Origin of the sequence: Rhodococcus sp. B10 (assembly GCF_011770055.1) — a bacterium.
GTDB classification, from domain to species: domain Bacteria; phylum Actinomycetota; class Actinomycetes; order Mycobacteriales; family Mycobacteriaceae; genus Rhodococcoides; species Rhodococcoides kyotonensis_B.
The window spans coordinates 56,796-114,048 of sequence record NZ_JAAFYV010000012.1 but is presented as its reverse complement, the minus strand read 5'-3'; the positions used below and the strand labels follow the sequence as shown (position 1 = coordinate 114,048).

Genomic DNA, 57,253 nt, shown 5'->3' with positions numbered 1-57,253 from the left:
GGGATCGGCCAACTCCGCCAACGGATTCGAGCTCACGGTCATCACGGCTGTCGTTCTCGGTGGTACCAACCTGTTCGGTGGCCGCGGCACCGTCGTCGGTACGGTCATCGGTGCGGTGCTGACCGGCATCATCGCCAACGGCCTCACGCTGCTGGGTGTCAGCCCGTTCCTGACGCCGATCATCACCGGAATCGTTCTGCTGGTCGCGATCTGGATCAACATGCGCGGCCATTCGCTGGCGCAGCTGTGGAAGCACCTGCAGAACGCGCCGGGCGGACAGTGAGAGTACAGACGGTCACCGGCCCGATCGACTCGTCCGAGCTCGGTCTCGTTCTGCCGCACGAACACCTGCACAACGACGCATCGGTGGCGTACAGCGAGTCCTCCGACCCGCGTGTCGCCGAGATTCTGCAAGGGCAGGTCAGGGCCGAGGACGCGTGGCTGCTGCACGACAACCCGTACCACAGCCTCGACAACTGCCGGGTCGACGACGCGGCTGCCGTCCTCGACGACCTGAAAGCGTTCGCGGACAACGGCGGAACGACGGTCGTCGATCTGACCCCGCCGGGAATCGGCCGTCGACCGGGGATTCTGGCCGAATACTCGGCGGCGTCGGGAGTCCGCGTCGTGATGGGCTGCGGTTGGTACCTGGAATCCACGCACCCGGCCGAGGTCGAGGAACTCGGCGTCGACATGCTGGCGGCGTCGTTGATCGAGGAGTTCGCGCCCGGTGACCGCCCGAGTCCCGGCGTGATCGGCGAGATCGGTGTCTCGCCGTGGTTCACGCCCAACGAGGCCAAAGCGCTCAGGGCGGCGTGTGTGGCCCAGCGGGAAGTGAACGTCCCCCTGTTCGTTCACCTTCCGGGCTGGAAGCGGTACGGCCACGACGTCCTCGACATCGTCGTCGACGAGATGGGCGTCGACCCGGGCTCGGTGGTGTTGTGCCACATGGACCCGTCGGGCAACGACCCCGAATATCAGTGTTCGATCGCCGACCGTGGCGTGTACCTCGAATTCGACATGATCGGAATGCCGTTCGAGTTCCCGGGTGAAGGGCAATCGCCGTACCCGGCGGAGACGGCACTCGCGATCCAGGGTCTGGTCGGCGGTGGCTACCGCACGCAGTTGCTGCTGAGCCACGACCTGTTCCTGAAGTCGATGCTCCGCAAGCACGGTGGCAACGGATTCACCTATGTACCGGTCTCGTTCGCCGCACGATTGGTGCGCGGCGGAATGGAACCGGAGCACGTGTTCTCGCTGATGCGAGACAACCCCAGGGCGCTCTTCGAGCACGCCGGAAAAGGATAGAGAGTTTCATGGGCAAGAGAGTTCTGATCGCAGGCGAAAGTTGGATGACGACGTCCACGCACGTCAAGGGCGTCGACGAGTTCACCGTGCATTCGTACGTCGAGGGTGTCGGGCCGCTGAAGGACGCGCTGACCTCGCGCGGCCACGACGTCGTGCACATGCCGGCCCACCTGGTGCCGACGCAGTTCCCGGGTACGGCCGAGGCGCTCGCCGAGTTCGACGTCGTCGTGCTGTCGGACATCGGCGCCAACTCGATTCAGTTGGCGCCGGGGGTGTTCGACCGTTTTCAGCCCGGTGAGGACCGTCTCGCCGCGTTGCGTGACTGGGTTGCCGGCGGTGGCGCGTTGATGATGATCGGCGGGTATCTGTCGTTCTCCGGTTTCCAGGCTCGCGGTGCGTTTCGCCAGACCGCGTTGGCCGACGCGCTGCCGGTCACGATGCTGCCCGAGGACGATCGCGTCGAAACTCCCGCGGGCATGGTGCCGCAGGTCGACGACCCGTCGCACGCCGCACTCGGTGGCGCAGGAACGGAATGGCCGGGACTGCTCGGGTACAACCGCGTCGTCGCGAAGGACGGTACCGCCGTGCCCGCGACGATCAACGGCGACCCGCTCGTCGTGGCGGGGGAGTACGGCACGGGCCGTTCGGTGGTCTTCACGTCGGACTGCTCGCCGCACTGGGCGCCCCCGGAGTTCTGCGAGCAGTGGGCGGGGTACACCGACCTGTTCGACGGCCTGATCACGTGGGTAGCAGGGGAATGAGTCGCGCGGCCGCGTTGGTAAAGCGTCACCAGGTGGCTCTCGCGGAGTCGCGCGCGGTGACGTTCATCGCCGAATCCATCGCGGGAACACTGTCGGACAACGGTTTTCGACGATATCTGGTGATCGAGGAGGCGTTCGTGCTGACGGCCGTACGCATCCTCGGTCTCGTGGTGGCGGAGTCGGGGTCGTTGAACGACGCCCGCGACCACGTCGTGTCGATGTCCAACCTCGTCGGCGAGCAGCGTGACTATTTCGCCGATCTACGCGAGAAGTTCCCGTACGACGGCGATGTCGACGCGCTGGTGGCCGAGTCGTCGGTGCTGTCGAGGTATGCATTGGGTCTGGCGCGTGAGCACGGACGAGCCGCAGCGCTCGTCGGGATGTTCGCGGCCGAGACGCTGTACCTGTCGTGGTGCCGTGAAGCGCTCGCGTCGGACGTCGAACGTGAACCGGAACTGCAGGATTGGATCGTCATGCACACCGAGCCTGCGTTCGTCGCGCAGGTGGAGGCGTTGGAGCGTGAGGTCGATGCACTGCCCGCACGTATCGACGACGCCACCCTCGACGACTGGTTCTCCGGGATGTTGCAGGCGGAGAACCAGTTTCACGGGGTGGCGGCATAGCCTCACGTGCGTGGGAATGTATAGCCCGCTCTACATTCCCACGCACGTGAGCCGAAGGCCCCTAGATGTCGATCAGCACCTTGCCGACGGCACCGTTCTCGACGGCGTCGTGGGCGGCCGCGGTGTCCTCGAGCGAATACCGGTGCAGCGGAAGGCCCGCCGCTTCACCGACCTCGAGGACGCCTGCCCGTGCTGCCTCGCTCACGTCCTCCTGCGCAGCCCTCAACGCCTGGTCGCCGACGGTGTACAGCAGCACGAACTGGTAGCGTGCGTTCGAAATCATGTGCGGCCGGATGTCGAGGGTGAAGGCGTCGCCGCCGTTGTTCGCGTACACCGCGATCGATGCACGGTTGCCGGCGACAGCTGCGTTCAACTTCGCGTTCTGCGCGGGCGCGACCTCGACGATCAGGTCGACACCCTCGGGCGCGATCTTCTTGATCTCGGCCTCGGCGTCACCGGTCTTGTAGTTCACGACGTGATGAGCGCCTGCCGCGGTGGCGAGTGCACCCTTCTCGGGGCTGCTGACGGTTGTCACGACGGTCGCGCCCGACCACCGCGCCAACTGAATCGCCGCATGTCCGACGGCCCCTGCTCCACCCGCGACCAGTACGGTCTTGCCCTGCAGCGCACCGGGGTGCAGACGCGTCGGCCCGTCCTCGGACACCGTCAACGCGCGGTGCGCGGTCATGGCAGGAACGCCGAGGCTGGCGCCGACGTCGAAGGACACCTCGGAGGGCAGCCGCACCACATGCTCGGCGAGAACGACCGTGTACTCCTGCGCGGTGCCCGTCGGCCGCTGGTACTGGGAAAGATAAAGCCACACGCGATCGCCGACGGCCAGACCTTCGACGCCCGGTCCCGCCGCGTCGACGATTCCGGCTCCGTCCTGGTTCGGTACGACCTCGTCGAATCCGAGGGAGCCGGTGGCGCCGGTGCGGTTCTTCCAGTCGGTCGGATTCACGCCGGACACGACGACCTTGACCCTGACTTCACCCGGACCGGGCTCACCGGGCTCTCGCTCGACGAGGTTCAGTACGGAGGACGGTCCGGTCTCGGTATACGCAATTGCCTTCATTCTCTGTGCAACGGGCGTCGCGGTGATGAAAATTCCGAACGTGGGTATGCGCTTCGCACCCGTGCGCGAACAGTCGGTCCAGAGGCCAACTATTCGCACGGGTGGCGAAGCCGCACAGAAGGAGCCCCGATGAATCATGCCGCTGTACTCGTCGACGCGTTCGAACGCATCAAGGGCGTCGTCCACGACACTCTCGACGACATTCCGGACCAGGCTCTTTCCTTCCGTCCGGATTCCGACGCCAACACGGTCGCGTGGTTGATCTGGCATCTCACGCGCGTGCAGGACGATCACGTCGCCGGCGTCGCGGGCAGTGAGCAGGTCTGGACGGCGGACGGCTGGCACGAACGGTTCGCGCTTCCCTTCGACGCCGGCGACATCGGGTACGGACAGAGTTCCGACGACGTCGCGGCCGTCACGAGCAGCGCGGAGTTGCTCCGCGACTATCACGACGCCGTCCACGCCAGGACGAAGGCGTACGTCGAGTCGCTGACCGCGGAGGACCTCGATCGCGTCGTCGACGACAACTGGGATCCGCCGGTCACCCTCGGTGTTCGCCTGGTGTCGGTGGTGTCCGACGACCTTCAGCACGCGGGGCAAGCGGCGTACGTCCGAGGACTCTTCTCGCGAGCGTAGGTCGCTAGCTCGTCGTCGCGTATGCCTTCTGCAGGTTGTCCAGCGTCTTCCGGATGTTGCGACGCTGGAACTGCGGGAACGTCCTGCCGCGGGTGACGATCTTGTCGAACACGAGGGCAGCGACGTCGGGCCACTTTCGGCGGTCGTCGGTCCACGTCTCGGTGACCTTCGTTCCGCCGGCGACGGATTCGAAGTCGTAGCGCCACGTGGCGTTCGCGGCATTCAGGCGAGGCTTCTTCACGCCGATCGCGTGGACGCGAAATTCGAACGCCTTACCCGGATCGGCGACCGTGACCGTGCAGCGGGTCACCCACGTCGCGCCGCCGCGCTTGTTCCGGCCCACGAAGTGCATCCCGACGTAGGCAGTGTCCCGTGGATCGGTCACGACGGCTCCGAGATTCTCCGGACTCCAGTCGCCCATCTTCGTGGGATCGCTGATGGCGGCGTACAGGGTGTCCGGATCGGCGTTCACCACGACGCTGTCCGAGACGGTCATCTCACGGGTCATCGTCCCCTCCGAAGTCCGGGATGGTTGCGAGCGAGGATGGGCACCAACAGCTTTCGGGGCGTCACCGCGGCGAACACGGACGCGACGCGGTTGACGGTCCCCGGAATCGCGACCATCTGGCCCTTGGCCATACCGTCGACGCCGGTCTTGGCGACGGCGTCGGCGGGCATCCACATGACCGACGGCAGTGCGGCTTCGGCGTCCTCCTTCGAGAAACCCGCTGCTTCACCGAAACCGGTGTCGACCGGGCCGGGGCACAGGGCAGTCGCGGTGACGCCCGTGCCGTTCAGCTCTCCGGTGAGGCTCTGTGTGTAGGACAGAACGAACGCCTTGCATGCGCCGTACCCGGCCTGACCGGGGAGGGGCTGGAACGCGGCGGTCGACGCGACATTGAGGATCGCACCGCGTCGTCGCGACGTCATGCCGGGGAGGAACCGGCTGCACAGGTCGACGACGGATGCGACGTCGACCTCGATCATGTTGAGCTCCGCCTCGGGATCGGACGCAGCGACGGGCCCGAGCGTGGACAGTCCCGCGTTGTTGACGAGGATGTCCGGCGTCAGGCCGAGGGCTTCGATGCGGCCCAGCAATGCCGCGCGATCGGAGCGCTTCGACAGGTCCGCGGCCAGCACGTGCGCTGTCTCGCCGAGTTCGGCGGCCAACGCGGCCAACTTGTCCTCGCGCCGCGCGACGAGGGTGACGCCATGACCACGCCGGGCGAGTTCGCGGGCGATCTCTTCACCGATGCCCGACGACGCGCCGGTCACCACTGCCGTGCGATCGGGGCCTGGCTTGGGAAGGCTCATGGGACCACCGTACGTGCATCGAAGTTTCACGGAATTTGAAATTTTAGAGTAGGTAAGCCTATGGTAAACCGCCTGTGAGCAGAAATGTATAGAGGGCTATACATTCGCGCTCACCTAGCGAAAGGGCTTCGATGCGACACCTCCCTCTCCGGCGCACCGCGATGCTGTCCGGCTTCCTGGCTGCAGCCCTGGTCGTCGCGGGGTGTAGCTCGTCGACCGACGACACCACCGCGGACGCGTCGGGCGGCGGTTTCGAGACGGTGACGATCGATTCCGCGCTCGGCCAAGCGGTCATCAGCGAGAAGCCCGAGCGCATCGTCACTCTCGGCATGGGGTCCGCCGAGACCGCGATCGCGCTGGGCACCGTGCCCGTCGGTATCGAGGAGTACCAGTGGGGGAGCGACGACACCGGCTATCTTCCGTGGATTCACGACGCCGTCGCCGCCGACGAGCTACCCGAACAATTCACCGGCGGAACGGAATTGAACATCGAGGCCGTTCTCGCGCTCGATCCCGACCTCATCCTCGCGCCGTGGTCCGGCATCACGCAGGAGCAGTTCGACGCGCTGAACGACTTCGCTCCCGTCGTCGCGTACGAAGAGCAGCCGTGGACCATCACGTGGGAAGACCAGATCTACGTCATCGGCAAGGCCATGGGTGAGGAAGCCAAGGCCGCCGAGGAGATCGAGAAGATCAAGAGCCAGTTCGCCGACGCCACCGCCGCACATCCGGAGTACAAGGACGTCACGTTCTCGTACATCTACAACACCGGGCCCGCGACGCTCGGTGTGTTCCTCGCCGAGGAGCAGCGCGTCGCGATGGTGCGTGCACTCGGCCTGGAGGTCGACCCCGTCGTCTACACGCTGGACGAGACCGAGGGCACCGACTCGGCGGTCATCGGGCTCGAGAACGCGAATCTGCTGAACGATTCGGATCTGATCTTCACGTTCTACTCGGACGCCGAGAACCGCGCGGAGACCGAAGCCCAGCCCGCCTACAACCAGATTCCGGCCATCGGGCGTGGGTCCGTCGTTGCACCGACCGAGCAGCCGTTCGTGACCGGGTCGTCGATCATCAACCCGCTGACCGTGCCGTGGGCACTCGAACGCTACGTGCCGATGATCGACGAGGCCGTCGGGAAGCTGTAGTGCGTCAGCGTCCGTCCCGTTCCTCCTTGAACCGAGTCCACTCGCTGCGGAGCATGCGGTTGTCGATGATCCATCCCATGTAGTCGCGCATGTTGAGGACACGGAGGTAGGCCGGACCGTTCGGGTCGGCGTACTTCAATGCCTCGGTCGCGAGCGCGCGTTGGTTCTCGAGGTAGGCGTGCTCGTTCTCGAGAAAGCCGCCCCACACGTCGGAATCCATGACGTAGTAGTGCATCCGGTCTCTCGGCCGCCGCACCTGTTTCACGAACCCGCGTGCGATGAGGCGTCGGATGTAGTTGGACACCGATCCGCGGGAGGTGCTCAGCGCCTCTGCGAGCTGAGCGGCGGTGACGCCGGGTGATTCGTCGACGAGCAGGTAGCCCATGATCCGACCCTCGATGCGCGACGCGCCGCCGGACTGCCAGTAGTCGGCGAAGCGTTCGACGAACCAGTCGGGGAACGCTTCTTCACTGGGTCCCGACATGTTCGGTGATTCTGCCACGGGCCGTTCAGTACACCTCGCGCTGGCGCTCCTGTTCGAGCACCTGATCCAGGTCGGCCAGCCGGTTCATCGACGACACCTGCCTCGCCGTTCGGTGGTTCTGTGCCAACCGATCTCGGTGCTTGTGTACGAACGCCCAGTATCCCGCGGTGAACGGACAGGCATCCGTGCCCAGTCGTTTCTTCGGGTTGTATTCGCATCCGCCACAGTGATCGGTCATGCGGTTCAGATACGCGCCGCCCGACGCGTACGGTTTCGTCGCGATCAGACCGCCGTCCGCGTGTTGGCTCATGCCGATGACGTTGACGGGCATGACCCACGCGAAGCCGTCGACGAACCGCGTCGCGAACCATTCGGTCAGCGCTTTCGGGTCGTAGCCGCGCTGCAACGCGAAGTTGCCGAGGATCATCAGTCGCGGAATGTGATGGACCCACCCGCGGTCGCGGAGCTCGGACAGAGTGTGCGACAGGCACGCCGCGACCGGTTCGTCTCCGTGCAGATCGTCGAACCACTCCGGTAGCGGTTCGTGAGCGTTCAGCTCGTTCCTGTCGAGATACTCGGGACCGAAATGCCAGTACAGGTGCCAGACGTATTCGCGCCACCCGAGGATCTGACGGACGTAGCCCTCGGCCGACGACAGAGGCGCGCCGCCGTCGCGCCAGGCTTGTTCGACGGACTCCGCGACGTCCAGGGGCTGCAACAGCCCGAGATTCAACGGCACCGACAGCAGCGAGTGAGCCATCGTCCAGTCGTCGGTCATGACGGCGTCCTCGTACTTGCCGAAGTCCGGAAGACGATAGGAGACGAAGTGCTGCACCGCTTTTCGTGCTTCGTCCGCGGTGACGGCGAACACCCGCGGGCCGTCCTCGCCCACGGTGTCGAGTTCCATCTCGTCGAGGTCCGTGCGGACCTGCTCGTCGATCTCGTCCTCCTCGGGCCACCACGGTGCGTCGACGCCGAGCGTGACGCGCTTCTTCGGCGGCGGCTCGCGGTTGTCCTCGTCGAGATTCCACCGTCCGTCGACGGGTTCGTCGCCCTTCATCAGGACGTCGAAGCGCCTGCGCTGATCGCGGTAGAACGTCTCCATCAGAAAGTGAGTGCGATTTCCGGCCCACTCGGCGAAATCGCCGCGGCTGAGCGCGAACATCGGCGTCGGTAGCACGTCGACGACGAGGCCTTCCTCGGACAGCGTCTCGACGAAGCGCTCTGCCGAGTGCGACGTGGGTTCGAATACGAGGACGGGTCTGCCGAACTCCTCCAGCGCGTCCCGGTAGGTCTCGGTGCGCAGGTAGGTCGCGCGGTCGCCCAGTTCGTCGGCGAGATGACGCATCCCCGACAGCACCAGATGCAACTTCTGGCGATGGAACCGTCGTCGTCGTAGAACGCGGGCGCTCTCGACCAGCAGAACATCCCGATGTCCGTGCTCTTCCGTCGAATGGAAATGCGGCCCGAGTTGATCTCCGAAGAGCCACAGCGGATCGGAGGATGTCATGGACCGGAGAGTGCTCGGATCGATACCTCGGCAAACCTCGTCGTGTATCTCCGGTGAACTTTCGAGCCCGGTGGCCAGGTCGACTTGACCACGCGCCGAAGTTCGAATGAACTAGCTCGGTGCGCGACAGACAAGGTGTGTCCAGGCGGGGATTTCTGCGTTCGTCATCGGTAGCGATCGCGGCGGCTGGAGCAGCATCGGCGATGCCTGCCGTCGCCTACGCGCAGGGAACGGAGTTCGTTCCGTTCCAGCACGGCGTCGCGTCCGGGGATCCGACGCCGGATGCAGTCGTTCTGTGGACGCGCGTCACACCGGGTCCCGACGCCACTCCTGGGTCCGGGCTCGGTCCGGCGACGACGGTTCGGTGGCGCGTGGCCACCGACCGCGAACTGACGATGCTCGTGCGCAGCGGCACGGTCGTCACCGACGTCGCCAGCGATCACACCGTCAAGATCGACGTCGACGGCTTGTCTCCCGCGACGACGTACTACTACTGCTTCGAGATCCAGACGGGCGAGGCGGCCGGGACGCAGTCCGCCGTCGGAACCACGCGCACCGCGCCGAGCAACGACGCCGACCTCGAACGGGTTCGTTTCGGTGTCGTCTCGTGCTCGAACTGGGAGTCGGGCTTCTTCGCCGCGTACCGGCATCTCGCGGATCGACGGGACCTCGACGCGATCATCCACCTGGGCGACTACATCTACGAGTACGAGACAGGCGGCTTCGCAGGCAAGAACGGCGTTGTGCGGCAACACGATCCGGTCCACGAAATCGTCAGTCTCGACGACTACCGAATCCGCCACGGCCAGTACAAGAGCGACCCGGACCTGATGGCGGCGCACCTCGGAGTGCCGTGGATCTGCACGTGGGACGACCACGAGAGCGCCAACGACGCGTACGACGGCGGCGCCCAGAACCACCAGCCCGAGACCGAGGGGCCGTGGGCCGAGCGCAAGGCCAATTCGGTGCAGGCCTACTACGAGTGGATGCCGGTCCGCACCGCCGGAACACCGCAGAACCGTCACCTGTATCGACGGCTGCGTTTCGGCAACTTGCTCGAGCTGTCCATGCTCGATCTGCGCACCTATCGGTCGCAGCAGGTCTTGCCGTTCCAGGGTGGCGACGTCGACTCCCCGAACCGCACCATCACCGGCAAGGACCAGATGGAGTGGTTGACGGAAGGCATCGTGTCGTCTCCGACGCGGTGGAAGATCGTCGGCAACCCCGTCATGATCACCCCGGTTCTGCTGCCGCCGCTCGAGAGCGAGGCCGCGCGCGGTCTGACGGCTCTGCTGAACATCCCGGAGGGCGGACTGCCCTACAACGCGGACCCGTGGGACGGCTACACGGCCGACCGCGCGCGTCTGCTCGGCGCGATAGCGGACAACGGAGTCACGAACACCGTCTTCATCACCGGTGACATCCACTCCGCGTGGGCGTGCGACATCCCGCAGGACGCGTCGCGCTACTTCGAGACGGGCGGCGTCGCCACCGAGCTGGTCGTGACGTCGGTGACGTCGGCGAACATCGACGATCTGACCAAGACGCCGCCGCACACCCTCGGCCGCGTCGCCGAATCCGCGCTCATGACGTTGAACCGGCACATTCGCTACGTCGACCTCGACAGCCACGGCTTCGGAGTGTTCGAGGTGACGCCGACGGGCGTGCAGATGGATCACTGGTACCTCGACGCCAAGGAAGACCCGCTGACCCGCGTGTACTGGGGTGCGGGTTTCACCGTCGCCGACGGGGTTGCCCGGGTCGAGCCTGCGCCCATGCCGGTTCGGGCGGACTGAAACACCCTGCTGTCCGACCGAATGTCACGTTCGGTCACCTCGAGTGACCGGATGCGGCCATTCGCTCCCCGCCGATTCGGACCCGGCCCGCCGACCACGGCATACTTGCAGCCATGGCTGTACCGAAAATCGTCCTGTTCTACGTGTTCACCCCGCTGCCGGACCCCGAGGCCATCCGGCTCTGGCAGCACACCCTCGCCGCGTCGAACAACCTGACCGGCAGGATTCTGATCTCCGAACACGGGATCAACGCGACGGTCGGCGGTGACGTGAACGACGTCAAGAAGTACGTTCGCGGCACCCGCAGCTACGCCCCGTTCAAGAACGCCGACATCAAGTGGTCGGAGGGTCTCGGCGACGACTTTCCGCGCCTGAGCGTCAAGGTGCGGGACGAGATCGTCACGTTCGGCGCGCCCGACGAACTGAAGGTCGATGCAGACGGCGTGGTCGGCGGGGGAACGCACCTCAGCCCGCAGCAGGTGCACGAACTGGTCGGCGAGCGCGGCGACGACGTCGTCTTCTTCGACGGACGGAACGCATTCGAGGCGCAGATCGGCAGATTCGAAAACGCCGTCGTGCCGGACGTGGAGACGACGCGCGATTTCGGCGCCCAGCTCGATTCCGGTAAGTACGACCACCTGAAGAAGAGCCCGGTCGTCACGTACTGCACGGGCGGCGTGCGCTGCGAGGTGTTGTCGTCGCTGATGCGGTCGCGCGGGTTCGAGGAGGTCTATCAGCTCGACGGCGGAATCGTTCGGTACGGAGAGACCTTCGGCGACGACGGGTTGTGGAAGGGGTCGCTGTACGTCTTCGACAAGCGGATGACGACCGATTTCTCGGAACACACCGAGGTCATCGGCCGATGCACGGTCTGCGCGAACCCGACGTCGCGCTACCAGGACTTCGACGACGACGACGGACGCGGCCTGCGCCTCGTGTGCATCGACTGTGCCGTCTGAACCCCTACCCTTCCGGGATGGGCTGGCGCCGTTGCGGATTCGACTTCCGCACGGTGACGTCGCCCGAACGCTGCTCGAATTCCTGACGCGCGAACACCCGATGGATCCGTGGATCGATTCCATGGCCGCCGGCGAGGTCGTCGACGAGAAAGGTCGACGCTGGGATGCCGAATCACGGTACGCTCCCGGCCGATTCGTCTACTTCTATCGGGTTCCGCCGCCGGAGATTCCGGTCCCCTTCGACCTCGACGTCCTGTACGACGCGGACGGCATCGTCGTCGTCGACAAGCCCCACTTCTTGGCGACCATCCCGCGCGGCATGCACGTCACCGAGACCGCGACCGTGCGGCTGCGTCGCATGTTCGACGACGCGGATCTGACGCCGGCTCATCGACTCGACCGCGCCACCGCCGGTGTCCTGTTGTTCACGCGCGACATGGCGTTGCGGCGCCCTTACCAGGAACTCTTCTCGACCAGGCAGGTCCTGAAAGAGTACGAGGCGATCGCCGGATACGACCCGTCGCTCGAGTTTCCGCGCACTGTGCGCAGTCGAATTCTCAAGGACCACGGCGTCATGGTTGCACGAGAGGAGCCGGGCGAACCGAACAGCGAGACGCGTATCGAATTGATCGAGGAACTCGGCGACAGGGCGCGCTACCGGTTGTTCCCGCACACGGGTCGTACGCACCAACTGCGAATTCACCTGTCGTCGCTGGGCATTCCCATCCAGGGCGATCCGTACTACCCGAACTACACGCGCACGGCCGCAGATGACTTCGGCACCCCGCTGCAGTTGCTCGCGCGGGCAGTCGAATTCGACGACCCGATCACCGGGGAGCGTCGCAGATTCGAAAGTCGCCGCACCCTCGCCGGCTGGACGCTCACGTAGTTGTCAGGTGCACGCCACATTGCTGGCCAGTTGCCGTGCATCCAGCGAAAAGGTGAGCATCTGTGCCCCGACACGACAACACCCCCGGCCTTGTGCGAGGCCGGGGGTGTTGCGTCGGAACCACTTACGCCTGGGTGCGGGCCATTCCACGCTCGACCGCTGCGATGAGCTGCGGGCGAAGCTCGGCGGCCGGGACGATGTGGTGCACCGATCCGACTTCCTGAGCGCGCTGGATGTTGTGGATCGCCTCGAACTCCGACGCCACCTCGCCGAGCTTGGCGTTGCGGACGTCCGTCTTGACCTGCGCCAGCTCGACACGCAGGTGCGTGCGCTCCGCGTCGGTCTCGGCGGCGGCGAGACGGGCCTCGATGTCCTTGACGGCCGGGTCGGCTGCGGTGCGGGCGTTGACGTCTCGGGTGAAGACGACCGCTGCCGCCGGAGCTCCACCGAGCACCGAGGCGAACGAGCCCTCGACGGCCAGCACCTCCATGTTGTCGTTCAGCGCTCCGGAGAACACGACGAACGCTCCACCGTGGTAGCGGGACACGACACAGAAGACGACGGGACCGTCGAAGTTGACGATGGCCCTACCGATTTCGGCGCCGTACTCGAGCTGGATGTTGCGCAGCGACTCGGGGGAGCCGTCGAAGCCGGACAGGTTGGCCAGCACGACGATCGGACGGCTGCCGCTGGCGGCGTTGATCGCGCGAGCCGTCTTCTTCGACGAGCTCGGGAACAGCGTGCCCGACGTCCACTGGTCGGGTCCGTCGGCCGGGAACCATCCCTTACGCGGGATGGCCCGCGACTCGATACCGATGACGCTGACCGGAATTCCGGCGAGGTGCGCGTCGAAGACGACCGAGGTGTCGGCGTCGGCCATGTCGGCCCAGCGCTCGAGCACCGAGTGATCCTGGTCGACGACCGCACGCATGACGGTGCGAATGTCGAACGGCTTCTTGCGATCCGGGTTGGTTTCGGACGAGAAGATGTCGCCGACGGTGGTGAAGTCGCTCGACGGATGCACGTGCGGGTAGCTGCGCACGTCGCGGTCGGACGGGTCGGCCGTGACGGCGCGACGCGGGAACCGCTCTCCCGGCAGGACGTAGGCGTGGTCGTAGTGAGCGAACAGAACCTCTACTGCGGCACGGAGATTCGGTGCCCAGTACTGTGCCTGGCCGTTCGGTCCCATGACGCGGTCGTAACCGCCGATGCCGAAGTTGTCCTCGGCCGAGACGCCACCGGAGTAGTCGAGAGACTGCTTGCCGGTCAACACCATTGCGCTGTCCGGGGTCATCACGAGGATGCCCTTCGTGTGCGCCAGCATCGTGGCTTCTGCGTTCCAGTACGGCTGCGCGCCGACGTTGATGCCTGCGACGACGATGTTGATCTCGCCGCCTGCCTGCGTGAACGTGATGATGCGACGCAGACCGCGTGAGACCCAGTCCATGTTCTCGGTACCGGTCGCCATCGAGATGGTGGCACCGGAGGACAGTGCGAACCACTCGACCGGCGCACCGAGCTTCTCGGCCAGGTCGATGGCGGCGACGATGCGCGAGCACTCGGCCTCGGCGACGGTACCGAGCGCCTTGGTCGGGTCACCGAACAGTGCGACGCGAGTGATGCCCTCGGGGTAGCGCTCGGACGGCGTCGTGACGAGGCCGGCGATGATGCCTGCCTTGTTACGGCCGTAGGGGCGATCGACGGCCACGAATGCGCCGCTGTCGTCGAAGTCGTACTCGGTGAACGCGCCCTTCGAACCGGTGAGCAGCGGAATCAGCTCGTACGGGTACACCGTGCCGCGGGCCTGCGAGCGCTGCACCTTCTGCGTGTACTCGTCGAGCGGACGCAGCGGCTCGGTGGGCTTGGCCGTCACCTTCGCGATGACGCCCGCACCCGATCGGTACGAGAAGCGGATGGCCACGTCGCGGACCGGGGCGTCCGGGCCACTCTTGAGGCGCGCGATCATCGTGATCTCTTCCAGGCCTGCACCGATCGTCGACGGCGCGATGTGCCGGGCGATCGTCGCGAGCTTGTCCTCGGGAACCTCGAGCACCGGCCACACGTACAGCGTGATGCGGTTGGCGTCGAGACGCTTCTTGCGTCCTGCCTGAGCACGGCGGATGCCGTCGAGGCACGCGGCGACGGTGCGCTCGATCTCGGGAACCGCGACGACGTCACCGTTCTCGTCGAGTTGTGTTGTGACGCCGCGGATCTCGGCGAGCGCCATGAGACGCTCGTCGGCCGGGTTCTCCTTGGCCTGCAGCTGGAACAGGTAGGTACCCGGTGTCGCGGGCAGACGCTTGCCGTCGAAGTTCTTCAGACGCCACAGGTCGAGACGCTGACCGGTGAGCGGGTGCATGTCGCGGATGACGGTGTCCTCCGCGAGGGGCTGCGACCCTTCGGTGGTCGGGCGACGGAACGTCACGTGGCGAACATCCGTGCCGCACACCGTGATCGTGATGCGACGCCATCCGCTGGTGCGAGGATGTGCCGACAGAACCGAATGAATGGTCGACGAGATCTCGTCGCCGTCCTTCGGTGCGTTCGGCCACGCCAGGTACAGGTCGACGGCCAGGTGCTCGGGCGCAGGCCCGGCGATGTCGTCGATCGCATCGATCGTTCGTGCCAGGTCGTCGAACGCGGTCGCCGTCGAAACCAGCTGCAGCCGTTCGCCGTTCAGCTCGAAGTTGCCGGTGACGAAGTGCTTGCCGTCGCGGTCGAACGCCTTGACGTCCTCGAGGGTGCGAATCTCGTAGTACTGACGCGTGACGACCTCGAGCAGTGCACCCGGATCCGCGACGCGGGTTGCCAGCAGGTCCAGCAACGGCTCCGGCGTCGACACGAGCGCATCGATGCGCGCGGCGTAGTCCGGCGCGTCGGGGTTCTCGGCGAGGTACTGCAGGCTACCGCGGACGCCGTCGTAGACCTGCTCGCGCGACCGTGCGATCTGCGGGGCGTCGAACAGCCGGAATCGCAGGTTGCGGGCGACGTCGCCGATGAGCGGGTAGCGGGCCTGGGTTGCGACGATGAGGCGTTCGAGGACCTCGCCGATGGCCGAGCCTGCCGCGGGCTGCGTCGACGAGTCGGACAGCCAGTGATCGAGCAGCGCGGCGACGACGGGAACCTGATTCTCGATGCGCTGCAGCGCGAGGAAGACACGGTAGACGGCCTCCTCCAGCTCGGGTCCGCGCTCGAGGTCCTCTGCGTCGTAGTGACGTAGCGCGCGAGAGAGCTTGCCGCGGAACGTATCCGGCAGTCCCTGGATGTCCGCATCGAGCGACTGCAGGAACGAGTGGAAGTGCTCGCGAGGCGAGTGGACGCGAGTGTCGGTGTTCTCCTCGTCCATCGTCGGACGGTTACGAGAGAGCTCGCAGATGTCGGCGAACGTGTTGAGCAGAGCCAATTCTGCGTCGACGACCTGACGATCGTCGCGCGGGACCTGGCTGCGCAGCGTCTCGTAGTCGGACAGGAGCGTCCGTGCACGAGATGCGTTGACGTCGAATCCGGTGATGAGAGCGGCCAATTCGTCCAACTGGGCCAGAGCGAGGCAGCTCGCCGTCTCACCCTCGGGGCGAGTCACGGTGCGGAAGTCCACGCGCGCGGTCTGCGACGACGCCTTCTGCTCACCGGCTTCGTCGACGCGCAGCAGCGGGGCGCCGGAGTCGACCTGACCGTTGACGGAGGCGAGGACCTCGCTGACCCGGCCCGCGTACGGCGAGCGAACGGCCGTTTCCATCTTCATGGCTTCGAGCACCACGAGGGTCTGGCCTGCCTCGACCTCGTCGCCGACGGCGACAGGAACGGCGACGACGACCGCTGGCGCGGGTGCGCGCACGAGGCCTGCCTCGTCCTGGCTGATCTGGTGGCTGATGCCGTCGACCTCGACGAGGAAGTGCGCGGCCTGCGCGACGGTCACGACCTGGTAACGACTGTCGCCGACGACGAGGCGGCTCTGGTAGTCACCGAGACGTTCGACGTCGACCTGGAGGTCCCCGCTGTCACCGTCGACGCGGTAGCGGTGCGGGCCGATCTGGCTGACGCCGAGTTTGTAGGCCTGGCCCTGGTAGCTGAGCTCGACCGTGCGGCCGATGGTGTGGCTGGCGCGGGGTCGTCCACCACGGGCGGAGGTCAGGAACGCGGCGCGCTCGCGAGCCTCTTCGGCGTCGTACGCGTCGATCGCGGCGGCGACGATGGCGATGTCGGCTTTCGCGGTCGGGCCCGTCGCGGTTCCGGCGTCGGTGCGGTCGAGCCAACCGGTGTCGGCGGATGCCGTGATGACCTCGTCGCGGTCGAGCAGGCTCAGGAGGAACGACTTGGTCGTCGTGCCACCGTCGATGACGACGGTCGTCTCGCGCAGCGCGGTCCGTAGACGGGCGAGGGCCTCGCTACGATCGCGTCCCCAGGCGATGACCTTGGCGACCATGGAGTCGTAGTCGGGCGGGATGACATCGCCCTGCGCAATGCCGGTGTCGACGCGGATGCCGGATCCGAGCGGGAACTTCAGCAGTTCGACGCTGCCGGGCGCGGGAGCGAATCCGTTGTCGGCGTCCTCGGCGTTGAGGCGAGCTTCGACGGCGTGGCCGAATTCGGGAGGGCAGTCACCTTCGAGGCGCTCGCCGTTCGCCACCAGGATCTGCAGCTTGACCAGGTCGAGGCCGGTGGTGAACTCGGTGATCGGGTGCTCGACCTGCAGGCGGGTGTTGACCTCGAGGAACGTGAAGATCTTCTGCTCGGGCTGGTACAGGTACTCGACGGTGCCTGCACCGGAGTACTCGGCGGCCCGGACCAGTTCCGCGGACACCGCACGCAGGTGGTCGGACTGTTCCTTCGTCAGCAGCGGAGAGCTGGACTCCTCGATGACCTTCTGGTTGCGGCGCTGGATCGAGCAGTCGCGGACGCCGGGAGCCCACACGTTGCCGTGGTTGTCGGCGATGACCTGCACCTCGACGTGGCGGGCATCGGTGACCAGGCGCTCGATGAAGACGACGGGGTCGCCGAAGGATCGCTCGGCTTCACCCTGGGTGCGCTCGAGAGCCAGTTCGAGCTCGTCCTCGTGGAAGACCTTGCGGATACCGCGACCGCCGCCACCGCTGCGTGCCTTGATGATGAGCGGGTAGCCGATCGCCTGCGCGTGACGCCGGGCATCGGCGCGAGTGGAGACGGGACCACCGGACCACGGTGCGACGGGGACGCCGACCTTCTCGGCGAGCAGCTTGGCCTCGACCTTGTCACCGAGCAGGCGCATCGCGCTCGCGGACGGGCCGATGAACGTGATGTTCAGTCGGGAGACGATGTCCGCGAACGCGGGGTCCTCGGCGACGAATCCCCAGCCGACCCACACCGCATCGGCACGCGATTCGACGAGTGCAGCTTCCAGAACCTCGTAGTCGAGGTACGCCGACCCGGAGGCGGGTTTGTTCAGTGTCACAGCTTCGTCGGCCTGACGGACGAACATTGCCCGTCGTTCGGCCTCGGTGTGGAGGGCGACCGTCCGGATGCCGTAGTCGTACTCGGCGTTGAGTTCCTTGACGGCTCTGATCAGGCGTACGGCCGCTTCGCCTCTGTTGACTACTGCTATCCGCTTGAACAACGTGTCTCTCTTCGTCAGGTGGTGGATGTCGTCGGTCGAGGGTCGACCGCCAGCGGGAGGGAATCGAATCGTCGGCGCGTGCGCGGGCAAGAGACGCCGGCAAGTCTGCGAGGGCGGATCACCACCCGTTGCAGGCCCCCCGACAACCGTCTTCTTCGCTCGTGCCGTCCATCCGATTCTGATTTCTCCCCGCCCCGCGAAATCTTCAGGCGCTGGCTGAACGAGAACTGATTCTAGCGGCTCGGCAGTGTTTTTCCATGTCAACTACTTTCGGGCAAACTGTGATTGATATCGCTTCCTTCAAAGGTCAACCAACACAGTGTTTTTCACGGAGTTGCCGCGAAAAACTTGTGAAAAGACCCTGGGGTCTTGACGGGATACTGACGAGTAGCGTTGTTGGAATTGACATTTCGCGCTCACGGTCATGTCTTTACTTACCCGTCGGTACGTTACCGATCGGTACCGGTGTGCTGTCGGAGGCTCGTCAGGACGTGCGGTCTGCTGTTTGCGGCAAGGATCGACTTCGGGTATCTTCCGCGATCTTTCAGGCGACGCGTTCCGAGATGACGGACGCGCGCACGTGTGTTCTTATGCCTGTTCGAAAGACGTTGTGCATCACGGTGATCGATCGCTGCGTATCCGCTCGGCCGTCGGTGAGCATTCCGGACCTGTCGACTGTGGCTGCTGACCGTCGAAAGCGGACGCGTTTTGTGAAATCCCACGACAAAGAAGACCGATGGTTCGGAGATCGTGAAGAAACGCGTCGTGCCGACTAGTCTGTTCCGAGCGTGCAAGCTCCGTCCCTGTTCGAGAACGGCCGTTTCGAAGAGTTCAGAGGTTTTCACTGTGTCGACCGCACCGGTTCCAGGCCCCGAGCCTTCTCGTGCCAGCCCCGAGCCTTCTCGTGTCAGCCCCGAGCCCTCTCGGGACCATGCAGGTGGCGACGCCCCGGCCGGCGACGTTCGAGACAGAGTGTTGCGGTTGCTGCGGTTCCTCCGCGAAACAGTGGTGGCGCGAACCGAGCCGATACTGCACTTCGAGGGTCATCTGCGGACTCGCTGGTTGCACGACGGTGCGGTCGTCCCCACGGTCGACGCATCGGTCGAATCGGGCGGCGTGCTGTTACGCGTGCGCCCTGTGGAGGTCACCGACCCGCCCGTAGTCCCGGAGATCCTCATCGGTTCCATCGATCCGTCGATGATCGAGGACAGCCGGTACCGCGCACTCGAACTGACCGACACTGCGATGCCGTCGACACCCGGCGACGACGCGGATTCCGACGCGGATTTCGACGTGCGGCGGGCGTACGAGATTCGCACCGCATTCTCTGCATATTCGGCCCGATGGCGAAAGTGGGCCGAGGTCGACCGCGTCGCGCGTCCGAAAGCGTCGCTGTACGAAAGCCTGCAGCTGATGATGCACGAGCTGTCGTCGCGACCGGAGTCGGTCGAACTGGTCGTCGCATCGGGCCTGCTGACACTGGCGTCGGCCGAGTCGGGTGCGAATGTCTGCACCCACCTGATCGCGCAGGCAGCGACGGTCGAACGGGACGTGCGCACCGGAGATCTACTGGTCAAGCTGCCGTCGAACGGTCGGCCGCGGCTCGAGGACACCCAGCTTCTCGCCGGACGGCCGGGTTTCGACGCGTCCAGGTCCACGGATCTGCAGCAAATTCTCACCGCCCGCGTCGCGTCGCCCGTGTCCGCCGAGATCGTTCCGTTTCTGTCGGAGTGGGCCGAGGCGACGCTCGCGTTTCCGGTCGACGTGCGGCCGGACCTCGACAGGCCGTCGACGTTCGCGACCGCGGATCGAGCGAGTCTGACGGTCTCGCCTGCACTCGTTCTCCGCAAGCGTGATTCGTTCGCGCTGCGTGACTACTACGAGCAGATGATCGCCGATCTCGAAAGGTCCGACGACGGCGTGCCGCTCGGCCTCGCTCAGCTGGTCGAACCCATCGAGCCCGCAGATCGGCTGGCATGGTTGTCGCGCAGCTCGAACAGCAGGGGCGTCCCTGCAAGTTCCGCTCCCGGGTCGGGTGACGCCGCGTCGATCGCCGAGGATCCGCTGTTTCCGCTGCCCGCCAACGCCGAACAGTCACAGATCGTTCGACGTCTCGGCCTCGACAGCGGGGTGGTCGTCGAAGGGCCGCCCGGGACGGGCAAGACGCACACCATTGCCAACCTGCTGTCCGCATTGCTCGCGCGTGGGCAGCGCGTACTGGTGACGAGCGAGAAGTCCCAGGCGTTGCGCGTGTTGAGGGACAAGCTGCCACCCGAACTGCAAGAACTGTGCGTGGCAATCACGGATCTGTCCCGTGGCGGTGCGGAGGAGCTCAGCCGAAGCGTGTCTCGGATCGCCGACCGCAAGGCGTCGTACAACGAGGTCGACGAGTCGGAGAAGATCGCATCGCTGCGTGCCCGGCGCGACGAGGCAGTGGCGAGGCGTGCGGCCCTGCTGCAGTCGGTGTCCGAACTGCGTGACGCCGAAACCGTCGTGCACCCGTTCGTCTCCGACGGGTTCGACGGCACGGCGGCGGCCGTCGTCCGCAAGATGGTCCTGACGCAGGAGGCGCACGAATGGCTGCCCGGCCCGCTGTTCACGGATCGGCCGCCGTTGACCGGCACCGAGGTCGAGAATCTCCGCACTCTCATCGCGACAGCCCCGGACGGGCGCACGCGTCGAGCTCGCCAGTCACTGCCTCGCCTCGACACGGTTCTGCCCAACTCGGCCGAGCTGCGGTCGCTGTGCCAACGCGCGAACGCGCACGTGGCCACGGGTTCCGAGCAATCGACGCACCTTGTCGAGTTCCTCGGCGGGGTCGATCCGGCTGCTGCGTTCGAGATCAGGCGCCTCTGTGAGGAATTGGACGCGCGCGTGCGAGAGGTGTCCGAACTCGACGCCGTCTATCGGCAACTGACCGATTCGGTGTTGTCCGGTGAGTCGGCCCACCTGTGGTCGCGGGTCAGTGGCATCGTCTCGATGGTCGACACCGCCGCGCGGGCCGATCGTTTCGTCGGAGCCCACGACGTGCAGTGTTCGACGACCACCACCGCGGCGTTGCACGCGATGGAATCCCTTGCCGTGGCGCTCGAATCGGGAATCGAATGGAAGTCCCGGTTCCGCAGGAGCGCGCAACAGAAGGCCGTCGAAGAACTGGGAATCACGGCCTCCGTCGACGGTCTGCCGCCGACGACTGCTCTTGCGGCACGTCTTGTCGCCGAACACATTCGAGCGCTGCACATCGTTGCGACTGCCGCCGTCCTGCTGGCGGATCTGCGAATCTCGGTGTCCACGGAGGGTTCTCGTTCGAGACAGGTCAACGACCTCGGGCTCGTCACCAGTCAACTGACGCGCGTCTCCGGTGTGCTGCATGCTCGAGACGCCCTCGTCGAGCGGTTGTACGCGGTGTCGCCGTCGGCGCCGTGGATCAAGAGCCTCGACGACGCGTCGGCCTTCGCCGGTTCTGCTGGGGCCATCGCGACGCGCATCGATGCCGACGTGGCCCGCGCGGAGCTCGATCGAGCAATGTATTCGCTTGCGACACAGATCGATTCCGGACCCTCACCGGAAGGGACGGCTCTGGTTTCGGCGTTGGGCGACGCGGACGAGGACGCCGTCGCAGCGGCCGTCGTCGCCTACAACGCGGCATGCCTGGAGCAGGAGGATCAGCAGAAGCAGGACGAGCTCGCAGCCACGCTGTCCGAGGCGGCGCCCGCACTGTACGAACTCGTCGTCGACACGGCAGGCAATTCGGACTGGGACGAACTCAGCTGGCAGATGTCGAAGGCGTGGGCGTGGCGACGGGCTCGCGAATGGGTGACCGAGCAACACGAGGCCGGTCTGGAGCTGAAGCTCGAAGCGGAACTGAACGCCGCCGACGCCGATCTGAGCTACCTCACCGGCCGGCTTGCGGCCGCGATGGCCTGGCGGGACTGCCTCGAACGCATGACTGCCGTGGAAGTGCGTGCGCTGCAAACGTATCGAGAACACGTCTCCGCGATCGGAACGGGTGCGGGCCGCTACGCCGAGACCTTCCGAAGTGCCGCGCGGTCGGCGATGGGCGACGCGCAGACCGCGGTACCCGCATGGGTGATGCCGCTGCAGCAGGTCCTGGCGTCGATCCCTCCCATTCGGAACAGCTTCGACGTCGTCATCGTCGACGAAGCGAGCCAGGCCGACATCGCCAGCCTGTTCCTGCTCTACCTCGCGCCGCGGGTCATCGTCGTCGGCGACGACCGGCAATGCGCACCTGCCGACGTGCCGCAGTCAGGGACGCTCGAGGACGTCTTCACTCGTCTCGACGCGTACCTACCGGACCTTCCCGAACATGTACGTGCGACGCTCACGCCACGGTCGAGTCTGTTCTCGATGCTGCGGACGCGCTTCGGACAGGTCGTCCGACTGCGAGAGCATTTCCGTTCGATGCCCGAGATCATCAACTGGTCGTCGCAGCAGTTCTACGGCGACTCCCCACTCGTTCCGGTGCGGCAGTTCGGTGCGGATCGACTTCCACCGCTGCGTCATACCTTCGTGCCCGATGCCGAGGCCGTCGGGTCGGGGACGTCTCTCGTCAACCGAACCGAAGCGCTCGCCATCGTCGGCCAGATCGTGAAATGTCTCGCGGATCCGGTGTACGACGGCATGACGTTCGGCGTCGTCGTTCTGCAGGGCACGTCCCAGGTCGACGAGATCAGGAACGAACTGATCAAACGCATCGGCATCGAACAGTGGGAGGACCGGCGTCTGCGCATCGGCACACCACCGGACTTCCAGGGCGACGAGCGCAACGTGGTCATGCTGTCGATGGTCGTCGCGCCGACGCAGAATTTCGTGGCGCTGACGGCGAATCAGTACAAGCGACGGTTCAACGTGGCTGCGTCGCGCGCCAAGGACCAGCTGTGGCTTTTCCATTCGGTGACGGTGGACCGTCTCAAGCGAGCGGACCTGCGCAACTCGTTGCTCGGCTACATGGCGTCGGCGTCCCCGGCGCCCGCCGATCCGATGCCGGAGGGCGTCACCGCCGACACGCGTCGTTCCGAATTCGACACGATCTTCGAGCAGCAGGTGTTCGTCGAACTCCGTGATCGCGGGTTCCACGTCAACCCGGGTGTCGTCGTCAACAATCGACGTATCGACCTCGTCGTGACCGGGCGGTCCGCACGACTCGCCGTCGAGTGCGACGGCGACGTCGTGGTGACGACTCCGGAACGTCGATCGGCCGACCTGCAACGCGAGCAGGAACTCAAGCGGTGCGGGTGGACGTTCTGGCGGGTGCGGGAGTCCGAGTACTGGCTCGACCCGGAGGCCGCGATGAGCAGCCTGTGGACCACGTTGGCGTCACTGGGCATCGAACCGAACACCGTCTCGATCGACGCTGCCACCCCGGCCTCGGACTGGTCACCCGTCGATCTCGATCCTCCGCAGGACGAACTGTTCGGTGACGTGCCGCTGCCGAATCGCCGCCCGTCGGTAGGCGAGATACGGGCCGAGGCGTGGAACGGGTGGCTCGGGGCCGGAAACCCTGCACCAGCACGGGGCGCCGACGTCAGCCCCGAGATGTGGACCGTACCGTCGGAATCGAACGGGTCGAAAGAATTGCCGGTGAACGGTTTCCACGATGGGGGAACCGACAGACGCCCGTGATTGGCGCGCGGTGGCGGTGGGTACCGTGGAACTTCAGTGCCGTCCGTCGTCGAAGGAGCTGTTCATGTCACGAGTCGTGGTATTCGGAGGTCATGGGAAGGTGGCGCTTCGAGCGGCGCCGCTCCTCGTGGGGGCCGGTCACGAGGTCGGGGCCATCGTGCGGAACCCGGATCACGTCGGTGACGTAGCCGACGCGGGTGCGACGCCCATCGTCGCCGACATCGAGTACCTGGACGTCGCCAAGATCGCAGCGCTGATCGAGGGATACGACGTCGTCGTCTGGTCTGCCGGTGCAGGAGGCGGCGATTCGAAGCGGACGTACGCGGTGGATCGTGACGCTGCCATTCGGTCGATGGACGCTGCAGGGCGTGCGGGTATTTCGCGCTACGTCATGGTGTCCTACTTCGGCGCAGGTCTCGATCACGGTGTGGATTCGGGGAATTCGTTCCACGCATACGCGCAGGCGAAAGCGGAGGCGGACGACTACCTGAAGTCGACCTCGCTCGACTGGACCATTCTCGGACCGAGCGCGCTGACCCTCGACCAGGGCACCGGGCTGATCGACACGAAAGACGCCGGGGCGACAGGCGGTTCCGTCACTCGCGACGACGTCGCTGCCGCCGTGGTCGCTGCGATCGCAAGCCCAGGAACCATCGGCCGGTTCATCGAGTTCGACAACGGCTCGACCCCGATCGCCGAAGCGTTGGGTTGAGCCGCCCCGACCCCAGAAGTCGATCGCTAGGCTTGCATCTCCTCGAGCTCCATGCCCTTCGTCTCGGGGATCTTGGATTTCACGAAGAAGAACGACACCGCAGCCATCACCGCGAAGAAGCCGTAGATCACCCACAGGCCGACTGCCTGCGTCAGCGGCGGAAAGGCCAGCGTCACAGCGAAATTCGCGGTCCAGTTGGCCGCGGTACCGATGCCGAGGGCAACAGCGCGCATCCGGTTCGGGAACATCTCGCCGAGCAGAACCCACATGATCGGACCCCAGGTGGCGGCGAAGAAGATGACGAACAGATTCGCACCGACGAGCGCGATGGCTCCCCACGGGCTGGGGAGTGACACGTCGTCGCCGCTGCCGATCTGCTGCGAGAACGCGACGGCGGCCATGAGCAGACCGACGAACATTCCGGTGGATCCGGCGAGCAGCAGCTTGCGTCGACCGATGCGGTCGACGAACAGTATGGCGACGAACGTCATCGTCACGTTGATGATCGACGTGATCACGGACGTCACGAACGACTGGTCCTCGGTGAACCCGACCGACTTCCACAGCGTCGTCGAGTAGTAGAAGATCGCGTTGATGCCGACGAACTGCTGCAGCACGGCCATGATGATGCCGACCCAGACGATCGGTTGGAGCCCGAACCGCGGACCGCGAATGTCCCTGATGGACGACCGTTCTTCCTTGCGCAGCGTCAGTCGGATCTCGTGGACACGCTCGTCGGGATGCAGCTCACCGGTGATGTTGGCGAGGATCTCGGCGGCCTCCTTGTCGAGGTGCTTGCCGACGAGGAACCGGGGCGATTCGGGAATGGTGACGGCCAACAGACCGTAGACCAGCGCGGGAACGACGCCGACGAGGAACATCCACCGCCACGCCTCCAGCCCCCACCACAGATCGTTCGACGCACCGTCCGCGGCGCCCTGGAGCAACGCGTCGGACAGAAGGGCCGCGAAGATACCGACGGTGATCGCGAGCTGCTGCAGCGAGGCGAGGCTGCCGCGCCATTTCGCCGGCGCGATCTCCGAGATGTACGCGGGAGCGATGACGGATGCGATGCCGATCCCGAGGCCACCGAGAATGCGCCACAGCATCAGGTCGGGGACGCTGAACGCCAGGCCGGACCCGAGCGACGATATCGTGAACAGCGCCGATCCGAGGACCATCACCTTCTTGCGTCCCCAGCGATCGGCGAGCGAGCCGGCGAACCATGCGCCGACGGCACATCCCACGAGTGCGATGGCGACGACGAAGCCTGTGGTGAACGATCCGAGCGAGAATCGTCCTTCGATGGCGTCGACAGCACCGTTGATGACCGAGCTGTCGAAGCCGAACAGGAAACCACCGACCGCTGCGGCCACACTGACACCGATGACCTTGGCATTGTGGTTGCCCGTAGCGGGTCGGGTCGGCTGCTCTGACATGGGGACGCACTCCTTCCCGGTCGGGAAGCTCAGCGCTCTCGGCCGCGACGAAACATGCGCGACGGATTCGGCGCGCCGACTGTCTTATGCCCGATGGTTCGCCGTGCGAAACACCGCTGTCAGGACGGAAACGGCGCGGTCATTCGAGTCGAAACGCCGAATCGGACACCGTGAAGCCGTGGCCCACCTGATCTCGGCACGAGACCCCGGTCTTCTCGTCGACGCGGCACGACAGGCCGTTTGACTCTCCGCTGCCCGGGACGGCCAGAGTCTCGCCGTAGGCAAGTGCGCGTGCGGTGCCGTCGAACCGATGGAAGCGCGGATCTCCCGAGCTGAGGAATCGTGCGGGTGAGCCCGCCGTGAGTTCGACGGTGTTCGGTGCGACGGTCGATCCCGGTGCGCCGCTGCCCTCCACGCGCGGTGCCGTCGGTGGGAAGTCGCCGTGACAGCCTGCGACCGACGTCTCGGTGACGACGATCGCGCACTCGAACTTGCCGCTGGGGCTGGTGAAGAAGTAGAAGCCGGGTTGCCCCTCGTATTCGGAGGCATCGGCGGTCGGCGGGGCTTTCGACGTGGTGGTCGGGGTGGTCGACGACGTGGTCGTGGTGGTCGGTGCCTGCGTCGTCGTGACCGGTGGTGTCGACGGTGCCGTGGTTCGAATCACCGACGGTGGATTCGTGTCGACGGTGGCGAGCGGGGCCGTCGCGCTGCCATCGACGCTGGAGGTGCATCCGGCGAGGACCAGCAGAAACAGGGCTGCGGTGGAACGACCGAGTACCCGGCGTCGATACATCGTCACAGCTTAGACAAGTCGTCACGTCTCACGAAGTTGGTACGTTGGCGAGCATCGGTCGAAAGGGGAGGTGTCATGATCGAGGTCGAAACCACAGGTGGGACGACGCGGTCGGTCGACACTGCGTACGGGGAGGCCATCGGGTACCGCGACGGCGACGTCTTCGCGTGGAAAGGCATTCCGTACGCGGCCGCTCCCGAGGGGAACTTCCGTTTTCGGGCACCACGCCCCCCGCAGCCGTGGACCGAACCACGCGAGTGCCGTTCGTTCGGTGCGATCGCACCCCAGAGTCGGAACGGCCCGGTTCCCATCGACCAGGCCATCCCGATGTCCGAGGACTGCCTGTCCTTGAACATCTGGGCCCCCGAGCCGGATGGCACACCGCGACCGGTCATGGTGTGGATTCACGGTGGCGCGTACTCGATCGGCTCGTCGGCGCAGAGCGTGTACGACGGCAGAAATCTCGCCGAACTGGGCGATCTCGTCGTCGTCACGATCAACTATCGGCTTGGCGCGTTCGGATTCCTCGACCTGTCGTCGTTGACGACCGAGGATGCGGTGTTCGAGACCAATCTCGGACTGCGGGATCAAATTGCCGCGCTCGAATGGGTGCAGCAGTGCATCGCCGCGTTCGGCGGAGACCCGGAACAGGTCACGGTGTTCGGCGAATCGTCCGGCGGCGCGTCGATCACGACGCTGATGACGTCGCCGAAGGCGGACGGCCTGTTCTCGCAGGCCATCGTGCAGAGCGCGCCCTCTACGTCGGTGTACGGCCCCGAACGCGCCGCCGTCGTTGCGTCCCGGTTCCTCGAGCTGATCGACGTCACCCCGGATCGCATCGACGAGCTGTTGTCGATGGACTTCAGGAAGCTCGTCGCAGCGGGGGACACTCTCTGTTACGAGATTCCGACGCGATCGCCCGGCACCCTGGGGCTCGCACCCGTCGTCGACGGCGATGTCGTTCCTCGCTATCCGGTGGCTGCCTTCCAGAAGGGCCACGCTCACCGAATTCCGTTGATCATCGGCACCAATCACGACGAAGCCTCGATCTTCCGGTTGATGAAGTCACCGTTGATGCCGGTCACGTCCGACACGGTCTCCGAGATGTTCCGTGCCATCGCCAACGACCATGCCGATCTCCCTGCGTTTCGCGTCGCCGAGATCATGTCCGCCTATCCCGACAGATCCAAACCTGCCGGGGCACTGGCGATGTCGCGAGATGCCGGGTTCCGCATGCCGAGCCTGTGGATCGCCGACGCGCACAGCCGCCACGCTCCGGTCTGGGTGTACCGCTTCGATCATGCGACCCCGATGCTGAGAGCTGCGCGCATCGGGGCCGGACATGCCACCGAATTGCCGTACGTCTTCGGTAATTTCGGGACCCTCAACCGCGATCCGACGTTCTGGCTCGGTGGCCGGAAGTCGGCGACGGCGGTGTCGGCGCGAATCATGAAGCGGTGGGTCGCGTTCGCGCGTCACGGAGTGCCCGCCACGCTCGACGGAGCCAAGCATTGGGCGCCGTACACCGAACCCAGGTGGTCGACGCTGGTGATCGACTCGCAGGACCAGCTCGTCGACGACCCGGACAGCGCCATGCGAGCCGCATGGGGCGACAAGGTTCTCGGCTTCAGCTGAGCTCTTCCGAAACTCGCGGTTAGCTGTCGGTGGTTCGGGTTACGTTCAGAGCGTGCTGTTCACACGAATCGTCGACACGTCCGTGGCAGTGGGTGCAACGCGGTCGCGCAAGGCGAAGACCGAGGCATTGCAGACGCTGCTGGCCGATCTCCGACCCGACGAGGTCGAGACCGTCGTCGCGTGGCTGTCCGGTGAGATGACGCAGGGCCGCATCGGTATCGGCTGGCGCACACTGTCGGACATCGAGGCCGATCCCGTCGAGCAGCCGGTGCTCACGATCGACGAGGTCGACGACGCGATCGGTGCGGTGGCGTCGACCTCGGGTTCCGGTTCGACGAAACGACGCCGAGACCTGCTCGCAGAATTGTTCGGCCGGTCCACCCGGGGCGAGCGGGACTTCCTCGTCCGATTGATGACGGGCGAACTGCGCCAGGGCGCACTGGAAGGCGTCATGACCGACGCCATCGCGAAGGCTGCAGGGTTGCCGCTCGAACCCGTCCGACGCGCGTTCATGCTGTCCGGGCGTCTTTCGGTGACGGCAACCGCCGCGTTGTCGGGCGGCGAGCAGGCGCTCGCCGAGTTCGTCCTGACGGTCGGCAGGCCGATTCGCCCGATGCTCGCGTCGCCCGCCGAAACGCTGGCGGGGGCGTGGACCGAGTTCGGCGGCGATGTGAGCGTCGAATACAAACTCGACGGCGCCCGAATCCAGGTGCACCGATCAGGCGACGAGGTGCACGTCTACACACGGACGCTGCGGGAGATCACGTCCGGCGTCCCGGAACTCGTCGAGCTGATTCGTCAATTGCCCTGTACCAGTGTGGTTCTCGACGGAGAGACGCTGGCGCTGACGGACAGCGGGCGACCGAGGCCGTTCCAGGAGACGATGAGCAGATTCGGGGCCGACAGCGCACACGACCTCCTGCTGCATCCGTATTTCTTCGACTGCATCCACCTCGATGGCGTCGACCTGCTCGACGAGCCCCTCGAGCGAAGGCTCGACGCCCTGGACCGCGTCGCGCCGCAGCATCGGATACCGGCACTGCTTCGCCCCGACGCAGACTCTGCCGCAGCGCATTTCGACGCAGCCCTCGACGCAGGACACGAGGGTGTCATGGTGAAGGCCTTGTCCTCGTCGTACGCGGCCGGCAGGCGCGGCAGAACCTGGCAGAAGGTCAAACCCGAGCACACACTCGACCTCGTCGTCCTCGGTGCGGAGTGGGGGTACGGCAGGCGGACGGGCTGGCTGTCGAACCTTCACCTCGGTGCGCGGGACCCCGACGGTGGCCCGCCGATCATGGTCGGCAAGACGTTCAAGGGTCTCACCGACGCGTTGCTGCAGTGGCAGACCGACGAGTTTCCGAAGCACGAACGCAGCCGCGACGACCACACCGTGTACCTCGAACCCGACCTGATCGTCGAGATCGAGCTCGACGGTGTTCAGGTCAGCACGCGCTATCCCGGCGGCGTCGCGCTCAGGTTCGCGCGGGTGTTGCGCTACCGGCCCGACAAGACGCACGCCGAAGCCGACACGATCGAGGCCGTCAGGGCGCTGTTGCCGACGCAGAGCCGCTAGTTACAGAGCTGAAACCAACCGGGCCATGTTGTAACACGATTGCACCGACACGCATCCCGCCGAGTGTTTATGTTGAGGAGGCCAGCCAGCCGAGGATGGAGTGACGCATATGTCGACGGTTCGAGCGGCCTTGGTCCAGACCACCTGGACAGGCGACAAAGAAACGATGATCAAGGCGCACGAGGACTACGCCAGAAGCGCCGCCGAGCAGGGCGCGAAGGTCATCTGTTTTCAGGAATTGTTCTACGGCCCGTACTTCTGTCAGTTGCAGGATGCATCGTTCTACGACTACGCCGAATCCGTACCCGGTCCGACGGTGGACAGATTCGCCGCGCTGGCAGAAGAACTCGGCATCGTCATGATCCTGCCGGTGTACGAGCAGGAGATGCCCGGCGTTCTGTACAACACCGCTGCCGTCGTCGACGCCGACGGCCGATACCTCGGCAAGTATCGCAAGCACCACATTCCGCACGTACACGGCTTCTGGGAGAAGTTCTACTTCCGCCCGGGCAATGTCGGGTGGCCGGTCTTCGACACCGCGGTCGGTCGCGTCGGCGTCTACATCTGCTACGACCGGCATTTCCCCGAAGGATGGCGCGCCCTCGGCCTGGCAGGCGCGGAGATCGTGTTCAACCCGTCGGCGACGTCTCGTGGTCTGTCGAACTACCTGTGGAAGCTGGAGCAGCCTGCCTCCGCGGTCGCCAACGAGTATTACGTCGGTGCCATCAATCGCGTCGGCGTCGAAGCCGATTTCGGCGACGACGACTTCTACGGCACCAGCTATTTCGTCGACCCCGAGGGCGCGTTCGTCGGAGAGGTCGCGTCGGACACCGAGCCCGAACTCCTCGTCCGTGACCTCGACATGGATCTGATCAAGGTCGTGCGTGACCGCTGGGCTTTCTACCGCGATCGCAGACCCGACGCCTACACGCCCCTGGTGGAGCCATGACGACCTTCGTCCACGGCGGCACCGTCGTGTCCCCGACGGGGGCGCAGCTACTCGACGTCCTGATCGACGGCGAGACGATAGTGGCTGTGCTGCAACCCGGTTCGACCGCGTTGGGCGCCGATCTGACGCAGTCGGCCGACGTCGTAATCGACGCCTCGGGAAAGTACGTGCTTCCCGGAGGGGTCGACGGCCACACTCACATGGAGATGCCGTTCGGCGGGACGTTCGCGTCGGACACGTTCGAGACGGGAACGCGAGCCGCCGCGTGGGGAGGCACGACGACCATCGTCGACTTCGCGATTCAGACTCCGGGACAACGGGTTCAGGACACATTGGCGCAGTGGCACGACAAGGCTGCCGGATCGTGTGCCATCGACTACGGCTTCCATCAGATCGTCGGCGACGTCGACAGCGATTCGCTGAAAGCCATGAGCGAACTCGTCGCCGAGGGTGTCACGAGCTTCAAACTGTTCATGGCGTACCCCGGTGTCTTCTACTCCGACGACGGCAAGATCCTGCGCGCGATGCAGGCCGCAGCCGACACCGGTGCACTGCTGATGATGCACGCGGAGAACGGAATTGCGATCGACGTGCTGATCGAGCAGTCGGTGGCGCGGGGCGACACGGCGCCGTACTTCCACGGAACCAGCAGGCCATGGCAGCTGGAGGAGGAAGCCACCCACCGCGCGATCATGCTGGCGAACGTGACCGGTGCGCCGCTCTACGTCGTGCACGTCTCGGCGAAGCAGGCGCTGGAACAGATTGCGCACGCACGAGGCAACGGACAGAACGTGTTCGGTGAAACGTGCCCTCAGTATCTGTACCTGTCACTCGAAGAGCAGTTGGGCGCACCGGGTTTCGACGGGGCGAAGTGGGTGTGCTCGACGCCACTGCGGTCTCGCGCCGAGGGGCATCAGGACGAACTGTGGCGCTATCTGCGCACCGGAGACGTCTCGACGGTCAGTACCGACCACTGCCCGTTCTGCATGAAGGACCAGAAGGAACTCGGTCTCGGCGACTTCTCGAAGATTCCCAACGGAATCGGATCCGTCGAGCACCGCATGGATCTGATGTACCAGGGCGTCGTGAGCGGAAAAATCGGTCTCGTGAAATGGGTCGAGGTGTGCTGTACGACGCCGGCGCGCATGTTCGGCATGTACCCGAAGAAGGGCATCGTCTCACCGGGCGCCGACGCCGACCTCGTGATCTACGACCCCGACGGGCACACGAGCATCGGACTCGGAAAGACCCACCACATGAACATGGACTACTCGGCCTACGAGGGTTTCGAGATCGACGGGCACGTCGACACCGTCATCTCGCGGGGCAGGGTGATCGTCGACGACGGCGACTACCTCGGTCGCCCAGGGCATGGGCGGTTCGTCAAGCGGTCACTGGCGCAGAATCTGTTGTGAGACATGGACCTCGGGGTTGTTCTGCAATGCACGCCACCGGCGTCGAGCGTCATCGACCTCGCGTGTCGCGCCGAGAGGTACGGCTTCTCGCATGTGTGGACGTTCGACTCGCATCTGCTGTGGCAGGAGCCGTACGTCATCCACAGTCGGATCCTCGCGGAAACTCGTCACGTGATGGTCGGTCCCATGGTCACCAACCCCGCCACCCGCGACTGGACCGTCACAGCGTCGACGTTCGCGACGCTCAACGAGATGTTCGGCAACCGGACGATCTGCGGAATCGGCCGCGGTGACTCGGCCGTCCGAACCCTCGGGGAGAAGCCGACGACGCTCGCGACCTTGCGCGAGGCGGTCCATGTGATTCGAGAGTTGGCCAACGGACGGTCCGTCTCCCTGGGGGACACGACGGTCCAGTTCCCGTGGGCGCAGGGTTCGACGCTCGATGTCTGGGTGGCCGCGTACGGCCCGAAAGCGCTCGCCCTGACCGGGGAGATCGCCGACGGCTACATACTGCAGCTCGCGGACCCGGACATCGCGTCGTGGATGATCGGTCGCGTACGTGCTGCCGCCGAGTCGGCCGGGCGGGACCCGTCGGCGATCTCGTTCTGCGTCGCCGCACCCGCGTACGTGACCGACGGCAGCGCCGACGCGTTGGCCCATGCCCGCGACCAGGTTCGGTGGTTCGGCGGCATGGTCGGCAATCATGTCGCCGACATCGTCGCGCGGTACGGACACCACGGCGGTGTGCCCGACGCACTCACCGACTACATCGACGCGCGCACCGGTTACGACTACAGCGAGCACGGCAGGGCAGGCAACACGCATGCGGAGTTCGTGCCCGATTCGGTGATCGACCGGTTCTGTGTGCTCGGCAGTCCGGCCGATCATCTCGCGAGGCTGAAGGAGCTGAGCACGCTCGGCGTCGATCAATTCGCCGTTTATCTGCAGCACGACGCCAAGGCCGCGACGCTGGAGGCCTACGGGGAGGCAGTAGTCCCCCTCGTGCGTGCGAATGTATAGCCCGCTATACATTCGCGCGCACGTGCGACGAAGTCGCCTATAACACCGCCCCGGGATTCAGGATGCCGTCCGGATCGAGGGCTGTCTTGATGCGCTGCGTCAGCTGCATGACGTCGTCGCCCACCTGATCGGGGAGCCACGCTTTCTTCAGCCGACCGACGCCGTGTTCGCCGGTGATCGTGCCGCCCAACGAAATGGCCAGATCCATGATGGCGCCGAACGCGACGTTCGCTCGACGCTCCATGTCGGAATCGGACGGGTCGAACACGATGAGCGGGTGCGTGTTTCCGTCACCCGCGTGCGCGATGACGGCGACCAGAACGTCGTACTTTTCGGAGATTCGTTCGATCCCCTCGACGAGATCCGGCAGCGCGGGTAACGGAACGCCGACGTCCTCGAGCAGTAGGCTGCCGAGTCGTTCGACGGCCGGGATAGCGAAACGTCGTGCAGCAGCGAATGCTTCGCCTTCCTCGGGGTCGTCGGTGGTGAAGACGTCCGCTGCGCCAGCCGCAGTGCACGCGTCGGCCATGATCTCGATTTCGCGCGCACGGTCGGCGCCGGGGGAGTCCGACCGTGCGATCAACATCGCCTGCGCGTCACGGTCGAGGCCCATGTTCATCGCGTCCTCGACGGCGCCGATCGACGCGCGGTCCATGAACTCGAGCATCGCCGGACGCAGTGACCGGGTGATCGCGAGGATGGCCGTCGTCGCATCCCGCACCGACGAGAACGAGGCGACGACGGTGCTCGCCGGTGGCTGCGCCGGAATGAGCCGCACCGTGACCTCGGTGATGATGCCGAGCGTGCCCTCGCTGCCGATGAACAGTTTCGTGAGTGACAGTCCCGCAACGTCTTTCAGTCGCGGGCCGCCGAGTCTGACCGCGGTCCCGTCGGCCAGCACCACTTCGAGTCCGAGCACGTAATCGGTCGTCACGCCGTACTTGACGCAGCACAGGCCGCCCGCGTTGGTGGCCGCGTTGCCGCCGATCGAACACATCTCGAACGACGACGGATCGGGCGGATACCAGAGTCCGTGTTCGGCAGCGGCCTTCTTGACCTCCGCGTTCAGCAGACCGGGCTGCACGACGGCGACGCGTGTCACCGGGTCGACGCTGATGTCGCGCATGAGTTCGGTCGTCAGCACGATGCCGCCGTCGACAGCCGTTGCGCCACCGGACAATCCGGATCCGGCACCTCGCGGTACGACGGGAATGCGGTGCGCGCTCGCCCATTTCATGACGCTCTGCACGTCCGAGGTGGAACGCGCACGCACCACGGCGAGCGGTGTTCCCGCATCCGGATCCTTGGCCCAGTCCTGGCGGTAGCGTTCCGTCACGTCCGGGTCGACGAGGACGGCCCCGTCCGTCAGCAGGTCCTGCAGCTCGATGAGGGCCGCGTCGAAAGAGTTGCTCATGTGAAGAAACACTATGGGCCGACGCGGCGTCGCGTCACTGGTTTCGCTGCAACGTCAGTTCGGCGAGCCGAGTGGCGGCCGCGCACGGGTCGCCCGCGCCGCTGCGGTACTGCACCCACCAGGTGATCGTTCCCGAGTACGCGGCGGTGATGCCACACGACGCCGCATCGCCGGGTCGCCTGGACAGGAACGCGGTGGCACCGGCCACCGACACGTCTTCGACGGCGTATCCGATCTCCTGCGACAGAGTCCTCTCGCGTCCGAGCGAATTGGTCTCGAACCACGCGAACGTCACGTCGACTGCTCCCGCGGGCCCGGATCCGTCCCACATGCAGACCGCCCCGAAGAAGTACTGGTAGACCCCGTCCGCCTGTACGGTCTCGGCGATCTTGTCGTCCGGGACGGCGGTGCATTCCTGGAGAAGCTTCGCGAAGTCGGCATCGGCGTCGCCTGCATACCCCTCCGCCGTCGGCGTTCCGGTGACGGTCGTGCTGCAGCCGGCGAGCAGTGCGACGGCCGACACCGCCGCTGCGAGTGCACGTCTCCTACTTCGCATTGGCGACCACCGCTCGCGCCAGGTCGCCGACGATGTCGCAGATCTCGCGCGTCGGCGTCGCGTACACGTAGTTCACGGACCAGTGGATGAACCCGTCGCCGGACTCCACGCCGACCTCGCACGAGTAGTCGTCGGCTCGCGCGCTGAATCCGGGATGTCCCTCGATGTCGAAGGCGCGTATCTCGCGTCCGATCCGTCCCGCCACGGTCCGTTCGCGAGCGATGGGACTGCCCCGATACCACGTGAACATCGCGTACGCCCCGCTGTCGGAGGCCTCGAAGCGGCAGCGAATTCCGTTCTTGGACACCGCGGCGAGGCCGGGCACCCCGGTGATGTCGACGACCTGCTCGTCGGTCACGGAACCGCATTCGCCGACGAAGAGTTCCTCGCTGACGGGCGCGGGTGCCCGAGTTGTCGTGGCCGTCGGGGAGGGGTCGTCGGCCGAGTGTCCGCATCCGGCTGCGGCCAGCGCCAGGACGCTCAGGCCGATGCGAATTCCAGGCTTCCCCACGAGCAGTGACCCTACCGAGTCGAGAATGAATTCGCCCGGTTCCCACAGTGCGGAGCAAGTCCCAATAGTCACACCCGTCACTTCTGTTACCCGATCGATGCGTGCGCGACACGGAATCGTGCGGCTGCGGGGTCTAGCGTCCCAGCCAGTGGACTTGAAGGAGGCCCAACATGATGAATCCACACAGCACGTCGTGGGATTACGTGGCCGCGATGTTCTCGTACGAATTCCAAGGCGGCGGAATCGATTACGACACCCTCGAAACGCTGCACCGCGGTGACGTCCATGAGTGGGTCGAGGCGTTGGAACATTCGGGGTTGTTCGACGGACCCACGATCGCCGACGCGAAAGCTCGATGGAAGCATCGCCCTCGGCTCCTGCTCGACATCCTGCTGCTCGACGCGGACGAGATGACCAGGAAGCGCTGCGACATGGCGTGGTCCTCGCTCGACCGCCTCGCGCCGTTCGCGCAGTCGGGCTAGATCCGTTCCTGCCGGTCGCCGTCGACCACCAGCACCTGGTCGTCGTCGAGGGTGACGAACGGAGTTCCGTCGCGGCGGTAGCGCTCCACCATCGTCGCACCGGAATTCGTGTCGTCGAGAATCGATCCGTAGTGCGGGATCAGGGACGTCTCGACGAAGCCGAGGCCGTCCCAGATCACGTCGCCGCCGGTAGTCGGGTGCACGTCGGCGGGATCGTCGGCAGTCTCGATGCCCCGCAACGACGTCGACGCGACGCACGCGCCCGCGCTGTAACCGCCGTAGACGAGCCGGCCGTCACGGACGCGTCGTGCAATGTCGTTCTCGGTGCCCGACAGGGCGAGGCGAGAGCGCAGCACGAAGGTGTTGCCGCCACGGACCCATACGACACCGACCGAATCGAGCATGGCGGCAATGGCTTTCGTGCTTCCGCGTAGGTCCAGCTCCTCGGGCTCGAATCCGAGTTCGCGCAGGCTGCGAAATTCGCTCGTCACCGCCGACGCGCGGGCCGCGTCCGGCCAGCTGTCGCACGCGTTCGCGATCACCGCGATGCGTCCTGGTGTGCCCGTCATGTCGACGAACGTGTCCGGGTGCGCGCCGAATCGGTACGACGCCAGAAACAACTTCACGCGTCGTTCTCTTCGCTGAGACGTCGAAGACCCGTCCGAATCGCGTCCGCGGTCTCCTCCGGCCGACGCGAACGCCGTGTCACGAATCCTGTCGCGAACCGGAGTTTGTCTCCCGTCCACCGTGGGACGACGTGCAGATGCGTGTGAAACACGGTCTGAAACGCGGCCTTGCCGTCGTTGACGACGAGGTTCGCGCCGTCGGCACGAAGGTCGGATCTGCGCATCGCGCGAGAAAGCTGTTGCCCGGCCGCGAACACGGACGCGCCCAGCGACGGCTCCAGGTCGTCGAGGTCGGACGCATGTGTCTTCGGCACCACCAACACGTGGCCGCGCGCGATCGGGCGGATGTCCAGAAAGGCGAGCACCGAGTCGGTCTCCAGAACTCGCGTTGCGGGGGCGTCACCCGACACGATGCAGCAGAACACGCAGTTGTCCACGGCCAACACTGTAGGTGCACACCCTGGCTTATGATGTCGATCACACAACCCCGTCGAGCTGCACGTCACGCCGTTTCGGATTCGATTCAGACCGCTAAATGCTGTGGCGTGGGTTACCTGAGGGCTGCCTACTCTGGCTATCATCAGTCTCCTCGTGCCTTGACGCTGGGCGCCGCCTGTTCGCCGCACGGTTACCCCCGTTCGCCGAACCGCAGGCACCATTCACTTTTTTACGGAAGTCGGAGAATTGGATACATCGCACAGCACAGAGAACGGGACGAGCGGCCATGTGACGACGCGCGTCGGCGTCGTCCGCGAGTCGGGTGACGGCGAGCGTCGTGTGGCGCTGGTTCCGAAGGTCGTGTCCTCGCTGGTGAACAAGGGTGTACACGTCGTCGTCGAGTCGGGCGCTGGTGTACAGGCCCTGATTCCGGACGAGTTGTATGCCGCGGCGGGCGCGGAGATCGGTGATGCGTGGTCGGCGGATGTCGTGGTCAAGGTCGCGCCTCCCACCGATGCGGAGATCGCGAAGCTCTCGTCGGGTTCGACGTTGATCGGTTTCCTCGCGCCGCGTAACGCGGACAACAAGATCGGCGCGTTGGGCGCTGCGGGTGTGCAGGCGTTCGCCGTCGAGGCCATTCCGCGTATCTCGCGTGCCCAGGTGATGGACGCGTTGTCCTCGCAGGCCAATGTCGCCGGCTACAAGGCCGTGTTGCTGGCTGCGTCGGAGTCCACGCGCTTCTTCCCGATGCTGACCACCGCCGCGGGCACGGTGAAGCCGGCGACGGTGTTGGTGCTCGGTGTCGGTGTCGCGGGTCTGCAGGCGTTGGCGACGGCGAAGCGTCTCGGCGCGCGCCCGACCGGCTACGACGTGCGTCCCGAGGTGGCCGATCAGGTGCGTTCGGTGGGTGCGCAGTGGCTCGATCTGGGTATCGACGCCGCTGGTGAGGGCGGGTACGCCCGTGAACTCACCGAGGACGAGCGGGCTCAGCAGCAGCAGGCGCTCGAAGAGGCGATCAAGGGCTTCGACGTCGTCATCACGACCGCGTTGGTGCCGGGACGTCCCGCACCGCGCCTGGTGACGGCCGCGGCGGTCGAGGGCATGAAGCCCGGCAGCGTCGTCGTCGACCTGGCCGGGGAGACCGGCGGCAACTGCGAGTTGACCGAGCCGGGACAGACCGTCGTCAAGCACGACGTGACCATCGCGTCGCCGCTGAACCTGCCGGCGAGCATGCCCGAGCACGCCAGCGAGCTGTACTCGAAGAACGTTTCCGCGCTGCTCGAGCTGCTGTTGGACGAGAACGGTGCGGTCGCGCCCGACTTCTCCGACGAGGTGCTTGCGCAGTCCTGCGTCACACGGAAGGCCGATGCCTGATGTACACCGCTCTTCTCGCGAACATCGCGATTCTCGTATTGGCCGGCTTCGTCGGCTTCGCTGTCATCTCGAAGGTTCCGAACACGCTGCACACGCCGCTGATGTCGGGCACCAACGCCATTCACGGCATCGTCGTGCTGGGTGCGTTGATCGTGCTCGGCCGTCTTCCCGAGGACGCGTCGTGGGGTGTGCGGATCATCGCGTTCGTCGCGCTGATCTTCGGCACGCTCAACGTCGTCGGCGGCTTCCTGGTCACCGACCGCATGCTCGGAATGTTCAAGTCCAAGAAAGCACCTGCTGCTGTCGGTGAGAAGGGTGCTGATTCCTGATGAACAACCTGGTCAACATTCTCTACATCATCGCGTTCGCGCTGTTCATCTACGGTCTGATGGGTCTGACGGGCCCGAAGACGGCGGTGCGCGGTAACTGGATCGCCGCAACCGGTATGGGCATTGCCGTCGTCGCGACCCTGATCGAGGTGCGCGACGCGGCCGCGATCAACTGGATTCTCATCGCCGGTGGCCTGCTGATCGGTGTCATCCTGGGTGTTCCGCCGGCCAAGCGCACGAAGATGACGGCGATGCCGCAGCTGGTGGCCCTGTTCAACGGCGTCGGCGGCGGCACGGTCGCGTTGATCGCGTGGGCGGAGTTCATCGAGACCGACGGCTTCTCGGCGTTCCATCACGGCGAGGAGCCGACGGTGCACATCGTCGTCGGATCGCTGTTCGCCGCGGTGATCGGTTCGGTGTCGTTCTGGGGCTCGCTGGTGGCGTTCGCGAAGCTGCAGGAGTTGCTGAACAAGAACGTCGAGAAGGCGTTCGTGAAGAACGCGCGCACCTTCCAGCTGGCGAACATCGTGTTGCTGCTGGTCGCGGTCGCGATCTCGATCTACATCGGAATCAACGCGACCCCCGGTGAGGGGACGGCGTGGTGGACGATCGTCGCAGTGCTGGTCGCGGCCGGTCTGATGGGTCTGTTCGTGGTGTTCCCGATCGGCGGCGCGGACATGCCCGTCGTCATCTCGCTGCTCAACGCGTTGACCGGTCTGTCGGCAGCGGCTGCGGGTCTGGCGCTGAACAACACGGCGATGATCGTCGCGGGCATGATCGTCGGCGCGTCGGGTTCGATCCTGACCAACCTGATGGCGACGGCGATGAACCGGTCCATTCCGGCGATCGTGTTCGGCTCGTTCGGTGGCGGCAGCGACGCGGCTGCCGGTGGCCCGGGCGATGCCGGTGGCACCGTCAAGTCCACCTCGGCGGCGGATGCGGCGATCCAGATGGCGTACGCCTCGCAGGTCATCGTCGTGCCCGGATACGGGTTGGCGGTGGCGCAGGCTCAGCACGCGGTCAAGGACATGGCGTCGATCCTCGAGAGCAAGGGTGTCGAGGTCAAGTACGCGATCCACCCGGTCGCCGGTCGTATGCCCGGGCACATGAACGTGCTGCTGGCCGAGGCCGACGTCGAGTACGACGCGATGAAGGAAATGGACGACATCAACGGCGAATTCAACCGCACCGATGTCACCATTGTGATCGGCGCCAACGACGTCACCAACCCGGCGGCGCGTAACGACCCGTCCAGCCCGATTCACGGCATGCCGATTCTGAACGTCGACGAATCCCGGTCGGTCATCGTGCTCAAGCGTTCGATGAGCTCCGGATACGCCGGCATCGACAACCCGCTGTTCACCGCGGACCGCACCTCGATGCTGTTCGGCGACGCCAAGAAGTCCGTCAACTCGGTCATCGAGGAGTTGAAGGCGCTGTAATGCAGCTGCGCTGCCCGTGCGCGGAAAGTTGGCCCAGGGTGCAACTATCCGCGCACGGGCGCGTCAGCGCATGCGACGGAACGCCAACGCTGCTGTGTCGAACGGATTCTGCTTCTCCCGTTCGGCGGCGACGGGGGAGTACACCATGACCCCCGACGAGACGGCCCACCAGGCGAGCACGACGAGCAGAGTCGTCACGACGCCGATCACCGATACCGCGCCCCCGACGACCGCTGCCGCGCACACCGTCGCGACGCCGACGCCACCGAGTCCCCACACCATGGGCAGGAATCTCGGCGAGGCCACGAGCGTCGTCGCGCAGACGAGCGCAACCGCTGCAGTGGCATAGCCGTTCGGCAAGGCCGATCCGGGTACCCAGCCGACGGCCCACGCGCGCACGCCCGCCGTCGTCAGCGATGCTCCGATCACCAGAGTGATGACGGCACCGATCCCGTAGGGGAGCCCCCGTATCAGCGCGACGACGGTCAGCACGGCTACGGCCACGAGAACGGGTGTGATCCCGAACGCCGTCAACACCGAGTCCGACGGGCCGGCCAGGCTGGGTACGACTGCCCGCGAGTGGGGATAGTCGACGCCTGCCAGCGGCAGAATCCCCAGTAGCACGACGAGTCCTACCGTCGCAGCTCCGACCGCGATCGCTCTGGCCAGGATTCGACGTCGTCGCGCGATCGCGTCGACGTCGTCGAAATAGAGTTCGTTCTCCCCCAGTTCGACGAGTTCCATGCTGTCCGTGTCTGCGCTCATGCCCCGACTGGCCCCCTTCTCTTCATGCGTCAGCTACCCGAGGATGCACCACGAATCTGAATGCGTCATGTGAGCCGGCCGTGAGGCTACTGGGGAACGGGCGCGCGCTGGGGTCGTACGGTTCCCGCCGAGGCAGCTGCGATCACCGTGAGCAGCAGCGGCACCAGCATCGCCGTGGTGAGCGGGATAGCATGGGACAGCCATCCGATGATCGCGGGGCCTGCGAGCAGTCCGACGTATCCCATGCCGACGACGCGGGACATGTTGGTCGCCGACGGGCCCGATCCTAGGTTTCCCGCACTGGTGAAGATCTGCGGGATGCTGCCGGACAGGCCCAACCCGAACGCTGCCCATCCCGCGAGGGTCAAAGGCAGCCAGCCGGACGTGAAGACCAGGAGCATGCCGACGGCTGCGATCAGGTTGCCGTATCGAACGACCGCGACGGGCCCGAACCGTGCGCTGACGCGATCGGCGCAGAACCGGCCGACCGTCATCATCGCGGCGAAGAAGCCGAACGCCAAGGCTGCGGTGCCGTCCGCGGTGTTCAGATGTTCCTTGACCTGCAGCGTGCTCCAGTCGTTGGCGACGCCCTCCGCCAGCATCAGCGAGAACGCAAGTGCCCCGAGGGTGAGCACACGAGGCGAGAACTTCGTGCCCCGCGTGCTCGGCGACGTGTCGTCCTGGGTCGGCATGTGTTCGGTCGGCGTCAACAGGAAGCGGCTGCAGACCGCGATGGCGGCGACGCCCAGTACTGCGGCGGCTCCCATGGACGCGTCGATACGCACCGATGCGGCGAGCATGGCTGCTCCGACGAGCGATCCGACGACGCCACCGACCGAGAACAGCGCATGGAACGCGGACATGATCGGGCGCCCGTACAGCCGCTCGACGTCGACGGCCTGAGAGTTCATCGACACGTCCAGTGCGCCGTTGAACATGCCGAACACGAACAGCGAGATCGCGAGCGCCACCGCGCTCTGAGACAGTGCGGGTCCCATGGCTGCGCACGAGAGTGCTGTACCGGTGGCGATCACGAGGCGGTTGCTGCCGAACCGGTCCGCGAGTGGCCCCGCAGTCTGCATGCCGACGATGGCGCCGGCGCCGAGAACGAGCAGCAACGAGCCGAGCGTGGCATGAGAAATGCCGACTCGATCCTCGACGCTGGGGATGTGAACCACCCAGATAGCGAACACGAAACCGTTGACGGCGAAGACGCCGAAAATGGCTGCCCTGGCCCGTCGTAGACGCGCAGCCTGGTCGGTCACCTCGTTCACCATGGGGTCCCACGCTACCCGCGGCGACGTCGTGAGACCGCAGGCGCCGAGTGCGACGCCCGCGCGTGACACATCATTCGTAACTGGAAAGTCACTGGACTGGTTGTCAAACTGTGACGCTTATCACATCGTCCGGTTCGATCTGGTGGAGCTACCAGGGAGAGCGTAGCTTCAGGGCATCGCTAGAAAGTGAGTGATCGTTACAGCGAGATTCGTAACGATCCGAACACGGTCTCGGACATGTTGAAACCTCTTGCTGACCGGACCTGGCACACAGCGCCGCCGATCGAAGGAGAAGCCATGACTCTTGCAGACGCTCGCCCGACTGTCACCACCGACGCGACCGAGCCCGAACCGTCGTTGACTCAAGGGCAGCTCGACATGATGCGAGCCTTCTTCTGCTACGAGTTCGAGGTCGCGCGTCTCGAACGCAGTTCGCTCCCCGAAGCAACGCCGGACGCCGTCGGCGAATGGATCGAAGCGCTGGAAATGAGCGGCTTCTTCGTGTCGTCGGAAATTCGTGCGATGGCTCAGGCCTGGCTGGCCGAGCCGGAGTCGCTGGTGGCGCTGCTGGTCGGCGACTTCGACGAGGTCGCTGCGCGTCGTGACACCGCTCTCGCCGAGGATGCCGCGTCGGACGCTGCCGCGTCGCCGTCGTACCTGCGCGCCAGCTGACCGCACGCGAACTCCGCCCCAGCCGTCACTCGAATGGATACCATCCACTCCGGTTGCGAAGACGAGGGTAAGGGGTTCGAATGGCGTCGGCGGGTGTGGACGAGTCCGCGGTATCGAAGTGGATCGGATCGTTGGGCATCGGAGCGGTGTCCCCGCTGACGTTCCAGCGAATCGGTAACGGTCAATCCAATCTGACATACGCGGTCACCGATGTGAGCGGCTCGCGGTGGGTGCTGCGCAGGCCTCCGCTCGGCACACTGCTGGCGTCGGCGCACGACGTCGTGCGTGAGCATCGCATTCTGTCCGCGTTGCAGAACACGTCGGTTCCGGTTCCCAAGATGTTGGCGCTGTCCGAGGACCCGGCCGTCTCGGATGCGCCGCTCGTTCTGATGGCGCACGTCGACGGTGTCGTGATCGACTCACCTGCCGTCGCAGAGACACTCCACGACACCGTTCGACGCTCGATCGGTCTCGGCATGGTCGGTGCGCTCGCCGAGATCCACCGGGTCGACCTGGAAAGTGTCGGACTTCTCGATCTCGCGAGCCACAAGCCGTACGCGCAGCGTCAGTTGAAGCGGTGGACGACGCAGTGGGAGCACACGAGATCTCGCGAGGTGCCCGCGATCGATTCGCTCGCTCAGCGCTTGGCCGCGAATGTTCCTGAACAGCAGGAGCTTTCGTTGGTGCACGGCGACTTCCACATGAACAACGTGATCACGTCGCGCACGGATGGGTCGATCGTGGCCGTCGTCGACTGGGAGCTGTGCACCCTCGGTGACCCGCTGGCCGACCTCGGCGGGCTGCTCGCGTACTGGCCCGAGGCCGGCGACGACGTCGCAGGCCCGTTCATGGCATCGACACTGCCCGGGTTCCCGACGCGTGCCGAATTGGTCGCCGAGTACGCGCGCGTCACCGGCCGCGACGTCTCGGCCGTGGACTACTGGCAGGTGCTCGCGCTGTGGAAGTTGTCGATCATCGCCGAAGGAGTCATGCGTCGCGCCGAGGCGGATGCGCGCAACCGAGCCCAGGCAGGTGCACCGACGACGACGTTGGTCGACGACATCCTGGCTCGCGCCACGGCGACCGCCGACGCGATCGGTCTCTAGCGCGGTACCACGAGAGTGCGTGCAGCAGCTTCTATTTCGGTCGGGATCGGAACGGGCGTGCGCGTGACCGCGTCGACGTAGACGTGCACGAATCGGCCGGTCGCGGCCAGCTGTAGCTCGTCGCCGTCGGTGTCGCGGAACAGCGCAAGCGAGTACACGATGCTGCGGGTGCCGAGTTTCTCGACCGACAGTCCGACCTGCAGTCGATCCGGGAACGACAGCTCGCGGTGATACTTGCACGACGTCTCGGCGACGACGCCGATCGCCGGGAGTTCACGAATGTCGACGCCGGTCGTGGACATCAGCCAGCCGTTGACCGCGGTGTCGAAGAACGCGTAGTAGGTGACGTTGTTGACGTGTCCGTAGTGGTCGTTGTCGTCCCATCGCGTCGCGACGGGCCACAGGGCCGGGTAGTCGGCAGCGGGATTCGGTTCGGCTCGCTGCTCGGCGGAAGCGGTCATGAGTCGAGTCTAATTCGGGTCATTCCTGCAGGCTCCACTCCCGGCAATAATGTGCTGGGGTCACGGTCGCGCAGAGGCGGACGGCATCAGTACCCACCGCACCACGAGTCCGGCGACGAGTGCCCAGAACGCGGACCCGATACCCAGCACCGTGACGCCCGATGCGGCGATGAGGAAGGTCAGGATGGCCGCCTCCCGTCCCGCCTCGTTCTTCAACGCGCCGGCGAGCGAGGCCCCGAGGGTGCCCAGTAGCGCGAGGCCGGCTACGGTCTCGACGACGCCGGCAGGTGCGACGGAAACGAGAGTCGCGAGCGCGGCCGAGCACAGCGCGAGCAACAGGTAGAACCACCCGGCCGACGATGCGGCGATCCACCGGCGTTTCGGGTCGGGATCCGCCTGCGGCGCTGCTGCGAGTGCGGCGCTGATGGCCGCGAGGTTGATGGCGTGGCCTCCGAACGGAGCTCCGATGACCGTGCCCAGTCCGGTGACGCCCATCGCGGGTCGCCACGGCACGTCGTAGCCGAAGGACTTCATCACCGCCATGCCGGGAATGTTCTGGGACGCCATCGTGACGACGTAGAGCGGTAGTGCGATTCCGATGATCGCCTGCCACGTCCACTGCGGTGTGGTGAGGTCGACACGCGGGACGAGGTCCACCGGACTGGGAACACGATCTTCGGCGACGACGTCGACTGCGATGACGATCGCGGCGGCCACGAATGCCGCCGGCACGGCCCAGCGCTTCGAGAAGCGTTGCAGCACAAGCCAGACGAGTACGACAGGGGCGATGAACGCCGGTGACGCAGCGAACGCGGTGACCGGTTTCAAGCAGAGGGGGAGCAGGACACCCGCGAGCATCGCCTGTGCGATCGACGTCGGGATCGAGGTGATCAAGGCGCCGAGTCGCGGCCACAGGCCGGTCGTCACCACGAGTGCGCCGACCACCACGAAGGCGCCGACCGCAGCGGGCCAGCCGCCGGTGACGGTTCCGGTGCCGGCGAGCAGCGCCGCCCCCGGCGTCGACCAGGCGAGCGTGATGGGTTGTCGATATCGCCGGGAGAGATACAGCATGCCGAGCGCCTGCGTCACACAGATCGCGAGAAGTCCCGACGCGGCGTCCTCGGGCGACGCGCCGACAGCACGCAGACCCGTCAGTACGACGGCGAACGAACTCGTGAACCCGACCAGTGCGGCCACGACACCGGCCAGCACCGGCTGCAGTGGCCCGGAGCGTTCCTGTTCGACTGTATTTTCGTGTTCGGACACGGATGTCCATGATGCCCTGAGACTTGCCGCGGCGGGTGGCCTGCTCCGATAGTGTTTGCCCCGTGGACTTGTTCGTGGGCATCGATATGGGTACCGGCAGCACCAAGGGAGTTCTGGTCACCGAGGACGGCGTCGTTCTCGCCTCCGAACAACGCGCCCACGAGATGTCGCTTCCACGGCCGGGGTGGGCCGAGGTGGACGCCGAAGCAGTGTGGTGGGCCGACGTCTGCGCCATCGCGTCGTCATTGACTGCCGAGGTTCCGGCGGGGTCACGCGTCGCGGCCATGTGTGTCAGCGGCGTCGGGCCATGCCTCGTCCTCACCGACGCGGACCTGAACCCGGTCCGTTCGGCGATTCTGTACGGGATCGACTCCCGTGCTCACGCGGAAATCGCCGAGCTCACCGCACTGTTCGGTGAAGCCGAGATCCTGCGTCGCTGCGGAAAGTCGCTGTCCAGTCAGGCAGTCGGCCCGAAAATCGAGTGGGTGCGCAAGAACGAACCCGAGAACTTCGCGCGGGCGAGCAAGTGGTTCGGCTCCAACTCCTACGTCGTCGCCAAACTGACGGGAGAATACATTCAGGACCACCATACGGCGAGCCAGTGCGACCCGTTGTATTCGGTGCGCGAATTTGGTTGGAACACAGAATGGTCCGATCGCGTACTGGACGGATTGGATCTTCCTCGGCTCGCGTGGCCGAGCGAGATCGTCGGAAAGGTGAGCGCCGACGCCGCTGCGTCCACCGGGATACCCGTCGGGACGCCCGTCGTCGCAGGAACCGTCGACGCGTATGCCGAGGCCTTCAGCGTCGGAGTGCGTCACCCGGGTGATCTGATGCTGATGTACGGATCCACGATGTTCCTCGTGCAGGTCCTCGCCGAGTACCGCACGCCTGCACCGACGGGGCGTTCGGCAGGCTCCACGTCCGGGGCGCTCTGGACCACGACGGGGGTCGAGAAGGGAACGTACGCGCTCGCCGCGGGCACATCCACCGCAGGTTCGCTGACGACGTGGCTGCAAACCGTCACCGGCGGTGCGTCTTTCGACGAGTTGATGCGCGAGGCCTCTGCCGTCCCGGCCGGCTCCGACGGACTCCTGGTGCTTCCGTACCTCGCCGGAGAGCGCACTCCCGTCTTCGATCCCGATGCCCGTGGGGTCATGGCAGGACTGACCCTGCGGCATACTCGCGGACATATGTTTCGTGCTGCCTACGAGGGAATTTCGTTCGGTATCAGGCAGATTCTCGAGATGTTCGACGACTCGGACACGCCGGTCACGCGAGCCGTCGCCGTCGGTGGGGGACTGCGCAGCCCGGTGTGGGCTCAGGCGCTGAGCGACATCACCGGTCGCACTCAATTGGTTCCGACCCAGGCGATCGGAGCCAGTTACGGAGACGGACTTCTGGCCGCTATCGGCGTCGGCGCTGTCTCACCCGAAACCGATTGGGCGACAGTCGCGTCGGAAATTCCCCCGAATCCCGAACACAAAGCGCTGTACGACGACCTCTACGGGAACTGGTGCGAGCTCTACCCGTCGACACGAAAGATCGTCCATGCGGGCGCTCAGCTGACCAGGTAGCCGCCGTCGACCGGTATGTCGCTGCCGTTGATCATGGACGACGCATCGGAGGCAAGCCACAGCGCTGTAGCCGACACTTCCGACGGGACGGCGAATCGGCCGGTCGGAATCCGTGCCAACATCGGCGCGGACTTGACGGGATCACCCCACACCTTCTGTCCCATGTCGGTGAGAACGACTGTGGGGCAGATGGAATTGGCGCGGACTCCGCGATGCCCGAGTTCGAGCGCGAGGACTTTCGTCGCCATGATCAGTCCTGCCTTCGAGGTGCAGTACGCGTAGTGCTCGGGAAGCGGTCGCAGCGCAGCCGCCGACGCGACGGTGACGATCGATCCGCCCGTCGCGTCGGCCATCGCACGTCCTGTCCTGGCGGCCAGCAGAGACGGTGCGCGGAGATTGACCTGCAGCACCTCGTCGAAATGTGCGGTGTCGAGTGCGTCGACGGTCTCGGGGTAGGAGATCCCGGCGTTGTTGATCAGAATGTCGAGGCCGCCGTATGCGTGCGCGGCGTCGTCGGCCAACTTCTCCGGGCCGTCGGCGGTCGACAGGTCGGCTGTGACGACCGTGCATTCGGCATCGAGCGTTGCGGCGAAACTTTCGAGACCGTCTCGGTCTCGTCCGGACAGGACGAGCCGCGCGCCCGCCGCGGCGAACGTTCGTGCGATGTCGGCTCCGATGCCTCGGCCGGCTCCGGTGATCAGGGCACGTTTGCCGTCGAGGAGCGAAGAATTGGGAAGCGTCATGGAGCGTCTTTCTCTGCGTCGGGTCGAACGTAATCGAGAATGCTCTGGGCGGTCGAGGGGTCGGTGACGAGCTGGTTGAAGAACTTCGCGCGTGCGCCGCTGACGATGGGTGCGACCTTCTCGTCGCCGACTGCCACTGCAATCCCGACCGGAATCTTCTGCAGCGCAGCCAGTTCCACCGCGATCAGTCGGTCGGACCCCGGGAACTCGACGGAATTGCCGTCGCGGTCGTAGAACCTCGAGCAGACGTCGCCGACGGAATCACGCAGCGACGCAGCGTTCGTCGGGACGAATCTCGGTATGTCCGAACGCAGCAACGGAGGGGCGCCGACGCCCATCAGGATGCACCGGGCTTGCGGCCACAGGTCGAGGACTCGCTGTATTGCGGGGTCGGAGTGGATGATCGAGTGGAGATCGGCTCCGGGTAGGGCAGGCGCGAACAGGTAGTTGGCCCGCCCGCCCAGCTTGTTCGAAATCAAGCGAGTGATCTCGTTGGTCTGATACCACTCCTCGGGTTGGTCGTTTCCCCCGACCGTGGGTGCGACGAGTACCCCGGGAATGCGATCGAGATCGAACTGTGCGACCTCGTAGACCGTTCGGCCCGACGAGACCAGCAGGATGTCCCCGGGTACCAATCCGACTGCTCCCAGAGCCTTCGACACCTCGGGCGCGAGATACCGTCCCATGAGGTCGACGGTCGGCTTCGACGGCGTCGGCGCAGGCAGAGGTGCCGACAGGTAGACGTGTGTGAGCCCCAGTGCGGCGGCGACGCGCTCGGCGAGGTCGTCCTGTGCAGACGTGCTCGGGGGAATGACCTCGATACGCACGATGCCCTGGCGCCTGGCTTCGGACAGCAGTCTGCTGACCGTCGCGCGGCTGGTGCCCAACTTCGCGGCCACCTCGGCCTGGGTCGCATCGTCTTCGTAGTAGAGCTTGGCGGCGGTGTACAGCAGCGTGGGCGCGAAGTGACCGGCGTCGGCGGTCGACGGTGTGTTCTCGCTCGCTGAACTGGTTGTGGCCATGGTCGCAGTATCCCACTGAACATATGTGCACGGACTTTGAATTGCTGAACATTCGTTCTGGACATATGTATAACGGACCGTTAACGTGATCGCCAACACATCGCGACACAGCAATGCGTCCCATCACTGCCGCCAGATCAGGAGCTCTTTCATGTCGGACACCGCGATCCCCGAGAAGATGCAGGCCGTCGTCTGTCATGGCCCGGAGGACTACCGCCTCGAAGAGGTACCGGTACCCGTTCCCGGACCGGGCGAGGCGCTCGTGCGCGTCGAAGCCGTTGGAATCTGCGCCAGTGATCTGAAGTGCTATCACGGTGCAGCCAAGTTCTGGGGTGACGAGAACCGTCCCGCATGGGCCGAGACCGACGTCATTCCCGGTCACGAATTCGTCGGGGAGATCGTCGTGATCGACGACGAAGCATCGGCGCGCTGGAACGTCGCGGTCGGCGATCGAGTCGTCTCCGAGCAGATCGTTCCGTGTTGGAAGTGCCGGTTCTGCCTTCGCGGGCAGTACCACATGTGCGCCCCGCACGATCTGTACGGATTCAAGCGGCGCACGCCGGGGGCGATGGCGTCGTACATGGTGTATCCGGCAGATGCGTTGGTGCACAAGGTGTCCAAGGGCATTCCGCCCGCGCATGCGGCATTCACGGAGCCGCTCTCGTGCTCGTTGCACGCCGTCGAGCGCGCGGGCATCACCTTCGACGACGTGGTCGTCGTCGCCGGCTGTGGTCCGATCGGACTCGGCATGATCGCGGGCGCTCGCGCCAAGAGCCCCGCTCACGTGATCGCTCTCGACATGCAGCCCGAAAAGCTGGCTCTCGCACGGGAATGCGGTGCCGACATCGTGATCGACATTCGCAACGAGGACGCCGAGAGGATCGTCAAGGACCTCACCGGCGGCTACGGCGCCGACGTCTACCTCGAAGGAACCGGGCATCCGTCGGCAGTTCCGCAGGGGCTCGGTCTGCTGCGCAAACTCGGTACGTACGTCGAATACGGCGTCTTCGGCAGCGACGTGTCCGTCGACTGGTCGATCATCTCCGACGACAAGGAACTCGACGTCCTCGGCGCACATCTCGGCCCGTACTGCTGGCCTGCGGCAATCCGCATGATCGAGTCCGGCGTTCTTCCGATGGACAAGATCTGCACGCATCAGTTGCCGCTCGCGGACTTCCAGAAAGGCCTCGACCTCGTCGGCAGTGGTGCGGAGTCCGTCAAGGTCTCGCTTATCCCGTCCTGACTTTCCGCCCACACCGGGAGACAACACATGAGCATTCATCAATTCTCGAGGCGGGACATGCTACGGGCGATGGGCCTGGCGGGCATCGCCGCGGCCTCCGTTCCGATTCTGTCCTCCTGTGGCGTCGGCGGAGGCGTCGACGCTGTCAACGGCGCAGGCGAGGTCACCGGACCGTTCGACTGGAAGGCCGCGCAGGGTATGACGCTTAACATCCTGCAGACCCCGCACCCGTATCAGCAGTCCTTCCAGCCGTTGTTGGCCGAGTTCGAGCAGCTCACCGGCATCACCATCAACGCGGACCTGGTTCCCGAGGCCGACTACTTCACCAAGCTGAACACCGAACTGGCAGGCGGCACAGGCAAACACGACGTGTTCATGCTCGGCGCCTACTTCATCTGGCAGTACGGTCCTCCCGGATGGCTCGAGGACCTCGGTCCATGGCTGCAGAACAGTTCTGCCACCAGCGACGAGTACGACTTCGACGACATCTACGAAGGTCTTCGCACGTCGACGAGCTGGGACTTCGAGCAGGGCAGTCCATTGGGCACCGGTGGACAGTGGGCACTGCCGTGGGGCTTCGAGAACAACGTCGTCGCCTACAACAAGGCGTACTTCGACAAGAACGGCATCACGTTGCCGGACACGTTCGACAACTTCATCCAGCTGGCCATCGATTTGACCGACCGGTCACAGAATCGGTACGGCATCGCCACCCGTGGATCGAAGTCCTGGGCCACGATTCATCCCGGCTTCATGACGCAGTACACCCGAGAAGGCGCCCAGGACTACGTCTTCGAGAACGGCGAGCTGCAGGCTCGCATGAACTCGGACAAAGCCGTCGCATTCACGGAGAAGTGGATCGAGATGCAACACAAGGCCGGCCCGACCTCGTGGACGTCCTACGACTACCCCAATGCCACAGGTGATCTCGGCGACGGCACCGCCATGATGGTCTACGACGCGGACAGCGCCACCTACCCGAAGAACAAGCCGGGCGCGTCGGCGCAGGCGGGCAACATCGGGTGGTACCCCGGACCGGCAGGCCCCGACGGCAGCTATGCCACCAACCTGTGGACGTGGTCGCTCGCGATGAACTCGATGTCGAAGAACAAGCACGCCGCCTGGCTGTTCATGCAGTGGGCGACGGGCAAGGAAGCGATGTCGAAGGCCGTGCAGGGCGGGATCTACGCCGACCCGGTCCGAAAGTCGGTGTTCGACGGCGTGTTCAAGCAGCAGGTCGCGGACCAGGCGGGCTATCTCGAGACCTTCGAGACCGTCATCGACCAGTCCAAGATCCAGTTCACGCCGCAGAAGAAGTTCTTCGACACCACCCAGAACTGGGCGTCGGCTCTGCAGGACATCTACGGCGGCGACGACGCCCGATCGCGTCTCGACGGGCTCGCGAAAACCAACACCTCGAAGGTGAATCTGTGATGACGTCCTGGAAAGAGGTAGGTCATGGCCACCCGTTCTGACACCGCACGCGCGACCGACACGCCCCAGCCGGCCGCCACGTCGAAACCCGAAGTGCCGCGGTGGCGTCGACGGCTCCGGCCGTACCTGCTGTCGGTTCCCGCGGTTCTGATCGTCGTCGGGATTCTGTACCCGTTCTTCGTCGGTGCGTGGTACTCGTTCCTCAATTACGCTGCGGTGAACCCGAATCCGGTGTTCGTAGGATTTCGCAACTACGCCAGCGTCCTCGGCGACGCGCAGTTCTGGTCGAGCGTGCGGGTCACGGGCACCTTCGCGGTCGTCGCCACCGTCGTCGAGACCGTCATCGGCGTGATCATCGCCCTGCTCCTCAACCGGTCGTCGATCATCGGACGGATCTTCGAGAAGGTTCTGATCCTGCCGTTGATGATCGCGCCCGTCATTGCGGCCGTGGTGTGGAAGTTGATGTTCAACCCGCAGTTCGGCGTGCTCAATCACGTTCTCGGGCTCGGTAACACGTTCGACTGGCTGAGCAGCCAGAACGCGCTGTTCTCCGTGATCCTCGTCGACCTGTGGATCTTCACGCCGTTCGTCGCGATCCTCGTCCTCGCGGGCATCCGTTCGCTTCCGAAGGAACCGTTCGAAGCGTCGGAGGTCGACGGGGCCAGCTGGTTCTACATGTTCCGACGCCTCATGCTGCCGATGCTCTGGCCGTACATCCTCGTCGCCGTGATCTTCCGCTTCATGGACAACCTCAAGTTCTTCGACGTCCCATGGGTTCTCACGGCGGGCGGTCCTGGTGTCGCCACCCGGTCGTTGCAGATCGGCGCGTTCGAGGACTCGATCATCAACCTCGACTACTCCCGCGGCAGCACCTACATGTTCCTGCTGTGGATCCTCGTGTTCATCACCGCACGCTTCCTCGTGAGCGTGCTCGGCAAAGCGCAGCGGCGTGCTGCAGGCGCGGAGAGCTGAACCATGGCCAAGGAATTGCTTCCCGGACAGCGTCGGTTCACGCCGGCGTCGGTCGCAGCGGACGTCGTGCTGCTCGTGTGGTTCGTCTTCTCGCTGTTCCCGATCGTGTGGATGGTGCTGCTCGCACTGAAGTCCGACGCCGAGCAGACCAGCACCTACTTCGCCTTCACCCCTACGTTCGAGAACTTCGCGACGGTGCTGAGTCAGCGTGGAACCGACCTGACGAGTGTCGACTTCACGTCCTCGTTGCTCACCAGCCTCATCAACTGCGGTGGCGCGGTGATCGTGTCGCTCGTCATCGGTATTCCCGCTGCCTACGCGGCGGGCCGGTGGCAGTACAAAGGCAGCAACGACCTGATGTTCCAGATGCTGTCCTTCCGCTTCGCACCCGAGCTGATGGTCATCGTGCCGCTGTTCGTCATCTACAACCAGATCGGACTCTTCGACACGAAGGTCGGCATGATCTGGGTGCTTCAACTGGTCACGATGCCGCTCGTCGTCTGGATTCTGCGTTCGTACTTCCAGGACCTGCCGGAAGATCTCGAACAGGCTGCGCTTCTCGACGGATACACCCGCACACGGGCTTTCGTGATGGTGGCGCTGCCGCTCGTGCGACCGGGGATCGCGGCCGCGGCGCTGCTGGCCTTCATCTTCGCGTGGAACAACTACGTGTTCCCGTTGATTCTGTCGGACAGCAATGCCAGCACGGTCACCGTCGCGATCACGAAGTTCCTCGGTGGCGGAGGACAGGCCTACTACAACCTCACTGCGGCGGCGGCCGTCATCGCAGCACTTCCACCGCTGATCCTGGCGCTCACGATTCAGCGTTACCTGGTTCGCGGTCTCTCCTTCGGGGCGGTGAAATCCTAGATGGCACACTTGGCGATCAAGGGACTCAGCAAGAAATACGGCAAGAAGATCGGCATCGACGGTATCGATCTCGACATCGCCGACGGCGAGTTCTTCGTCATTCTCGGGCCATCGGGTGCGGGTAAGACGACGACGCTCAAATCCATTGCCGGACTGGTCGACGTCGACGAAGGCGCCGTTCACATCGCAGGCACGGACATGACGTCCGTCGAGCCGTACCACCGCAACGTCGCGATGGCGTTCGAGAGTTACGCGTTGTATCCGCAGAAGACGGTGTCGCAGAACCTGGCGTCGCCGCTGAAGTCCGGACGGACCGGCAAGTACAGCGAGGCCGAACAGACCGCGCGGATCGCGGCCGTGACCAAGACTCTCGGTATCGACCATCTTCTGCAACGTTTTCCGCGTGAGCTGTCCAACGGCCAGCGTCAGCGTGTGGCACTCGGCCGAGTGCTGGTGCGACCCGCGGACGTGTACCTGCTCGACGAGCCTCTGTCGCACCTCGACGCGAAGCTTCGTGCGTCGATGCGCGTCGAACTGAGGCAACTCGGCGAGATGTCGAACACGACGACGGTGTACGTCACCCACGACTACCAGGAGGCACTCGCACTGGGAGATCGCATCGCGATTCTCCGCGAGGGCCGCGTCGTGCAGGTGGATACGCCCGAGAACATCTGGCGTGCACCGGCGGACACGTTCGTCGCCAAAGCGCTCGGTCAACCCGAGATCAACCTCTACGACGCGACCGTCGACGACGGCCTGTCGAGGGTGCTCGGTAGTTCGCTCGACATCCCGGTGCCGCGGAAGCTGGGACTGTCCGACGGCGACTCCGTACGCATCGGAATCCGCCCGTGCGACGTGGAGGTCCTGGAGAGGGCAGAGCCCGGGAAGTTGTCGTTCGACGGCACCGTCGTGCTGGCGGAACGACTCGGTCGCGACGTCGAGGTGTCGGTGGATCTCGGTGGTACGACGCTGATCGCATTGTCCAAGGGCGGTCGCCACATCACCGAGGGAGCCAGAGTCACCGTCTCCGTCGACGCTTCCGATATCCACCTCTTCGCCGGCGTCGACGGTCGTTCCGACTTCGAGACGAAGCGACTCGGCGCTGCAGATGCGAAGGAGCAGTAGATGACTGCCGTACAGACCAAGCCGACCGCAGTGGCACAGAGTCTCACGCTCGACACTCTGGTCAAGACGTACTCCTCGCGTGGGCGCGAGGAGTTCAAAGCGGTCAAGGGAATCGACCTGGCGATCGAGCCGGGGGAACTAGTTGCGTTGCTGGGGCCGTCGGGGTGCGGCAAGACCACCACCCTCCGGATGATCGCCGGTCTGGAAACCGTGACCAGTGGCCAGATACGCATCGGTGACCGGACGATCACCGACCTCCCTCCAGGAAAACGCGAAGTCGGTGTCGGATTCGAGAGTTACGCGCTGTATCCGCCGTTGACCATCCGCGAGAACCTTGCGTATGGGCTGAAGGCGCGCAAGGTCAAGAACGCCGACGAATTGGTGAATTCCATCGCCCGGCGACTCGAGATGGACGACCTTCTCGATCTGAGGCCCGCCGGTCTGTCGAGCGGTCAGAAGCAGCGCGTCGCATTGGCGCGGGCACTCGTGCGCAACCCACCGGTGCTGCTGCTCGACGAGCCGTTGTCGCATCTCGATGCGTCTGCGCGCCAACGTGTTCGACGCGAGCTCAAGATGCTGCAACGTGAATTCGGCTACACGACGATCGTCGTCACCCACGATCAGGTCGAGGCGTTGAGCCTCGCAGACCGGCTCGCGGTCATGGACGGCGGCGTCATCCAGCAGTTCGGGACGCCCGACGAAGTGTTCGACGACCCGGCGAACCTGTTCGTGGCAGGCTTCGTCGGCGAACCGCAGATCAACGTCGTCGATGGAATCGTCCGCTCGTCCGGTGGCGAGACGTCCGTCGAGATCGGAGGCGGGATGTTGCCCGTCGCGGCGAAGAAGGTTGCCGACGGCACCCTCGTCAAGGTCGGAATTCGGCCCCAGGACGCCGTTCTGGCCTCCGGCGCACCGAGAGCGGGGCAGATCGCCGTGTCGGTGGACTACTTCGAACACCTGATGGAGTTCGGTCAGGCGACGGTCGCCGCGACCGGCGGCGAGACGTTCGTCGTGCAGACACCTGCGCGCGAGCGGTTCCGCACCCACGACCGCTGCGCGCTCTCGGCTCCGGCCGAACGCATCTACTTGTTCGACCGCGATTCCGGTCGTCGACTCCGATAGGAACTGCCGTGACGAAGCTTTTCAACGATCCGTCCTCCTTCATGGAGGACATGCTGGACGGTTTTCTCGACGCCAACGCTCGGTACGTGGTGGGCGTGCCCGGGGGTGTCGTCCGCGCGACCGAGACACCGCAGGGAAAGGCGGCCGTCGTGGTCGGCGGCGGTTCCGGTCACTATCCCGCCTTCTGCGGCGTGGTCGGTCGCGGATTCGCCGACGGCGCTGTGGTGGGCAACATCTTCACCTCGCCGTCCGCCGACGACGCGGCGTCGGTCGCGCGGGCCGCGGACAACGGGGGAGGGGTACTGCTGACGACCGGAAACTACGCCGGTGACGTCATGAACTTCGGTCTGGCAGTGCAGAAGCTGAGGTCCGAGGGTATCGACGCGCGATATCTCGCAGTCACGGACGATATCGCGAGCGCACCGAAAGACCAGATTGCCAAGCGCCGCGGAATCGCCGGAGATTTCACGGTGTTCCGATGTGCTTCTGCAGCAGCCGATTCCGGATACGACATGAACGGCGTCGAACGTGTGGGTATCGCGGCGAACGACGCGACCCGTACGCTCGGCGTCGCCTTCGACGGCTGCACGATGCCGGGTGCCGCCGATCCGCTGTTCACGGTGGCACAGGGGACGATGGATCTCGGTCTCGGTATCCACGGCGAACCCGGGGTGTCCTCGCACGCCATGCCCACGGCGTCGGAACTCGCGGAACTCCTCGTCGACGGAGTGCTGGCGGAGAAGCCCGCGGGCAGTGGCGACCGAATCGCGGTCATCCTCAACGGACTCGGACGTACCAAGTACGAAGAATTGTTCGTCGTATGGTCCGGGGCGGCCGCACGCCTGCGGGACGCCGGGTACACGATCGTGGATCCGGAGGTGGGAGAACTCGTCACGAGCCTCGACATGGCAGGCTGCTCGCTGACCGTCATGTGGCTCGACGACGAACTCGAGCGGTTGTGGACCTCGCCCGCCGACACCCCGGCCTACCGCAAGGGAATCGTCGACGCCGACGCGGGGCAGCGGCGGTCCAGCGATGCAGTTGCTGCCGTCGACGCCGACACCCTCCCCGAGTCGGACGAATCCTCTCGCGATTGCGGCACATTTGTCGCAGCCTCGCTGAAAGCTCTCGCCGAGCGGATGGCCGACGCCGAG

49 protein-coding genes (2 of these 49 only partly in view) are annotated in these 57,253 nt (G+C 65.4%); 30 read left to right on the top strand and 19 right to left on the bottom strand.

Going from position 1 to position 57,253, the window contains the following annotated elements:
• The 4 genes in view from RhoFasB10_RS10505 to RhoFasB10_RS10490 are tightly spaced (at most 8 nt apart) and all read left to right on the top strand, a layout consistent with a single transcriptional unit that may run on beyond the window.
• Window positions 1-283, top strand: the 3' portion of a protein-coding gene (locus RhoFasB10_RS10505; RefSeq protein WP_167676349.1) for an ABC transporter permease. The gene continues 752 nt to the left of window position 1, outside the view; 283 of the gene's 1,035 nt are visible here — the last part of the coding sequence; its start codon lies off the left edge, out of view; it ends in the stop codon at window positions 281-283.
• The gene (locus RhoFasB10_RS10500; RefSeq protein WP_167676347.1) at window positions 280-1,308 is read left to right on the top strand and encodes a phosphotriesterase; all 1,029 of its coding nucleotides are present in this window, start codon (window positions 280-282) and stop codon (window positions 1,306-1,308) included. The genes RhoFasB10_RS10505 and RhoFasB10_RS10500 overlap by 4 nt, the downstream gene beginning before the upstream one ends.
• 8 nt (window positions 1,309-1,316) lie before the next feature.
• Window positions 1,317-2,069, top strand: coding sequence for a glutamine amidotransferase (locus tag RhoFasB10_RS10495; protein ID WP_167676345.1), 753 nt, complete (start codon window positions 1,317-1,319; stop codon window positions 2,067-2,069).
• Window positions 2,066-2,692 carry a TenA family protein gene (locus RhoFasB10_RS10490; RefSeq protein ID WP_167676343.1) on the top strand — a complete coding sequence of 209 codons (627 nt, stop codon included), beginning with the start codon at window positions 2,066-2,068 and terminating at the stop codon, window positions 2,690-2,692. The genes RhoFasB10_RS10495 and RhoFasB10_RS10490 overlap by 4 nt, the downstream gene beginning before the upstream one ends.
• A 61-nt stretch (window positions 2,693-2,753) precedes the next feature.
• Here RhoFasB10_RS10490 and RhoFasB10_RS10485 read toward each other — a convergent pair whose 3' ends face one another.
• Window positions 2,754-3,767 carry an NADPH:quinone reductase gene (locus RhoFasB10_RS10485; protein ID WP_167676341.1) on the bottom strand — a complete coding sequence of 338 codons (1,014 nt, stop codon included), beginning with the start codon at window positions 3,765-3,767 and terminating at the stop codon, window positions 2,754-2,756.
• A 129-nt stretch (window positions 3,768-3,896) separates the two neighbouring features.
• On the opposite strand from RhoFasB10_RS10485, the gene RhoFasB10_RS10480 reads away from it, so the two are divergent.
• Window positions 3,897-4,403: a DinB family protein gene (locus RhoFasB10_RS10480; RefSeq protein WP_068427036.1), complete on the top strand. Its 507-nt coding sequence runs from the start codon at window positions 3,897-3,899 to the stop codon at window positions 4,401-4,403.
• 4 nt (window positions 4,404-4,407) lie between these two features.
• Here the strand turns inward: RhoFasB10_RS10480 and RhoFasB10_RS10475 are convergent, their stop codons facing one another.
• Window positions 4,408-4,911 carry an SRPBCC family protein gene (locus RhoFasB10_RS10475; protein ID WP_167676339.1) on the bottom strand — a complete coding sequence of 168 codons (504 nt, stop codon included), beginning with the start codon at window positions 4,909-4,911 and terminating at the stop codon, window positions 4,408-4,410.
• Window positions 4,908-5,717, bottom strand: coding sequence for an SDR family oxidoreductase (locus tag RhoFasB10_RS10470; RefSeq protein WP_167676337.1), 810 nt, complete (start codon window positions 5,715-5,717; stop codon window positions 4,908-4,910). The genes RhoFasB10_RS10475 and RhoFasB10_RS10470 overlap by 4 nt, the downstream gene beginning before the upstream one ends.
• A 131-nt stretch (window positions 5,718-5,848) precedes the next feature.
• On the opposite strand from RhoFasB10_RS10470, the gene RhoFasB10_RS10465 reads away from it, so the two are divergent.
• On the top strand, window positions 5,849-6,865 hold the full coding sequence (locus RhoFasB10_RS10465) for an iron-siderophore ABC transporter substrate-binding protein (RefSeq protein ID WP_167676336.1): 1,017 nt from the start codon (window positions 5,849-5,851) through the stop codon (window positions 6,863-6,865).
• Window positions 6,866-6,869: 4 nt separating this feature from the next.
• Here RhoFasB10_RS10465 and RhoFasB10_RS10460 read toward each other — a convergent pair whose 3' ends face one another.
• Both RhoFasB10_RS10460 and RhoFasB10_RS10455 read right to left on the bottom strand, forming a co-directional pair.
• A complete protein-coding gene (locus RhoFasB10_RS10460; RefSeq protein ID WP_068427095.1) occupies window positions 6,870-7,349 on the bottom strand; it encodes a MarR family transcriptional regulator in 480 nt (159 codons plus the stop codon).
• A gap of 25 nt (window positions 7,350-7,374) precedes the next feature.
• A complete protein-coding gene (locus RhoFasB10_RS10455) occupies window positions 7,375-8,859 on the bottom strand; it encodes a cryptochrome/photolyase family protein (RefSeq protein ID WP_167676334.1) in 1,485 nt (494 codons plus the stop codon).
• Between the two features lie 119 nt (window positions 8,860-8,978).
• On the opposite strand from RhoFasB10_RS10455, the gene RhoFasB10_RS10450 reads away from it, so the two are divergent.
• The 3 genes from RhoFasB10_RS10450 (at window position 8,979) to RhoFasB10_RS10440 (ending at window position 12,503) form a co-directional block, all read left to right on the top strand.
• The gene (locus RhoFasB10_RS10450) at window positions 8,979-10,655 is read left to right on the top strand and encodes an alkaline phosphatase D family protein (RefSeq protein ID WP_167676332.1); all 1,677 of its coding nucleotides are present in this window, start codon (window positions 8,979-8,981) and stop codon (window positions 10,653-10,655) included.
• A 113-nt stretch (window positions 10,656-10,768) separates the two neighbouring features.
• The gene (locus RhoFasB10_RS10445) at window positions 10,769-11,614 is read left to right on the top strand and encodes a rhodanese-related sulfurtransferase (RefSeq protein ID WP_167676330.1); all 846 of its coding nucleotides are present in this window, start codon (window positions 10,769-10,771) and stop codon (window positions 11,612-11,614) included.
• Entirely contained in the window at window positions 11,604-12,503 is a 900-nt protein-coding gene (locus tag RhoFasB10_RS10440) for a pseudouridine synthase (RefSeq protein ID WP_167676328.1), read from the top strand. The genes RhoFasB10_RS10445 and RhoFasB10_RS10440 overlap by 11 nt, the downstream gene beginning before the upstream one ends.
• A gap of 124 nt (window positions 12,504-12,627) precedes the next feature.
• Here RhoFasB10_RS10440 and RhoFasB10_RS10435 read toward each other — a convergent pair whose 3' ends face one another.
• Window positions 12,628-18,093, bottom strand: coding sequence for a carboxyl transferase domain-containing protein (locus tag RhoFasB10_RS10435; RefSeq protein ID WP_167676326.1), 5,466 nt, complete (start codon window positions 18,091-18,093; stop codon window positions 12,628-12,630).
• A gap of 972 nt (window positions 18,094-19,065) precedes the next feature.
• Between RhoFasB10_RS10435 and RhoFasB10_RS10430 the strand changes: the two genes are divergently transcribed.
• Both RhoFasB10_RS10430 and RhoFasB10_RS10425 read left to right on the top strand, forming a co-directional pair.
• On the top strand, window positions 19,066-23,736 hold the full coding sequence (locus RhoFasB10_RS10430) for an AAA domain-containing protein (protein ID WP_167676372.1): 4,671 nt from the start codon (window positions 19,066-19,068) through the stop codon (window positions 23,734-23,736).
• A gap of 64 nt (window positions 23,737-23,800) precedes the next feature.
• On the top strand, window positions 23,801-24,448 hold the full coding sequence (locus RhoFasB10_RS10425) for an SDR family oxidoreductase (RefSeq protein WP_167676324.1): 648 nt from the start codon (window positions 23,801-23,803) through the stop codon (window positions 24,446-24,448).
• A 26-nt stretch (window positions 24,449-24,474) separates the two neighbouring features.
• Here the strand turns inward: RhoFasB10_RS10425 and RhoFasB10_RS10420 are convergent, their stop codons facing one another.
• Both RhoFasB10_RS10420 and RhoFasB10_RS26135 read right to left on the bottom strand, forming a co-directional pair.
• Window positions 24,475-25,887 (bottom strand): sugar porter family MFS transporter, encoded by a 1,413-nt coding sequence (locus RhoFasB10_RS10420; protein WP_068427019.1) that lies wholly within the window; start codon window positions 25,885-25,887, stop codon window positions 24,475-24,477.
• A gap of 139 nt (window positions 25,888-26,026) precedes the next feature.
• Window positions 26,027-26,680: a hypothetical protein gene (locus tag RhoFasB10_RS26135; RefSeq protein WP_206030755.1), complete on the bottom strand. Its 654-nt coding sequence runs from the start codon at window positions 26,678-26,680 to the stop codon at window positions 26,027-26,029.
• Between the two features lie 75 nt (window positions 26,681-26,755).
• Between RhoFasB10_RS26135 and RhoFasB10_RS10410 the strand changes: the two genes are divergently transcribed.
• The 5 genes from RhoFasB10_RS10410 to RhoFasB10_RS10390 all read left to right on the top strand — a co-directional run bounded on the left by RhoFasB10_RS10410 (window position 26,756) and on the right by RhoFasB10_RS10390 (window position 33,272).
• Window positions 26,756-28,315, top strand: coding sequence for a carboxylesterase/lipase family protein (locus RhoFasB10_RS10410; protein ID WP_167676322.1), 1,560 nt, complete (start codon window positions 26,756-26,758; stop codon window positions 28,313-28,315).
• Window positions 28,316-28,367: 52 nt separating this feature from the next.
• Complete coding sequence (locus RhoFasB10_RS10405; protein WP_167676320.1) at window positions 28,368-29,888, top strand: ATP-dependent DNA ligase; 1,521 nt, start codon at window positions 28,368-28,370, stop codon at window positions 29,886-29,888.
• 109 nt (window positions 29,889-29,997) lie between these two features.
• A complete protein-coding gene (locus RhoFasB10_RS10400; RefSeq protein WP_167676318.1) occupies window positions 29,998-30,837 on the top strand; it encodes a nitrilase-related carbon-nitrogen hydrolase in 840 nt (279 codons plus the stop codon).
• Complete coding sequence (gene hydA, locus RhoFasB10_RS10395) at window positions 30,834-32,252, top strand: dihydropyrimidinase (RefSeq protein WP_167676316.1); 1,419 nt, start codon at window positions 30,834-30,836, stop codon at window positions 32,250-32,252. Before RhoFasB10_RS10400 ends, hydA begins: the two co-directional genes overlap by 4 nt.
• Window positions 32,253-32,255: 3 nt before the next feature.
• A complete protein-coding gene (locus RhoFasB10_RS10390) occupies window positions 32,256-33,272 on the top strand; it encodes a TIGR03842 family LLM class F420-dependent oxidoreductase (protein WP_167676314.1) in 1,017 nt (338 codons plus the stop codon).
• A gap of 37 nt (window positions 33,273-33,309) precedes the next feature.
• Here the strand turns inward: RhoFasB10_RS10390 and RhoFasB10_RS10385 are convergent, their stop codons facing one another.
• The 3 genes from RhoFasB10_RS10385 to RhoFasB10_RS10375 are packed head-to-tail and all read right to left on the bottom strand — an operon-like array spanning window position 33,310 to window position 35,753.
• Window positions 33,310-34,686: an FAD-linked oxidase C-terminal domain-containing protein gene (locus RhoFasB10_RS10385; RefSeq protein ID WP_167676312.1), complete on the bottom strand. Its 1,377-nt coding sequence runs from the start codon at window positions 34,684-34,686 to the stop codon at window positions 33,310-33,312.
• A 34-nt stretch (window positions 34,687-34,720) separates the two neighbouring features.
• Entirely contained in the window at window positions 34,721-35,242 is a 522-nt protein-coding gene (locus RhoFasB10_RS10380; RefSeq protein WP_068427004.1) for a DUF3558 domain-containing protein, read from the bottom strand.
• Window positions 35,232-35,753 carry a DUF3558 domain-containing protein gene (locus RhoFasB10_RS10375; protein ID WP_254303529.1) on the bottom strand — a complete coding sequence of 174 codons (522 nt, stop codon included), beginning with the start codon at window positions 35,751-35,753 and terminating at the stop codon, window positions 35,232-35,234. Before RhoFasB10_RS10375 ends, RhoFasB10_RS10380 begins: the two co-directional genes overlap by 11 nt.
• A gap of 170 nt (window positions 35,754-35,923) precedes the next feature.
• Here RhoFasB10_RS10375 and RhoFasB10_RS10370 point away from each other — a divergent pair, with 170 nt between their 5' ends.
• Window positions 35,924-36,235, top strand: a complete 312-nt coding sequence (locus RhoFasB10_RS10370) for a hypothetical protein (protein ID WP_068427002.1) — start codon at window positions 35,924-35,926, stop codon at window positions 36,233-36,235.
• On the opposite strand, the gene RhoFasB10_RS10365 is transcribed toward RhoFasB10_RS10370, so the two are convergent.
• Entirely contained in the window at window positions 36,232-36,861 is a 630-nt protein-coding gene (locus RhoFasB10_RS10365; protein ID WP_068427000.1) for a Type 1 glutamine amidotransferase-like domain-containing protein, read from the bottom strand. The two genes, RhoFasB10_RS10370 and RhoFasB10_RS10365, sit on opposite strands and share 4 nt — an antisense overlap.
• Window positions 36,858-37,298, bottom strand: coding sequence for an HIT family protein (locus tag RhoFasB10_RS10360; RefSeq protein ID WP_068427084.1), 441 nt, complete (start codon window positions 37,296-37,298; stop codon window positions 36,858-36,860). The genes RhoFasB10_RS10365 and RhoFasB10_RS10360 overlap by 4 nt, the downstream gene beginning before the upstream one ends.
• A 289-nt stretch (window positions 37,299-37,587) precedes the next feature.
• On the opposite strand from RhoFasB10_RS10360, the gene RhoFasB10_RS10355 reads away from it, so the two are divergent.
• The 3 genes from RhoFasB10_RS10355 to RhoFasB10_RS10345 are packed head-to-tail and all read left to right on the top strand — an operon-like array spanning window position 37,588 to window position 40,444.
• A complete protein-coding gene (locus tag RhoFasB10_RS10355; protein ID WP_222651554.1) occupies window positions 37,588-38,673 on the top strand; it encodes a Re/Si-specific NAD(P)(+) transhydrogenase subunit alpha in 1,086 nt (361 codons plus the stop codon).
• Window positions 38,673-39,002 (top strand): NAD(P) transhydrogenase subunit alpha, encoded by a 330-nt coding sequence (locus tag RhoFasB10_RS10350; RefSeq protein ID WP_114332621.1) that lies wholly within the window; start codon window positions 38,673-38,675, stop codon window positions 39,000-39,002. The genes RhoFasB10_RS10355 and RhoFasB10_RS10350 overlap by 1 nt, the downstream gene beginning before the upstream one ends.
• Window positions 39,002-40,444, top strand: a complete 1,443-nt coding sequence (locus RhoFasB10_RS10345) for an NAD(P)(+) transhydrogenase (Re/Si-specific) subunit beta (RefSeq protein WP_167676307.1) — start codon at window positions 39,002-39,004, stop codon at window positions 40,442-40,444. Before RhoFasB10_RS10350 ends, RhoFasB10_RS10345 begins: the two co-directional genes overlap by 1 nt.
• 63 nt (window positions 40,445-40,507) lie before the next feature.
• Here RhoFasB10_RS10345 and RhoFasB10_RS10340 read toward each other — a convergent pair whose 3' ends face one another.
• Together RhoFasB10_RS10340 and RhoFasB10_RS10335 are read right to left on the bottom strand one after the other, a co-directional pair.
• Window positions 40,508-41,209 carry a hypothetical protein gene (locus tag RhoFasB10_RS10340; RefSeq protein WP_167676305.1) on the bottom strand — a complete coding sequence of 234 codons (702 nt, stop codon included), beginning with the start codon at window positions 41,207-41,209 and terminating at the stop codon, window positions 40,508-40,510.
• An 86-nt stretch (window positions 41,210-41,295) separates the two neighbouring features.
• Complete coding sequence (locus tag RhoFasB10_RS10335) at window positions 41,296-42,486, bottom strand: MFS transporter (RefSeq protein ID WP_167676303.1); 1,191 nt, start codon at window positions 42,484-42,486, stop codon at window positions 41,296-41,298.
• A gap of 297 nt (window positions 42,487-42,783) precedes the next feature.
• On the opposite strand from RhoFasB10_RS10335, the gene RhoFasB10_RS10330 reads away from it, so the two are divergent.
• Both RhoFasB10_RS10330 and RhoFasB10_RS10325 read left to right on the top strand, forming a co-directional pair.
• On the top strand, window positions 42,784-43,158 hold the full coding sequence (locus RhoFasB10_RS10330) for a hypothetical protein (protein WP_167676301.1): 375 nt from the start codon (window positions 42,784-42,786) through the stop codon (window positions 43,156-43,158).
• Window positions 43,159-43,238: 80 nt separating this feature from the next.
• Window positions 43,239-44,264: a phosphotransferase family protein gene (locus RhoFasB10_RS10325; protein WP_167676299.1), complete on the top strand. Its 1,026-nt coding sequence runs from the start codon at window positions 43,239-43,241 to the stop codon at window positions 44,262-44,264.
• Here the strand turns inward: RhoFasB10_RS10325 and RhoFasB10_RS10320 are convergent.
• Together RhoFasB10_RS10320 and RhoFasB10_RS10315 are read right to left on the bottom strand one after the other, a co-directional pair.
• Window positions 44,261-44,725: a thioesterase family protein gene (locus RhoFasB10_RS10320; protein WP_068426985.1), complete on the bottom strand. Its 465-nt coding sequence runs from the start codon at window positions 44,723-44,725 to the stop codon at window positions 44,261-44,263. The genes RhoFasB10_RS10325 and RhoFasB10_RS10320 overlap by 4 nt on opposite strands.
• Window positions 44,726-44,785: 60 nt before the next feature.
• Window positions 44,786-45,991, bottom strand: a complete 1,206-nt coding sequence (locus tag RhoFasB10_RS10315; RefSeq protein ID WP_167676297.1) for a benzoate/H(+) symporter BenE family transporter — start codon at window positions 45,989-45,991, stop codon at window positions 44,786-44,788.
• A 62-nt stretch (window positions 45,992-46,053) separates the two neighbouring features.
• On the opposite strand from RhoFasB10_RS10315, the gene RhoFasB10_RS10310 reads away from it, so the two are divergent.
• On the top strand, window positions 46,054-47,568 hold the full coding sequence (locus tag RhoFasB10_RS10310) for an FGGY-family carbohydrate kinase (protein ID WP_068426981.1): 1,515 nt from the start codon (window positions 46,054-46,056) through the stop codon (window positions 47,566-47,568).
• On the opposite strand, the gene RhoFasB10_RS10305 is transcribed toward RhoFasB10_RS10310, so the two are convergent.
• Together RhoFasB10_RS10305 and RhoFasB10_RS10300 are read right to left on the bottom strand one after the other, a co-directional pair.
• The gene (locus RhoFasB10_RS10305) at window positions 47,553-48,311 is read right to left on the bottom strand and encodes an SDR family oxidoreductase (RefSeq protein ID WP_068426979.1); all 759 of its coding nucleotides are present in this window, start codon (window positions 48,309-48,311) and stop codon (window positions 47,553-47,555) included. The genes RhoFasB10_RS10310 and RhoFasB10_RS10305 overlap by 16 nt on opposite strands.
• Complete coding sequence (locus RhoFasB10_RS10300) at window positions 48,308-49,333, bottom strand: sugar-binding domain-containing protein (protein ID WP_167676295.1); 1,026 nt, start codon at window positions 49,331-49,333, stop codon at window positions 48,308-48,310. Before RhoFasB10_RS10300 ends, RhoFasB10_RS10305 begins: the two co-directional genes overlap by 4 nt.
• A gap of 151 nt (window positions 49,334-49,484) precedes the next feature.
• On the opposite strand from RhoFasB10_RS10300, the gene eltD reads away from it, so the two are divergent.
• The 7 genes in view from eltD to RhoFasB10_RS10265 are tightly spaced (at most 57 nt apart) and all read left to right on the top strand, a layout consistent with a single transcriptional unit that may run on beyond the window.
• Window positions 49,485-50,576 carry an erythritol/L-threitol dehyrogenase gene (gene eltD, locus RhoFasB10_RS10295; RefSeq protein ID WP_068426975.1) on the top strand — a complete coding sequence of 364 codons (1,092 nt, stop codon included), beginning with the start codon at window positions 49,485-49,487 and terminating at the stop codon, window positions 50,574-50,576.
• A gap of 57 nt (window positions 50,577-50,633) precedes the next feature.
• Entirely contained in the window at window positions 50,634-52,010 is a 1,377-nt protein-coding gene (locus RhoFasB10_RS10290; RefSeq protein ID WP_167676370.1) for an extracellular solute-binding protein, read from the top strand.
• 24 nt (window positions 52,011-52,034) lie between these two features.
• Window positions 52,035-52,982, top strand: coding sequence for a sugar ABC transporter permease (locus RhoFasB10_RS10285; protein ID WP_068426971.1), 948 nt, complete (start codon window positions 52,035-52,037; stop codon window positions 52,980-52,982).
• A 3-nt stretch (window positions 52,983-52,985) separates the two neighbouring features.
• Window positions 52,986-53,852, top strand: a complete 867-nt coding sequence (locus tag RhoFasB10_RS10280) for a carbohydrate ABC transporter permease (RefSeq protein ID WP_068426969.1) — start codon at window positions 52,986-52,988, stop codon at window positions 53,850-53,852.
• Window positions 53,853-54,977 carry an ABC transporter ATP-binding protein gene (locus RhoFasB10_RS10275; protein WP_167676293.1) on the top strand — a complete coding sequence of 375 codons (1,125 nt, stop codon included), beginning with the start codon at window positions 53,853-53,855 and terminating at the stop codon, window positions 54,975-54,977.
• On the top strand, window positions 54,978-56,099 hold the full coding sequence (locus RhoFasB10_RS10270; protein WP_167676291.1) for an ABC transporter ATP-binding protein: 1,122 nt from the start codon (window positions 54,978-54,980) through the stop codon (window positions 56,097-56,099). It begins immediately after the preceding gene.
• Between the two features lie 8 nt (window positions 56,100-56,107).
• A protein-coding gene (locus RhoFasB10_RS10265) for a dihydroxyacetone kinase family protein (RefSeq protein WP_167676289.1) crosses the window boundary here: on the top strand, window positions 56,108-57,253 show its 5' portion. The gene runs 585 nt beyond the window's last position; 1,146 of the gene's 1,731 nt are visible here — the first part of the coding sequence; its start codon is at window positions 56,108-56,110; its stop codon lies beyond the right edge, outside the window.

What these genes read in the sequence shown, in the direction of transcription:
- RhoFasB10_RS10495 (WP_167676345.1), top strand. Translation starts at nt 1,317, where the DNA reads ATGGGCAAGAGAGTTCTGATCGCAGGCGAAAGTTGGATGACGACGTCC.
- RhoFasB10_RS10490 (WP_167676343.1), top strand. Translation starts at nt 2,066, where the DNA reads ATGAGTCGCGCGGCCGCGTTGGTAAAGCGTCACCAGGTGGCTCTCGCG.
- RhoFasB10_RS10485 (WP_167676341.1), bottom strand. Translation starts at nt 3,767, where the DNA reads ATGAAGGCAATTGCGTATACCGAGACCGGACCGTCCTCCGTACTGAAC.
- RhoFasB10_RS10480 (WP_068427036.1), top strand. Translation starts at nt 3,897, where the DNA reads ATGAATCATGCCGCTGTACTCGTCGACGCGTTCGAACGCATCAAGGGC.
- RhoFasB10_RS10475 (WP_167676339.1), bottom strand. Translation starts at nt 4,911, where the DNA reads ATGACCCGTGAGATGACCGTCTCGGACAGCGTCGTGGTGAACGCCGAT.
- RhoFasB10_RS10470 (WP_167676337.1), bottom strand. Translation starts at nt 5,717, where the DNA reads ATGAGCCTTCCCAAGCCAGGCCCCGATCGCACGGCAGTGGTGACCGGC.
- RhoFasB10_RS10465 (WP_167676336.1), top strand. Translation starts at nt 5,849, where the DNA reads ATGCGACACCTCCCTCTCCGGCGCACCGCGATGCTGTCCGGCTTCCTG.
- RhoFasB10_RS10460 (WP_068427095.1), bottom strand. Translation starts at nt 7,349, where the DNA reads ATGTCGGGACCCAGTGAAGAAGCGTTCCCCGACTGGTTCGTCGAACGC.
- RhoFasB10_RS10455 (WP_167676334.1), bottom strand. Translation starts at nt 8,859, where the DNA reads ATGACATCCTCCGATCCGCTGTGGCTCTTCGGAGATCAACTCGGGCCG.
- RhoFasB10_RS10445 (WP_167676330.1), top strand. Translation starts at nt 10,769, where the DNA reads ATGGCTGTACCGAAAATCGTCCTGTTCTACGTGTTCACCCCGCTGCCG.
- RhoFasB10_RS10425 (WP_167676324.1), top strand. Translation starts at nt 23,801, where the DNA reads ATGTCACGAGTCGTGGTATTCGGAGGTCATGGGAAGGTGGCGCTTCGA.
- RhoFasB10_RS10420 (WP_068427019.1), bottom strand. Translation starts at nt 25,887, where the DNA reads ATGTCAGAGCAGCCGACCCGACCCGCTACGGGCAACCACAATGCCAAG.
- RhoFasB10_RS26135 (WP_206030755.1), bottom strand. Translation starts at nt 26,680, where the DNA reads ATGTATCGACGCCGGGTACTCGGTCGTTCCACCGCAGCCCTGTTTCTG.
- RhoFasB10_RS10410 (WP_167676322.1), top strand. Translation starts at nt 26,756, where the DNA reads ATGATCGAGGTCGAAACCACAGGTGGGACGACGCGGTCGGTCGACACT.
- RhoFasB10_RS10400 (WP_167676318.1), top strand. Translation starts at nt 29,998, where the DNA reads ATGTCGACGGTTCGAGCGGCCTTGGTCCAGACCACCTGGACAGGCGAC.
- hydA (WP_167676316.1), top strand. Translation starts at nt 30,834, where the DNA reads ATGACGACCTTCGTCCACGGCGGCACCGTCGTGTCCCCGACGGGGGCG.
- RhoFasB10_RS10390 (WP_167676314.1), top strand. Translation starts at nt 32,256, where the DNA reads ATGGACCTCGGGGTTGTTCTGCAATGCACGCCACCGGCGTCGAGCGTC.
- RhoFasB10_RS10385 (WP_167676312.1), bottom strand. Translation starts at nt 34,686, where the DNA reads ATGAGCAACTCTTTCGACGCGGCCCTCATCGAGCTGCAGGACCTGCTG.
- RhoFasB10_RS10380 (WP_068427004.1), bottom strand. Translation starts at nt 35,242, where the DNA reads ATGCGAAGTAGGAGACGTGCACTCGCAGCGGCGGTGTCGGCCGTCGCA.
- RhoFasB10_RS10370 (WP_068427002.1), top strand. Translation starts at nt 35,924, where the DNA reads ATGATGAATCCACACAGCACGTCGTGGGATTACGTGGCCGCGATGTTC.
- RhoFasB10_RS10350 (WP_114332621.1), top strand. Translation starts at nt 38,673, where the DNA reads ATGTACACCGCTCTTCTCGCGAACATCGCGATTCTCGTATTGGCCGGC.
- RhoFasB10_RS10345 (WP_167676307.1), top strand. Translation starts at nt 39,002, where the DNA reads ATGAACAACCTGGTCAACATTCTCTACATCATCGCGTTCGCGCTGTTC.
- RhoFasB10_RS10340 (WP_167676305.1), bottom strand. Translation starts at nt 41,209, where the DNA reads ATGAGCGCAGACACGGACAGCATGGAACTCGTCGAACTGGGGGAGAAC.
- RhoFasB10_RS10335 (WP_167676303.1), bottom strand. Translation starts at nt 42,486, where the DNA reads ATGGTGAACGAGGTGACCGACCAGGCTGCGCGTCTACGACGGGCCAGG.
- RhoFasB10_RS10330 (WP_167676301.1), top strand. Translation starts at nt 42,784, where the DNA reads ATGACTCTTGCAGACGCTCGCCCGACTGTCACCACCGACGCGACCGAG.
- RhoFasB10_RS10325 (WP_167676299.1), top strand. Translation starts at nt 43,239, where the DNA reads ATGGCGTCGGCGGGTGTGGACGAGTCCGCGGTATCGAAGTGGATCGGA.
- RhoFasB10_RS10320 (WP_068426985.1), bottom strand. Translation starts at nt 44,725, where the DNA reads ATGACCGCTTCCGCCGAGCAGCGAGCCGAACCGAATCCCGCTGCCGAC.
- RhoFasB10_RS10305 (WP_068426979.1), bottom strand. Translation starts at nt 48,311, where the DNA reads ATGACGCTTCCCAATTCTTCGCTCCTCGACGGCAAACGTGCCCTGATC.
- RhoFasB10_RS10300 (WP_167676295.1), bottom strand. Translation starts at nt 49,333, where the DNA reads ATGGCCACAACCAGTTCAGCGAGCGAGAACACACCGTCGACCGCCGAC.
- eltD (WP_068426975.1), top strand. Translation starts at nt 49,485, where the DNA reads ATGTCGGACACCGCGATCCCCGAGAAGATGCAGGCCGTCGTCTGTCAT.
- RhoFasB10_RS10290 (WP_167676370.1), top strand. Translation starts at nt 50,634, where the DNA reads ATGCTACGGGCGATGGGCCTGGCGGGCATCGCCGCGGCCTCCGTTCCG.
- RhoFasB10_RS10285 (WP_068426971.1), top strand. Translation starts at nt 52,035, where the DNA reads ATGGCCACCCGTTCTGACACCGCACGCGCGACCGACACGCCCCAGCCG.
- RhoFasB10_RS10280 (WP_068426969.1), top strand. Translation starts at nt 52,986, where the DNA reads ATGGCCAAGGAATTGCTTCCCGGACAGCGTCGGTTCACGCCGGCGTCG.
- RhoFasB10_RS10275 (WP_167676293.1), top strand. Translation starts at nt 53,853, where the DNA reads ATGGCACACTTGGCGATCAAGGGACTCAGCAAGAAATACGGCAAGAAG.
- RhoFasB10_RS10270 (WP_167676291.1), top strand. Translation starts at nt 54,978, where the DNA reads ATGACTGCCGTACAGACCAAGCCGACCGCAGTGGCACAGAGTCTCACG.